Origin of the sequence: Chryseobacterium salipaludis (assembly GCF_022968825.1) — a bacterium.
Lineage (GTDB): Bacteria > Bacteroidota > Bacteroidia > Flavobacteriales > Weeksellaceae > Kaistella > Kaistella salipaludis.
This window is the reverse complement of record NZ_JALHKS010000002.1, coordinates 287,777-345,447: the sequence shown is the minus strand read 5'-3', so window position 1 is coordinate 345,447 and position 57,671 is coordinate 287,777. Positions and strand designations below refer to the sequence as shown.

The 57,671-nt window shown below is 45.9% G+C and carries 51 protein-coding genes and 2 tRNA genes (2 of these 53 running past the window's edge); 25 read left to right on the top strand and 28 right to left on the bottom strand.

What is annotated here, in order from left to right:
* Positions 1 to 1,728, bottom strand: the 5' portion of a protein-coding gene (locus MVI27_RS04300; protein ID WP_246959454.1) for a DUF885 domain-containing protein. 66 nt of this gene lie to the left of the window's left edge; 1,728 of the gene's 1,794 nt are visible here — the first part of the coding sequence; the start codon lies at positions 1,726 to 1,728; its stop codon lies beyond the left edge, outside the window.
* 173 nt (positions 1,729 to 1,901) lie between these two features.
* Between MVI27_RS04300 and MVI27_RS04295 the strand changes: the two genes are divergently transcribed.
* The 8 genes from MVI27_RS04295 (at position 1,902) to MVI27_RS04260 (ending at position 7,843) form a co-directional block, all read left to right on the top strand.
* On the top strand, positions 1,902 to 2,363 hold the full coding sequence (locus MVI27_RS04295) for a hypothetical protein (RefSeq protein ID WP_246959453.1): 462 nt from the start codon (positions 1,902 to 1,904) through the stop codon (positions 2,361 to 2,363).
* A 98-nt stretch (positions 2,364 to 2,461) separates the two neighbouring features.
* Positions 2,462 to 3,136 carry a MotA/TolQ/ExbB proton channel family protein gene (locus tag MVI27_RS04290; RefSeq protein WP_246959452.1) on the top strand — a complete coding sequence of 225 codons (675 nt, stop codon included), beginning with the start codon at positions 2,462 to 2,464 and terminating at the stop codon, positions 3,134 to 3,136.
* Positions 3,136 to 3,534 (top strand): ExbD/TolR family protein, encoded by a 399-nt coding sequence (locus tag MVI27_RS04285; protein ID WP_246959451.1) that lies wholly within the window; start codon positions 3,136 to 3,138, stop codon positions 3,532 to 3,534. The genes MVI27_RS04290 and MVI27_RS04285 overlap by 1 nt, the downstream gene beginning before the upstream one ends.
* Before the next feature lie 15 nt (positions 3,535 to 3,549).
* Positions 3,550 to 4,398 (top strand): ferric siderophore ABC transporter substrate-binding protein, encoded by an 849-nt coding sequence (locus MVI27_RS04280; RefSeq protein ID WP_246959450.1) that lies wholly within the window; start codon positions 3,550 to 3,552, stop codon positions 4,396 to 4,398.
* 59 nt (positions 4,399 to 4,457) lie between these two features.
* Positions 4,458 to 5,696: a bifunctional folylpolyglutamate synthase/dihydrofolate synthase gene (locus tag MVI27_RS04275; RefSeq protein ID WP_246959449.1), complete on the top strand. Its 1,239-nt coding sequence runs from the start codon at positions 4,458 to 4,460 to the stop codon at positions 5,694 to 5,696.
* A 54-nt stretch (positions 5,697 to 5,750) separates the two neighbouring features.
* Positions 5,751 to 5,825 (top strand) — tRNA-Val (locus MVI27_RS04270).
* Positions 5,826 to 5,860: 35 nt separating this feature from the next.
* A tRNA-Val gene (locus tag MVI27_RS04265) sits at positions 5,861 to 5,935 on the top strand.
* Positions 5,936 to 6,307: 372 nt separating this feature from the next.
* On the top strand, positions 6,308 to 7,843 hold the full coding sequence (locus MVI27_RS04260; protein WP_246959448.1) for a YifB family Mg chelatase-like AAA ATPase: 1,536 nt from the start codon (positions 6,308 to 6,310) through the stop codon (positions 7,841 to 7,843).
* A gap of 1 nt (position 7,844) precedes the next feature.
* Here MVI27_RS04260 and MVI27_RS04255 read toward each other — a convergent pair whose 3' ends face one another.
* Positions 7,845 to 8,945, bottom strand: a complete 1,101-nt coding sequence (locus MVI27_RS04255; protein WP_246959447.1) for a DUF3078 domain-containing protein — start codon at positions 8,943 to 8,945, stop codon at positions 7,845 to 7,847.
* A gap of 150 nt (positions 8,946 to 9,095) precedes the next feature.
* On the opposite strand from MVI27_RS04255, the gene MVI27_RS04250 reads away from it, so the two are divergent.
* From MVI27_RS04250 to gdhA, 3 genes are all read left to right on the top strand, one after another.
* Positions 9,096 to 9,869: a rhomboid family intramembrane serine protease gene (locus MVI27_RS04250; protein WP_246959446.1), complete on the top strand. Its 774-nt coding sequence runs from the start codon at positions 9,096 to 9,098 to the stop codon at positions 9,867 to 9,869.
* A 31-nt stretch (positions 9,870 to 9,900) separates the two neighbouring features.
* On the top strand, positions 9,901 to 11,016 hold the full coding sequence (gene dprA / locus MVI27_RS04245; RefSeq protein ID WP_246959445.1) for a DNA-processing protein DprA: 1,116 nt from the start codon (positions 9,901 to 9,903) through the stop codon (positions 11,014 to 11,016).
* Between the two features lie 119 nt (positions 11,017 to 11,135).
* Positions 11,136 to 12,494, top strand: a complete 1,359-nt coding sequence (gene gdhA, locus MVI27_RS04240) for an NADP-specific glutamate dehydrogenase (protein ID WP_246959444.1) — start codon at positions 11,136 to 11,138, stop codon at positions 12,492 to 12,494.
* 13 nt (positions 12,495 to 12,507) lie between these two features.
* On the opposite strand, the gene MVI27_RS04235 is transcribed toward gdhA, so the two are convergent.
* Entirely contained in the window at positions 12,508 to 12,996 is a 489-nt protein-coding gene (locus MVI27_RS04235; protein WP_246959443.1) for a YkgJ family cysteine cluster protein, read from the bottom strand.
* 214 nt (positions 12,997 to 13,210) lie between these two features.
* On the opposite strand from MVI27_RS04235, the gene MVI27_RS04230 reads away from it, so the two are divergent.
* Positions 13,211 to 13,594, top strand: coding sequence for a group III truncated hemoglobin (locus MVI27_RS04230; protein ID WP_246959442.1), 384 nt, complete (start codon positions 13,211 to 13,213; stop codon positions 13,592 to 13,594).
* On the opposite strand, the gene MVI27_RS04225 is transcribed toward MVI27_RS04230, so the two are convergent.
* From MVI27_RS04225 to hemA, 8 genes are all read right to left on the bottom strand, one after another.
* On the bottom strand, positions 13,595 to 14,671 hold the full coding sequence (locus MVI27_RS04225) for a calcium:cation antiporter (protein ID WP_246959441.1): 1,077 nt from the start codon (positions 14,669 to 14,671) through the stop codon (positions 13,595 to 13,597).
* A 60-nt stretch (positions 14,672 to 14,731) separates the two neighbouring features.
* Positions 14,732 to 15,112, bottom strand: coding sequence for a DUF6122 family protein (locus tag MVI27_RS04220; protein ID WP_266213164.1), 381 nt, complete (start codon positions 15,110 to 15,112; stop codon positions 14,732 to 14,734).
* Between the two features lie 62 nt (positions 15,113 to 15,174).
* The gene (gene hflX, locus MVI27_RS04215) at positions 15,175 to 16,392 is read right to left on the bottom strand and encodes a GTPase HflX (RefSeq protein ID WP_246959440.1); all 1,218 of its coding nucleotides are present in this window, start codon (positions 16,390 to 16,392) and stop codon (positions 15,175 to 15,177) included.
* A 40-nt stretch (positions 16,393 to 16,432) separates the two neighbouring features.
* On the bottom strand, positions 16,433 to 16,867 hold the full coding sequence (locus MVI27_RS04210) for an META domain-containing protein (RefSeq protein ID WP_246959439.1): 435 nt from the start codon (positions 16,865 to 16,867) through the stop codon (positions 16,433 to 16,435).
* A 127-nt stretch (positions 16,868 to 16,994) separates the two neighbouring features.
* Positions 16,995 to 18,026 carry a uroporphyrinogen decarboxylase gene (gene hemE / locus MVI27_RS04205; RefSeq protein ID WP_246959438.1) on the bottom strand — a complete coding sequence of 344 codons (1,032 nt, stop codon included), beginning with the start codon at positions 18,024 to 18,026 and terminating at the stop codon, positions 16,995 to 16,997.
* A 21-nt stretch (positions 18,027 to 18,047) separates the two neighbouring features.
* Positions 18,048 to 18,740, bottom strand: coding sequence for a uroporphyrinogen-III synthase (locus tag MVI27_RS04200; protein WP_246959437.1), 693 nt, complete (start codon positions 18,738 to 18,740; stop codon positions 18,048 to 18,050).
* Between the two features lie 17 nt (positions 18,741 to 18,757).
* The gene (gene hemC, locus MVI27_RS04195; RefSeq protein WP_246959436.1) at positions 18,758 to 19,672 is read right to left on the bottom strand and encodes a hydroxymethylbilane synthase; all 915 of its coding nucleotides are present in this window, start codon (positions 19,670 to 19,672) and stop codon (positions 18,758 to 18,760) included.
* Positions 19,659 to 20,933 carry a glutamyl-tRNA reductase gene (hemA, locus tag MVI27_RS04190; protein ID WP_246959435.1) on the bottom strand — a complete coding sequence of 425 codons (1,275 nt, stop codon included), beginning with the start codon at positions 20,931 to 20,933 and terminating at the stop codon, positions 19,659 to 19,661. The genes hemC and hemA overlap by 14 nt, the downstream gene beginning before the upstream one ends.
* A gap of 241 nt (positions 20,934 to 21,174) precedes the next feature.
* Between hemA and MVI27_RS04185 the strand changes: the two genes are divergently transcribed.
* From MVI27_RS04185 to rodA, 5 genes are read left to right on the top strand one after another with little or no spacing between them, the layout of a single operon-like run.
* The gene (locus MVI27_RS04185) at positions 21,175 to 22,200 is read left to right on the top strand and encodes a rod shape-determining protein (protein ID WP_246959434.1); all 1,026 of its coding nucleotides are present in this window, start codon (positions 21,175 to 21,177) and stop codon (positions 22,198 to 22,200) included.
* A gap of 17 nt (positions 22,201 to 22,217) precedes the next feature.
* Positions 22,218 to 23,069 (top strand): rod shape-determining protein MreC, encoded by an 852-nt coding sequence (gene mreC / locus MVI27_RS04180; protein WP_246959433.1) that lies wholly within the window; start codon positions 22,218 to 22,220, stop codon positions 23,067 to 23,069.
* A complete protein-coding gene (locus MVI27_RS04175; RefSeq protein ID WP_246959432.1) occupies positions 23,066 to 23,572 on the top strand; it encodes a rod shape-determining protein MreD in 507 nt (168 codons plus the stop codon). The genes mreC and MVI27_RS04175 overlap by 4 nt, the downstream gene beginning before the upstream one ends.
* Entirely contained in the window at positions 23,569 to 25,575 is a 2,007-nt protein-coding gene (locus tag MVI27_RS04170) for a penicillin-binding transpeptidase domain-containing protein (protein WP_246959431.1), read from the top strand. The genes MVI27_RS04175 and MVI27_RS04170 overlap by 4 nt, the downstream gene beginning before the upstream one ends.
* Positions 25,575 to 26,804: a rod shape-determining protein RodA gene (rodA, locus tag MVI27_RS04165; RefSeq protein ID WP_246959430.1), complete on the top strand. Its 1,230-nt coding sequence runs from the start codon at positions 25,575 to 25,577 to the stop codon at positions 26,802 to 26,804. Before MVI27_RS04170 ends, rodA begins: the two co-directional genes overlap by 1 nt.
* Positions 26,805 to 27,150: 346 nt before the next feature.
* On the opposite strand, the gene MVI27_RS04160 is transcribed toward rodA, so the two are convergent.
* Together MVI27_RS04160 and MVI27_RS04155 are read right to left on the bottom strand one after the other, a co-directional pair.
* On the bottom strand, positions 27,151 to 27,837 hold the full coding sequence (locus tag MVI27_RS04160; RefSeq protein WP_246959429.1) for a C40 family peptidase: 687 nt from the start codon (positions 27,835 to 27,837) through the stop codon (positions 27,151 to 27,153).
* 305 nt (positions 27,838 to 28,142) lie between these two features.
* Positions 28,143 to 30,341 (bottom strand): glutamine synthetase III family protein, encoded by a 2,199-nt coding sequence (locus tag MVI27_RS04155; protein ID WP_246959428.1) that lies wholly within the window; start codon positions 30,339 to 30,341, stop codon positions 28,143 to 28,145.
* Positions 30,342 to 30,586: 245 nt separating this feature from the next.
* On the opposite strand from MVI27_RS04155, the gene MVI27_RS04150 reads away from it, so the two are divergent.
* The 3 genes from MVI27_RS04150 (at position 30,587) to MVI27_RS04140 (ending at position 35,047) form a co-directional block, all read left to right on the top strand.
* Entirely contained in the window at positions 30,587 to 32,278 is a 1,692-nt protein-coding gene (locus tag MVI27_RS04150; protein ID WP_246959427.1) for a DUF6909 family protein, read from the top strand.
* A gap of 113 nt (positions 32,279 to 32,391) precedes the next feature.
* Positions 32,392 to 34,236, top strand: a complete 1,845-nt coding sequence (locus MVI27_RS04145; protein WP_246959426.1) for a M1 family metallopeptidase — start codon at positions 32,392 to 32,394, stop codon at positions 34,234 to 34,236.
* Positions 34,237 to 34,282: 46 nt separating this feature from the next.
* Complete coding sequence (locus tag MVI27_RS04140) at positions 34,283 to 35,047, top strand: type III pantothenate kinase (protein ID WP_246959425.1); 765 nt, start codon at positions 34,283 to 34,285, stop codon at positions 35,045 to 35,047.
* A gap of 17 nt (positions 35,048 to 35,064) precedes the next feature.
* Here the strand turns inward: MVI27_RS04140 and MVI27_RS04135 are convergent, their stop codons facing one another.
* The 6 genes from MVI27_RS04135 to MVI27_RS04110 form a co-directional block, all read right to left on the bottom strand.
* On the bottom strand, positions 35,065 to 35,496 hold the full coding sequence (locus tag MVI27_RS04135; protein WP_246959424.1) for a nucleoside deaminase: 432 nt from the start codon (positions 35,494 to 35,496) through the stop codon (positions 35,065 to 35,067).
* A gap of 52 nt (positions 35,497 to 35,548) precedes the next feature.
* Entirely contained in the window at positions 35,549 to 36,187 is a 639-nt protein-coding gene (locus MVI27_RS04130; protein WP_246959423.1) for an energy transducer TonB, read from the bottom strand.
* Positions 36,188 to 36,275: 88 nt separating this feature from the next.
* The gene (locus tag MVI27_RS04125; protein ID WP_246959422.1) at positions 36,276 to 36,908 is read right to left on the bottom strand and encodes a 50S ribosomal protein L25/general stress protein Ctc; all 633 of its coding nucleotides are present in this window, start codon (positions 36,906 to 36,908) and stop codon (positions 36,276 to 36,278) included.
* 39 nt (positions 36,909 to 36,947) lie between these two features.
* On the bottom strand, positions 36,948 to 37,886 hold the full coding sequence (locus MVI27_RS04120; RefSeq protein ID WP_246959421.1) for a ribose-phosphate pyrophosphokinase: 939 nt from the start codon (positions 37,884 to 37,886) through the stop codon (positions 36,948 to 36,950).
* 91 nt (positions 37,887 to 37,977) lie between these two features.
* A complete protein-coding gene (locus MVI27_RS04115) occupies positions 37,978 to 39,510 on the bottom strand; it encodes an SGNH/GDSL hydrolase family protein (RefSeq protein ID WP_246959420.1) in 1,533 nt (510 codons plus the stop codon).
* 13 nt (positions 39,511 to 39,523) lie between these two features.
* Positions 39,524 to 40,759: an OmpP1/FadL family transporter gene (locus tag MVI27_RS04110; RefSeq protein ID WP_246959419.1), complete on the bottom strand. Its 1,236-nt coding sequence runs from the start codon at positions 40,757 to 40,759 to the stop codon at positions 39,524 to 39,526.
* 391 nt (positions 40,760 to 41,150) lie between these two features.
* Between MVI27_RS04110 and MVI27_RS04105 the strand changes: the two genes are divergently transcribed.
* The 5 genes from MVI27_RS04105 (at position 41,151) to MVI27_RS04085 (ending at position 48,277) form a co-directional block, all read left to right on the top strand.
* A complete protein-coding gene (locus MVI27_RS04105) occupies positions 41,151 to 42,467 on the top strand; it encodes a PSP1 domain-containing protein (protein WP_246959418.1) in 1,317 nt (438 codons plus the stop codon).
* A complete protein-coding gene (locus MVI27_RS04100) occupies positions 42,454 to 42,918 on the top strand; it encodes a gliding motility lipoprotein GldH (RefSeq protein WP_246959417.1) in 465 nt (154 codons plus the stop codon). Before MVI27_RS04105 ends, MVI27_RS04100 begins: the two co-directional genes overlap by 14 nt.
* A gap of 8 nt (positions 42,919 to 42,926) precedes the next feature.
* Positions 42,927 to 45,302: a penicillin-binding protein 1A gene (locus MVI27_RS04095; RefSeq protein WP_246959416.1), complete on the top strand. Its 2,376-nt coding sequence runs from the start codon at positions 42,927 to 42,929 to the stop codon at positions 45,300 to 45,302.
* Positions 45,303 to 45,432: 130 nt separating this feature from the next.
* Complete coding sequence (locus tag MVI27_RS04090) at positions 45,433 to 46,977, top strand: protein adenylyltransferase SelO (RefSeq protein WP_246959414.1); 1,545 nt, start codon at positions 45,433 to 45,435, stop codon at positions 46,975 to 46,977.
* Positions 46,978 to 47,008: 31 nt separating this feature from the next.
* Positions 47,009 to 48,277, top strand: a complete 1,269-nt coding sequence (locus MVI27_RS04085; protein ID WP_246959413.1) for a DUF6080 domain-containing protein — start codon at positions 47,009 to 47,011, stop codon at positions 48,275 to 48,277.
* Positions 48,278 to 48,312: 35 nt separating this feature from the next.
* On the opposite strand, the gene MVI27_RS04080 is transcribed toward MVI27_RS04085, so the two are convergent.
* The 9 genes from MVI27_RS04080 to MVI27_RS04040 all read right to left on the bottom strand — a co-directional run.
* A complete protein-coding gene (locus MVI27_RS04080) occupies positions 48,313 to 49,683 on the bottom strand; it encodes a tetratricopeptide repeat protein (protein ID WP_246959412.1) in 1,371 nt (456 codons plus the stop codon).
* 61 nt (positions 49,684 to 49,744) lie between these two features.
* The gene (locus tag MVI27_RS04075; RefSeq protein ID WP_246959411.1) at positions 49,745 to 50,038 is read right to left on the bottom strand and encodes a type II toxin-antitoxin system RelE/ParE family toxin; all 294 of its coding nucleotides are present in this window, start codon (positions 50,036 to 50,038) and stop codon (positions 49,745 to 49,747) included.
* Positions 50,035 to 50,265: a hypothetical protein gene (locus MVI27_RS04070; protein ID WP_246959410.1), complete on the bottom strand. Its 231-nt coding sequence runs from the start codon at positions 50,263 to 50,265 to the stop codon at positions 50,035 to 50,037. The genes MVI27_RS04075 and MVI27_RS04070 overlap by 4 nt, the downstream gene beginning before the upstream one ends.
* A gap of 34 nt (positions 50,266 to 50,299) precedes the next feature.
* A complete protein-coding gene (gene glmM, locus MVI27_RS04065; RefSeq protein ID WP_246959409.1) occupies positions 50,300 to 51,685 on the bottom strand; it encodes a phosphoglucosamine mutase in 1,386 nt (461 codons plus the stop codon).
* Positions 51,686 to 51,868: 183 nt separating this feature from the next.
* Entirely contained in the window at positions 51,869 to 52,450 is a 582-nt protein-coding gene (locus MVI27_RS04060; protein ID WP_246959408.1) for a Uma2 family endonuclease, read from the bottom strand.
* A gap of 201 nt (positions 52,451 to 52,651) precedes the next feature.
* Entirely contained in the window at positions 52,652 to 54,682 is a 2,031-nt protein-coding gene (gene feoB / locus MVI27_RS04055; protein WP_246959800.1) for a ferrous iron transport protein B, read from the bottom strand.
* 42 nt (positions 54,683 to 54,724) lie between these two features.
* Positions 54,725 to 54,979, bottom strand: coding sequence for a FeoA family protein (locus MVI27_RS04050; RefSeq protein WP_246959407.1), 255 nt, complete (start codon positions 54,977 to 54,979; stop codon positions 54,725 to 54,727).
* A gap of 131 nt (positions 54,980 to 55,110) precedes the next feature.
* Complete coding sequence (locus MVI27_RS04045; protein ID WP_246959406.1) at positions 55,111 to 56,001, bottom strand: GLPGLI family protein; 891 nt, start codon at positions 55,999 to 56,001, stop codon at positions 55,111 to 55,113.
* Between the two features lie 84 nt (positions 56,002 to 56,085).
* Positions 56,086 to 57,671 carry the 3' portion of a carboxypeptidase regulatory-like domain-containing protein gene (locus MVI27_RS04040; RefSeq protein WP_246959405.1) on the bottom strand. Its footprint extends 1,111 nt past the window's final position, so 1,586 of the gene's 2,697 nt are visible here — the last part of the coding sequence; the start codon falls outside the window, past its right edge; the stop codon is at positions 56,086 to 56,088.

Here is a 57,671-nt window from a genome sequence, read left to right as displayed (position 1 = left end):
CAGCAATTCATCATGGAACTTTGCCAGATTAAAACGCTTACCAAGTTTCTTTTGGTACAGATCGCGCAGTTCCCGGATTTTCAGCGCACCGATTTTGTATCCGAGCGCCTGTCCCGGCATGGCCATGTAGCGCTCCACTTCTGCCACAGCGCCGGCTTCATCGTAGGCAATGTTGTTTAGGAAATACGTAATTGCCTGCTCACGCGTCATGGTGCCGGTATGGAGGCCGGTATCTATGACCAGGCGAACGGCCCGCAGCATCTGGTCGCTCAGGTATCCCATGCGCTGATACGGATCGGTGTATAATCCGAACTCCGGCCCCAGTGTTTCACAGTAATGCGCCCACCCTTCGCCAAAGGCGCCAATCCAGCCGAAACGCATAAACTTAGGCAAAGAAGTATTTTCCTGCTGCAATGAAATCTGGTAGTGATGCCCCGGGATAGCTTCATGCAGGAAAAGAGATTCCATGCCGGAAGTGACGTTAAAGCGTTCCGGTACCGGCAGCGGAATATAAAAAATCCCAGGTCTTTTCCCATCCGGCGTGCCCGGCACATATTCAGCGCTGGCCGTAGCCTCACGGAATTTCTCCGTTTGCCGGATTTCAAAAGGCGTTTTTGGAAATGTGCTGAACATGGTTTTCAGCTTGGGTTCAATTTGTTTTAAAATCGCATTAAAGCCGGCAATAACTTCCTTTTCATTTTTATACGGCATTGCCGCCGGCTCTTCTTTTAAGTGCTGGATGAATTCTTCCAGCGTTCCTTCGAAACCGAGTTCCTGCTGGATTTTTGCCATTTCGGAGCGCAGCATTTCTACCTGCTGCTGCCCGGTTTTGTTGATTTGCTCCGGTGTTTGGCCGGTCGTTGTCCAGCTTTTGGTGTAATACGCATAGATTTCATTCCCTTTCGGCAGTGCATGGATTCCATCGGTATCCCGTGCTTTGGGCAGGTATTCATTTTCCAGGAAGGCCGCCATCTTTTGATATGCCGGAATTATCTGAGAAGTGATCACCTCACTGTAGGCACTGGTAAATTTTTGTTTCTGAACAGAAGTAAAAGATTTGGGGAAGGTACGAATCGGTCCGAAGAAAATATTGGCATCCAGCGCCGGGTCGGTGAGTTCAGCAGCGCTCATCTGCAAAATCATTTTGGCCACCAGCTTCTTGGGCAGCACTATATTATTTTTAATTCCGAGGCGGAAATTTTCTGTCGCTGTTTCCATCCAATCCGGAAATCTTTCCATTCTCTTCAGCCAGTCTTCATAATCCTTTACCGTAGCAAAAGGCTGGCTTCCTTCACCGCTGCCGAGTAACGGCAACTCCAGTGGCAAACCGCCAAACTGCGTGAAGGGAATATATTCAGGATGATAAGCATAGCGCTCAATTTTATCTTTCAAAGTATAATCCAGCACATCATAAATGGTTTTCTCCTCATCGGTCAGGGAATTATAATCCACTTTTTTCAATTGGGACTGTACTGAATTATAAAAAGAAATTTCGCCGGAGATAAAGTCTTTATCAATATTAATGGGCAGCTGGTCATTATACCGGTTATCGCCCTGCGCGGTGGCTTCCAGCGGGTAGAGTTTCAGATATTGCTCATAATATTCCGCAGCAATGGAATCCACCGAAACCGGCGTGATTTTCACAATGGGAGAATCTGTTTTCTTGCAGCTAATGAAGAGTGCTACCGAAATCAGCATGACTGATATAACCGAAAATATATTTTTCATCTCTGTTTTTTCTGTTGCTAAATTAGCGGTTTTTTGTTTAAAATAAAGGGATATGGAAGCTTTGCAAACTGCCACTTGGCGGGTATTATAAAAAATTTTGCGGCACCAATCTATTTTTTATCTTTGTCCGGTCTGTTAATGATTCATAAATCAACTCAATCTTAGCGCATTACATGAAAGGGATTTTGAAAATCTACCATCCGGATGAAACCCTTAAATATCACATCCACGATACTTATTGTAAATCAATCTACAGCAATAGCCAGCACTTTCTGGAAGTAGAAATCAATACTAATGATGACCTTGACCATGTGGATGACGATTCCCTGCAGTACGGTTTCCCGCAGCTCACCTTGGCTGTGTCCGACTTTCCGCTTGACCGGGCAGAACTATCGGGACAGACTTTTTCTGTGGAAGACAGTGATGATGAAGCCTACACGGAGGTAGATCTGCACTGTGACGAAGATGCCTATCTGGGTACCAGCACGCTTTGCTTCAAAACCAATACCGATGGTGATCTTGAGTTGCACTGGCAGGGAACCATTGATGATTTTTATACGGCAGGCGACGCGCAGATTCCGTTTCAGCTCAAATGCCATTTCCGCGAGGAAGAACCGGACCTGGCAGAGGATTAATCTCGATTATACCGGAGTTTTCTTGCAGCTGTATCTTATTTTCCTTATAATATTAAGGCTGTTTTGCCGTTTCATTTAAATTAAAAAAAAAGAATATAATGTTTTTACAAACACCTGCGCCCGTTGCGGCTACTGAGACACATGTTTTTTCACTATGGGAAATCCTGTTCGGCGGCGGCATCATCGGAAACGTAATTATGATTACTATTTTCCTGATTGGGATTTTGGCATTGTATATCTTTTTAGAGCGTTATTTCTTTATCAAGCGTGCCTCGAAACCAACGCCGAATTTTCTGGAGAACATCAAAGATTTTGTGGAAGAAGGAAAAATCACCACTGCCATTGATTACTGCAAAGCCATCAATTCGCCCGAAGCGCGGATGATTGAAAAAGGACTGGCCAGAATCGGGCGTCCTATTTCCGATATTTCCAATGCGATGCAGAACCAGGGCCAGCTGGAGGTTTCCAAGCTGGAGAAAAACCTGAATATTCTGGCGTCTGCCTCCGGTGCGGCTCCGATGCTGGGCTTCCTGGGAACAGTAGTCGGGATGATCATGGCTTTCTTTGAAATATCCAACGTAACCGGCGCCGTGAGCCCGAAATTGCTTGCCTCCGGGATTTATACCGCGATGGCAACTACAGCAGCAGGTCTTTTTGTTGGAATCCCCGCTTACTTTTTCTATAATATTCTGGTAACCAATGTGGACCGCCTGGTTTTAAAGATTCAGACGCATGTGAATGAATTTCTGGATACCTTAAATACCCCGCTGTAATGGAATTAAAAAGAAAAAACCGGGTGAATGCTGAATTCAGTATGGCCTCGATGACGGATATTATTTTCCTGCTGCTCATATTTTTTATGATTACCAGTTCAGCGATCAGTCAGAGTGCTATTGATGTAAAATTACCCAAAGCCACTTTAACCACGCCCAGCGTTCAGGACCCTGCCGTGGTTAGCATTAAAGCAGACGGACAGTATTTCGTAAACGATAAGGAGATTGCACGGGAGGAGCTGGAGCCCTACCTCGTGGATGTTTTGAAAAATGAAGAAAAACCTGCGTTTACTATTCGTGCTGATGAGGACACCCGCCACAAAGATGTGGTATTTGTCATGGAAATTGCAGAGAAACATCATTATAACCTGGCGATTGCCACTACGCAGGAAGAGTAAATTTTAAGTTAACCAATGGATTATATCACCGCCCGAGAAAGAAATGAAAAACAGGACCGGCTGAAAAGCGCCCTCCTGACCTTTGTCGTGGCGCTGCTGATATTCCTGGGGCTTTATTTTTATACCTTCACACAGCAGCAGGAACAGCCGGAACAGGTAACCACCATGCTGCTCAACTTTGGTGATGAATTCGAGGGAAGACCCGATACAGAACCGGCACCCGAAGATGGCAGCCAGTCTGCTGAAACGGTGATGAGCGAAAATGTGAGTAATCCCACCACAGAGACGTTACCATCGCCCACGCCGGAAAAGAAGACGCCTGCTGCTGAAAAAATCATCAGCGGTAATCAGCCTGCTGCCGTACCAAAAGCCGAAAAAACAGCCGCTGCCAGCAAGAACAAACCGACCTCCACAGCAAAACCCGCAGCGAGCAAAGCCAAACAATCCAACAGCACCACCGGCAGCGGAGACGGGCGCGGTACGGCCGCCATCGGTAACCTCATTCGCGGCCGCGGAAATAAAACCGGCTCACAAGGCTCACAAAATACCACCGGCAATCCGGGCGACCCGCTGGGTGGCGAAAGCAATGGCGACAGCCGGATTGGTGTAGATCGCAAGCTGGTTGGCTTTATCCCCGGTACGATGGGCCGCGGTGGCGCACAGCCTGCGCATAATTGTGCGGCGAGTGGTACCATTACCATCGCATATACCGTTGATAAGGCGGGGAACGTAGTATCTGCACGCCGGTCGGGCGGTGTTTCCGACGGCTGTATCGTAAACACAACTGTAGGCTGGGTTAAAAAATATGTGAAAGCAGAAGCAGCTTCCACTTCCTCCACCGGTTCCTACAGCATCACTTTCTAAGTTTAAGCAAAGCCCTCCAAGAATCATTACAGCTAAATTCTTTTTCCGAATTTTGCGGTATGACTTCACAACAGTATCAGGACGCAATCGACTGGCTTTTTAAACAATTGCCCAACTATCAAAACAGCGGCAAGACAGCTTACAAACCGGGCCTTGACAATATTCGTAGATTATGCGATTATTTTGGCAACCCGCAGGAGAAGCTGGAAATGATTCATGTAGCAGGGACCAACGGCAAAGGTTCAACCTGCAATATGCTGGCTTCTGTGCTGCAGCAGCAGGGATATAAAACAGGCTTATTCACTTCTCCCCATCTGATTGATTTCAGCGAAAGAATTCGGGTGAACGGACAACCGTGTGCGCAGCAGTTCGTGTTCGATATGATTGAGAAGCTGAAAAACCTTCCTTCCGATATTCAGCCTTCCTTCTTCGAATTTACCACCGTGATGGCTTTTACTTATTTCGCTGAGCAAAAGGTGGATTTTGCTGTGATTGAAACGGGATTAGGCGGCCGGCTGGATGCCACCAATATTATTACACCCGGTGCCACTGCGATCACCAATATCGGTTTGGACCATCAGGACCTGCTGGGAGAAACTTTGGAGGAGATTGCTGTGGAAAAAGCAGGCATCATTAAACCTGCTGTGCCCGTTATCTCCGGTGAAGAGCGGCCCAACATACAAAAGATCTTCCGGAGCTGTGCCGAAGCGGTGGGAGCACCCTTTATTGATGCAACCACCCTAGAGGTCCCTTATACATCGGATCTGACAGGAAGTTATCAGAAAAAAAACATTCGCGTCGTTATTGCTCTTATTGCGGTCTTAAAAGAACAGGGAATTATGATTGAAGAGCAGGCGATAACCGAAGGACTTCTTCATGTTCATGAAAATACCGGTTTTATAGGCCGCTGGTTCACGATCTCAGAGGATCCTTTGGTTATTTGCGACACGGCACATAATACGGCCGGGCTACAGTTGGTTTTTCAGCAACTTTCCGAGATGCCTTATTTTAAACATATCGTTTTAGGTTTTGTTTCAGATAAAAAAGTAGAGGATATTATCCCCCTTTTGCCCGCCGATTCCCGCTGCTACTTTGTGAAACCGCAGAACCATCGTGGACTTTCGCCGGAATCGTACGAGGACACGCTGAAAAAATTCAAAATTAATTACAAAATTTTTCAAAATCTGCAGCAGGCATATCTATTTGTAAAAGAGAATATTACAAAAGAAGAAATGATTTTCCTCGGCGGAAGCAACTTTATTGTCGGAGAATTTTTGAAAAATAATTTGGAGTTATAGAAAAAGCTTGTATATTTGCAGCACCAAAAATTTGGAACACCAACCAAATGACACGGGTTCTTAGCTCAGTTGGTTCAGAGCATCTGGTTTACACCCAGAGGGTCGGGGGTTCGAATCCCTCAGGACCCACAAAACCTCAGAGAGATCTGAGGTTTTTTCTTTTAGGGCGGTTAGCTCAGTTGGTTTAGAGCGTTGCGTTGACATCGCAAAGGTCGCTGGTTCGAACCCAGTATCGCCCACTTTCGCCAGGCGCGAAAATCAATCCCGGAGCAATTCGGGATTTTTTGTTTTTAAAGGAAATAAGCTCAGTTGGTTTAGTCTCGTTTGGGGACGAGATGACATTGCAGAGGTCGCTGGTTCGAATCCTGTACCGCCCACTTTCGCTAGACGCGAAAATAAATCCCGGAGCAATTCGGGATTTTTTGTTTTTAAGATATAAGGATATACGCGCACAAATTACAGAATTCAGCACTTTCTACCCTTTATAACCACCTCATTTTTATTAATTCATAATAAATAAGGTGCTGTTAATTATAAAATAGTTTTCATTTAAATTCCTGCTCTGCGAATATGCTAAATATTTGTTACTTTTAACTTAAAAGACAAAGGCTATGCTAACCAAAGTTTACGGAAGTGCTATTCATGGAGTTTCTGCGCAGACGATTACCATCGAAGTGAATGTCGATACCGGCGGTGTTGGGTATCATCTCGTGGGCCTGCCGGACAATGCAATTAAAGAAAGCAGCTACCGTATTTCTGCTGCGCTGAAAAATATTGGCTTTAAGATTCCCGGCAAGAAGATTACCATCAATATGGCACCGGCGGACCTGCGGAAAGAAGGCTCCTCATACGATCTCAGCATTGCCTTAGGCATCTTAGCTGCCTCCGGACAAATTACCGCAGCAGGAATTGAGGAGTTTATCATCATGGGCGAACTCTCGCTGGACGGCGGGCTGCTGCCCATCAAGGGCGTTCTTCCTATTGCTATCAAAGCACGGGAAGAAGGTTTCCGCGGAATTATTCTCCCGAAACAGAATGTGCGCGAAGCCGCCATTGTAAGTGATCTCGAAGTATATGGTGTTGAAAACATCCGCGAGGTCGTGGATTATTTTAATGCCGGTAGCCCTTTAGAGCGTACGACCATCGATGTGCGGCGCGAGTTTCAGGAACGCGTTTTCGAATTTCCAAATGATTTCTCCGAAGTCAAAGGACAGGAAACAGCCAAACGTGCGATGGAAGTCGCTGCTGCGGGTGGACACAACATTATCCTGATCGGGCCGCCGGGAAGCGGTAAAACCATGCTTGCCAAGCGCGTCCCCACCATACTCCCGCCGCTTACTTTAAGAGAAGCATTGGAAACCACCAAAATTCATTCAGTTGCCGGGAAGATCGGCACCGAAACTTCACTGATGACAGTGCGGCCGTTCCGCAGTCCGCATCACACCATTTCTGATGTCGCCCTTGTTGGAGGCGGTAGTTATCCGCAGCCGGGTGAAATCTCGCTGGCGCACAACGGTGTTCTATTTCTCGATGAAATGCCTGAATTCAAACGCACCGTCCTGGAGGTCATGCGTCAGCCGCTGGAAGACCGGGAAGTAACAATTTCACGTGCTAAATTCACGGTAAACTACCCGGCCAGTTTTATGCTTGTGGCCAGCATGAACCCAAGTCCCAGTGGCTATTTTCCGGATGATCCTAATAATACTTCGTCGCAGTTTGAAATGCAGCGGTATATGAACAAACTCTCCGGGCCTCTGCTGGACCGGATTGATATTCATATCGAAGTACAGAAAGTGGAGTTTGAACAGCTGGCAGACCGGCGCAAGGGCGAGAAAAGCGAGGAAATCCGCCAGCGCGTTCTGAAAGCACGCGAACTGCAAAGCCAGCGCTATCAGGACAGCGATATTCACTATAATGCACAAATGGGTCCGCGTGAAATTGAAAAGTACTGCGTGCTAGATGAGGCGTGCAAAACCCTCATTAAAAATGCGATGGAGAAACTGAATCTCAGCGCACGTGCTTACGATCGTATTCTGAAAGTGGCACGAACCATCGCTGATCTGGAAGTAACATCAGAATTACAACCGCATCATATTTCAGAAGCAATTCAGTACCGCAGCCTGGACCGTGAGTTCTGGAACGTCTGACTTATTTTACGAAAGGGTTAATCTTATTTTTTTGCTTCATTTCAAAGCCGAAATTGTACGCAAAGCCTACACCCAGTGTTTGCTTTAACTGCAGATTCTGCAACTGATCATGGTCGTACAGCAGATCTACGCTTACCACGGTGGTAATAAACTTATTGAATTTTAAATTTAAAGTTCCATTATACGCAATGTCCACACGTTCCGGATGGCTGGCGTAGTTGCTAAAGAGATTCAGCTGACTGACGAAATTCACGTCTTTAAAAATTTTGAGTCGGTATAACACATTGACCAGCGCCCCAATTTCTGAGCGCACAGCCTGGCCATCTCGTTCCAAACCATAACGACCTGCTTTCTGCAGATATGGATCTGTAACAAAAGTAAACTTTCCGTTCACCGGCCGGAAGATAACCTGAAAGTTTTCATTCGGGTTGTACAGAATACCGAGACCCGCGTACAAATAGCCGGGTGACATGAATTTAGAAATACGGTCTTCATACGTCGGATTAGGAGTAGCTGAGTAATTAAATCCTGTCGAGAACTGAGATAAGAACTGGAAACCGGTAGAAAGGTAGTAATGCCGGCCGATATCATAACCGTAGTTGGTGGTCAGGTTAATGTAATCTTCTGTTTTGCGGGAAGTTTCTCCTTCCGTTGCCACAAATCCATATCCCAATTGGATATTGTTATCCAGGAAATTGCGCTCCTTTTTGTAACTGATGGTATAATTAATTTTACCGATAATTCCGATGTTGTTATTCCCCCCAGAATTCCAGTTGGAGAAAGTAGACTGGTTGAAGACCACATTATTCTGGCCATAATAAAACCAGCGCACCGGATCTTTTCGCTGCAGGATATTGTAGGGCGTTACCGGGATCTCGTCATCACCGTCCACGATGGCCGCGCGTTGCGGAATCACAAGCGTGTCCCGCATTTTGATGACCAGTTTTTCAAACTCAGGATTTCCGAGACTATCCAGGTCCAACGCCCTGGCGGTCCATCTTTGTTGCGCAATGGAATCAATTGCAGTGGAAATATTTTTCTCCTTTTGTGAGAATGCAGCTGCAGAAATACACAGCATGCTCACACCCAATACCTTTCTCATAGCGGACAAATTTAAGACAATCGCGGCACTTTGCCATATTATCTGCCGGAGTTATAGTACTTTTTGTCGGATTTTAATTAATTTTAAATTTCCAGCAGCCATAATTGCTGCAAGAATTTTTTGGTGAATTTTTTGCCACCCGTTGCGCATATGAGAGAAGACCCTGCTTTCCGATTGTCCACTTTGCTGTACCCTGCAGCAATGGTTGTGCTGATGGTGCTGGGTTTCATTATGCAGCACGCAGGCTGGTTCCAGGGTTGTTATGGTGCGATTATACCGCTGAGTCCGTATGGGCTGAAGGGCGTATTATTTTCGCCGTTCCTTCATGGTGGTTTTGAACACTTGTTCGGGAATGCGGTCCCCATCTTTGTACTGATGGCGCTACTCTTCCACTTCTATCATTTTCAGGCAAAAAAGATTTTTTTTCTCGGCTGGATTCTCACCGGCCTGCTCGTATGGCTCCTGCCACCACTGGATATTTTGACCGGTGAGTTCACGCATGTCTGCATTATCGGCGCAAGCGGAATTGTATATGTGCTCGCCTTTTTTCTTTTCTTCAGTGGAATTTTCCGCTGGGATATGCGTTTTCTGACCGTCTCACTTGTGGTTGCACTCTATTATGGCGGTTTGATCTGGGGCGTTTTTCCGGAAGAACTTTTTTCACACCTCAGTGAGCCCAGCCGTATTTCGTGGCAATCCCACCTGGCCGGTGCGGTTATCGGGATTATTCTGGCATTTGTGTTTAGAAAGGATGGCGAGAAAAAGAAAAAGTTCATCTGGCAATTCCCCAATTACTATAGTGAGAAGGATGATAAACTCTGGCAGCAGTACAAGGAAAAATATCCGGATGACTTTCTGGAGCTTCCGCACAAAAAGAAAGACAGTGTGTGGGATCATTTAGACGACATTCGGCGGAATGAATAATTTTTAAGTACATTTATTAAAAATCCTGCGTATGCCATCCGAGGAAATTCTATACTCCATTGCTCTGCGACATTGCCCGCTCGTTGGTGATCTTGTTTTCCGGAAACTGGTGCGCGAAGCAGGCTCCGCCAAGGAAGTCTGGCAGTTGTCACGCTCAGGTCTGCAAAGCATTACAGGCATTGGAAAAAAGATTGCAGAACATATCGGCGCACAGGAACACCTGGATTTTGCACAGCGCGAACTGGAATTTTGCGAGAAAAATAACATTACGGTTCTGTTGCGCCATCTTGATGAACTCCCTCCGCTGCTGCAACAATGCGAAGATGCGCCGGCCGTTTTATACCGCAAAGGGGTTCCGGCGCCACAGGAAAAGCAGCCGATCAGCATCGTAGGTACGCGAAAACTCTCTGATTATGGAAAAGTTTTTATAGATCAGCTTTTGGATGAACTAAAGCATTATCCTGTAGTGACCATCAGCGGGTTGGCCCTGGGCGCTGACTCAGAAGTGCACCGCAGATCTGTTCAGAATGACATTCCTACCACGGCAGTACTGGCACACGGTTTCCACACCTTATATCCGGCGGCAAACCGGCGGCTTGCCCGTGAGATTCTCGAAAAAGGCGGCACTTTGTACACAGAATTTAATTCCTCCCAAAAACCGGATCGCGAAAACTTTATTCAGCGGAACCGTATTATTGCCGGAATGGCACCGGCCACCATTGTCGTTGAAACAGCTTTTGGCGGCGGCTCGGTGAGCACCGCTACTTTCGCTAATGTGTACAACCGCGAAGTATTTGCACTGCCCGGCCGTATTGATGAAACCTACAGCCAGGGCTGCAACCATTTAATTTATAAAAATAAAGCTGCGGCCATCTCGACCATTTCAGCACTGATAGAAGACCTGGACCTTTCCGGAACCAAAGACGCGATGGAGGAACTCTTCCCGGCCTGTGAAATTAAAATTTTGTTACCGCCGGATTTGCAGCAGATTCTGGATCATCTCGATAAGAAAACTCCTGTGTCTCTGGATGACATCGCTGAAAGATTAGATCTGCCTGCCTACCGTATTCTGCCGGATCTGCTGAATCTTGAAATGAGCGGTCATGTAAAAGCATTATCAGGCCGTCAGTATCTGCGTGTGCATTAATTTTAGTGCGTAATCGCTTTCAAAAATGTTTTTGTATTTATATTTAAAATAAGCTGTGGTTTCCGTATTATTTGCTTTGGTTTTAAGTAAATTTGTTAGTACCAAAAATAAGCGAAAATATGGAAATCGAGCAGTTACAGGATGAGGTGCGCCACTTCATGCAAAATTTTGAGGCTAAAAATCCACACGAAACGGAGTTCCTGCAGGCCGTGCAGGAAGTAGCCGCCACCGTTCTGCCTTTTATAGAAACACATCCCCGGTATGCGGGAATGAAACTCCTGGAGCGAATGGTAGAACCGGAGCGGGTTATTATCTTCCGGGTGCCGTGGGTGGATGATCAGGGTGAAATACAGGTAAACCGTGGATTCCGGGTGCAGATGAATTCTGCTATCGGTCCCTACAAGGGCGGCATTCGCTTTCATCCGACAGTGAATCTTTCTGTCCTGAAGTTTCTGGCCTTTGAACAAACCTTTAAAAATTCGCTGACCACGCTACCGATGGGTGGCGGAAAAGGAGGTGCCGATTTCGAACCGCAGGGACGCAGCGATATGGAGATTATGCGCTTCTGCCAGGCTTTTATGACCGAGATGTTTAAACACATCGGTCCGGAGACCGATGTTCCTGCCGGTGATATTGGGGTTGGCGCCCGGGAAATTGGCTATCTCTTCGGTCAGTATAAAAAGATTTGCAATGAATTTACAGGTGTCCTCACCGGTAAAGGTTTGGCATACGGCGGCTCACTGATCCGCCCGGAAGCTACGGGATATGGCGTCACCTATTTCTGTGAACAAATGCTGCGAACCAAAGGAGAAGAAATACGCGAAAAAACATTCACGGTATCTGGTTTTGGAAATGTCGCCTGGGGCGTCATCCGAAAAGTAACGGAACTGGGCGGCCGGGTGGTTACCATCAGCGGACCGGATGGATACATTTTTGATCCGGAAGGCATCTCCGGTGAGAAAATCGATTTCCTGCTGGAAATGCGCGCTGCAGGCCACAACCGCGCAGCAATATATGCTGAGCGTTTTCCGGAAGCAGAATTCCGGGCGGGGCGCAGACCGTGGGAAGTGCCGTGTGATGTTGCCATTCCGGCGGCGACCCAAAATGAACTGAACGGTGCAGATGCTGAAATGCTGATTGCCAACGGCGTACAATGCGTTACCGAAGCGGCCAATATGCCCTGCACCTTAGACGCGATTTCCTTATTTACCCGAAACCGAATCCTGTTTGCCCCGGGCAAAGCAGCTAATGCCGGCGGTGTGGCCACCTCGGGCCTGGAAATGACGCAAAATTCAATGCGGCTGAACTGGAGCGCGGAAGAAGTGGACGAACGCCTGCACGAAATCATGAAGGGAATTCATGATGCCTGCTGTGCCTACGGCAGCCAGCCTGACGGTTATATTAATTATGTGAAAGGAGCAAACATCGCCGGCTTTGTGAAAGTAGCCGATGCCATGCTGGCGCAGGGCGTAGTCTAGGGAATTGGTGCTGTTATTTTTTAAGCCGCTCCTGCATTTTCTCGACGAACTGAAAAGCGGCCGGACAAATCAGGGTGTTCTTTAAAGTAAGATGGTTGATCTGATAGATTTTCTTGCGGTCGGTGTGCGGAAACTCCCTGCAGGCGCGCGGACGGACTTCATAAATCAGGCAGGTATTGTCGGCGGCGAGAAAGGTACACGGCAATGTTTGCAATACTTCATCGCCATCCTCATCGGTGCGCAGATATTGCTGCTGAAAGGCTGCCGGTTTCATGCGCAGGTGTTTGGCAATTCTCTCGATGTCCTTTGAGGTAAACAGCGGTCCGGTGGTTTTGCAGCAGTTGGCACATTGCAGGCAATCCACCTTCTGGAAGACTTCGTCATGAACTTTCTGCACGGTGTAGTCCAGATCGCGCGGCGGTTTGGCTTTCAGGTTTTTCAGGAAGGCTTTGTGTTCTTTGTTCCGCAGCAGTCCCTGCCGGCGGATTTCTTCGGGATCCATGCTGCAAAATTACGAAGCTGAAATAAAACAGCGCACACCGGGAAATAAAATCGTACTGCGGCCGCGATAGCAGCGGTTACCCCGCAGCGAGGCGGCAGAGCGCAGCGGAGCCGACCGAGCGAGGAGTATGAGCGCAGAGCGCGAAATGTCCGCCCTGAAAAATATCATTCTGCGCAGAAAGCTGACCCTCAAATTTTTAGGGTAAATTTGCAGTATGAAAGTTTTAGAAACACGCGCAGATATAGAATTCCTGGTCAACGCTTTTTATCAAAAAGTTCAGCAGGATGAAACGATTGGTTTTTTCTTTAATGATGTGGCTAAGGTAAACTGGAGCGAACACCTGCCGAAAATGTATGCCTTCTGGGAAACGCTGCTTTTCGGGCAGATCTCGTACAAAGGCAATCCCATGGCCGCACACTTCCCGGTGAATGCCGAGGCGGCGATGGAGAAAGCACATTTTGAGCACTGGCTGAAACTCTGGACGGAAACCGTCACTGAGAATTTCAGTGGTGAAAAAGCGGACCTTGCTGTTTACAAAGCGACCAACATTGCCAACCTGATGGCCTACAAGATGGAAATGGCACGACGCCTTTCCTGATTACGGAACTATCACCGTAAAAATATATGCCGCGAGGTTTACCAGCAGTACCGTTCCATACAGGTGATTGGTTTTGCCGCGGCTCAGGGAAAGCATTACGATGAAGACAGATAAGGCAAGGAGAATAATGGATTTCATGTCCAGGCCCAGCACGAACGGAATATCATAAAGGATACACACCGTGGAAATTACGGGAATGGTGAGCCCGACACTGGCAAGCGCAGAACCGAGTCCCAAATTGATGGAAGACTGAATCTGATTATTCCGGGCGGCACGAATCGCTGCCAGTCCTTCCGGCAACAGCACGACCGCCGCGATGATGACACCCACCAGTTCAGGCGGTGCTCCGATATGCTCTACAAAAGCCTCGATGACCGGCGATAAACCTTTAGCCATAAAGATTACAACAGCCAGACTGATTATAAGCAAAAACACACTTAGAACGGTGCGTCTTGCTGAGGGCGGATCTGCTTCATGCAGCGTGTGATCCGGTGTGCCTTCCACAAAGTAATTCCGGTGGCGCACATTCTGAAACATCAGGAAAGTACCGTACACGGTGAGGCAGGCCAAAGACACAAACACCAGCTGTGCTTCACTGTAAAAAGGGCCATGTTCGGTGGATGTATAATTTGGGAGAATCAGGGTGAGTACCAAGATCACGACCAGACTTACCAGATAAGAAGGTGCTGAATTGGTTATGAAAAACTGCTCTTTATATTTGCGGCTGCCCACCCAGATGCATATACCCAGAATACCGTTCAGGATCAGCATGACCGCTGCAAAGACAGTGTCGCGTGCGTAGGTAAGCGCACCATCGCCACCGGAAAGCATGAAGGAAATAATAAGTCCTACTTCCAGAATCGTGATACAGATGGCCAGGATTACGGTTCCATAAGGTTCTCCTACTTTGTGTGCCACTACTTCAGCATGATGCACCGCCGCCAGCACACTGCCAAATAAAAACAAAGCACCGATGACATTGGTAAATGTGGAAGTTCCGAGCCAGCCGGAAAGATAAAAAACAGCAGAGATTAAGGGGACAAGAATCGTCCAGTGCAGCAGTTGCTTAAATTTCATTCGTGATTTTTCGCAAAATAATAAAAATTGTGCAGAACTGAAAGCTGAGTGAATTATTTTTTACTGATAAAAGCCCGCTATCATCCGCCAGAGAAAGAAATCCTGGAAATCTGTGAGCATGTGCAGAAGCAGGCCGAGCGCCATGATTCTCAGGTTTCCTTTCAGCATTATTGCTCCGATCAGATACAACCCGCACGCCCACCAACTGTGCAAAGGATGAAAGCCGATGCTGGTACGCGCAGGATCAAATACCGGTGTGGCCAAGAGGTGATCCAGGTCTACGAGCATGGTGAGCAACAACAGCAAAGAAACCATCTTCCAGCGTTGTGGAAAAAACCACCTCGTTACGAGCACCGGAAACACCAAATGCAAAAAATAATGGACTACCGTCCTTAATAACTGTAGCCCAAAGGGAAGATCTGTAATTTGTACTGCTAACAAAGAACTGAGAATAAAGCGCTTAAAAGATGCTGTTGTTTTACGTGAAACATTTAGGCCGGCGTTTACTCCGCATTCTGGTCATCATCGTAGTATTCGAACAGGAAATCATTATACGGGAAGCGCGAGATATGAACTTTCAGCACTTCATCATAAATCATTTTTTTCAGTTCCGGGAAATTTTCCTTTGTTAAAGCTGAAATAAATACGCTTGGATACGGCGACTTGCTCATCCAAGTGCGCTTCCATTCTTCCAGGGAAATATTTTTTCTGGTCTCCGGGGTCAGGTCATCCTCCTCTTTCTCTTCGTAAGCAAACGCATCGATCTTATTGAAAACCATAATCATCGGTTTCTGATGCGCTTCGATTTCCATCAGCGTTTGGTTTACAGCGGCAATATGATCTTCAAAACTCGGGTGCGAAATATCCACCACATGGATTAGAAGATCGGCCTCGCGGACTTCGTCCAGCGTGGATTTAAAACTTTCTACTAACTGCGTGGGAAGCTTACGAATAAACCCTACGGTGTCCGTCAGCAGAAACGGAAGATTACCAATGACTACTTTCCGCACGGTCGTATCCAGCGTCGCAAAAAGTTTATTTTCGGCGAATACTTCGGATTTGGCCAGCGTGTTCATCAAAGTGGATTTCCCCACGTTGGTATAGCCAACCAAAGCCACACGCACCATTTTCCCGCGATTGGTTCGCTGGGTGGCCATCTGCTTATCGATGGTTTTTAATTTTTCCTTTAATAAAGAAATGCGGTCACGAATGATCCGGCGGTCAGTTTCAATTTCTGTTTCCCCCGGTCCACGCATCCCGATTCCCCCGCGCTGCCGCTCCAGGTGGGTCCACATTCGGGTAAGTCTCGGTAATAAATATTCGTATTGCGCCAATTCCACCTGCGTTCTCGCATAGGATGTCTGTGCGCGTTGTGCAAAAATATCCAGAATGAGGTTGGTACGGTCCAGAATTTTAATTTCAAATTCTTTTTCCAGATTTTTAAGCTGCGAAGGCGACAATTCATCATCAAAGATTACGGTGGTAATGTCGTGTTCCTTGCAATACTGATGTATTTCTTCGGCCTTTCCGGACCCGACAAAAGTTCGCGGATCAGGCTGCGATAATTTTTGGCTGAACCTTTTTTCCACGGTAGCACCGGCAGTATACGCCAGGAACTCCAGTTCGTCCAGGTATTCATTGAGCTTTTCCTCATCCTGATGCTGGGTTACCAAACCAATCAGCACCGCTTTTTCATATAAATGTTCTTTCTTTTCGAGCATACGTACAAAGATACGTTTTTGAGGTTATTAATTTTCGGACTTAATCCCAATCGGCAGCGACAAACTTCATCCGGCTACCCTGCGGTGAGGTCAAAGTCAGGTAATGTCCTTCCACCTTATACTGTGTCATGGTGGGCAGATCCGCCGCAAAAGCCGCTTCCAGATCCATCGCGCGATCACAATACATCATCGTGCTGCCCATTTTGGAAAATTTCACAGTCCCGTTCGGTGCAAACTCTGCCTGGAAAAACATATTGTTGCAACCCATGTTGGCACCGTACTGGCCGGGCCGCTCACCGTCTGCGGTCAGGTTCATCCCGGCTTTGTTGGACATCATCATTTCCTTGGTAAAATCACGGAATTCCACCAGTTTCCATTCACGCCGAAGGTTATCCGGAAGCTGAGTTCTGGTGGTACAGCCCATGATGAATATAAAAGTGAAAGCCGCTATTAAAAAAGTAAATGTTCTATTCATATGCTGGTTTTGCGCAAATGCACCCATAATTATGCCACAGAAAAATGCCCTTCTTTTAAAAGTTTACTTTTACTTATGCATAAAAAAAGCTCCCGATACAGGAGCTTATGTTTGAAGTCTACAAGTTTTATTGCGGTTTCCAATCTACCACTGCACGGATGAACGCCTCGGCATTCTCCATTGGGATATTTGGCAGAATACCGTGGCCCAGGTTGGCGATATAGCGGTCTTTCCCGAAACGGTTGATCATTTCGTTTACCATTTTACGGATTGTTTCTGGTGAGGAATGTAATCTTGCCGGATCAAAGTTCCCCTGCAAAGTCATGGTATGATTGGTAAGGGTACGCGCCAGTTCCGGACGAATCGTCCAGTCTACGCCCAAGGCAGAAACCTTAGAAAGCGTCATTTCTTCCAGGGCGAACCAGCAGCCTTTACCGAAGACCACCACGTGCGTCAGCGGGCTGAGTGCATCCACAATCTGATTGATATACTGCCAGGAGAACGTTTGGTAATCTTCCGGAGACAGCATGCCGCCCCAGGAATCAAAAACCTGCACGGCAGAAACGCCTTTTTCAACTTTTCTTTTTAAGTACGCAATCGTTGTATCTGTAATTTTCTGCAATAACAAATGAGCTGCTTCCGGCTGACGGAAACAGAAGCTCTTGGCAACGTCAAACGCTTTGGAACCTTTCCCTTCGATGCAGTAGCACAGAATCGTCCACGGTGAACCGGCAAATCCAATCAGCGGAATACTGTTATCCAGTTTTTGGAGCGTCAGTTCGATGGCATCAAAAACATATCCGAGTTCATCATTCACATCAGGTACGTGTACGCGCTCCACGACATCTTCCATCGTACGCACCGGATTTTCCAGCCACGGGCCAACGCCTTCTCTCATTTCAAAATCCAGCCCCATTGCTTGTGGCACCACCAGAATATCTGAAAACAAAATAGCAGCATCCAGCGGATAGCGGCGGATCGGCATCATGGTAATTTCTGCGGCGAGTTCCGGTGTGCGGCAACGGGTGAAGAAATCATACTCATCACGCAGGGCACGGAATTCCGGCAGGAAACGTCCGGCCTGACGCATCATCCACACAGGCGGGCGCTCTACTGTTTCGCCTCGCAACGCTTTTAGATATAAATCGTTCTTAATCATAATCTTTTTAATTACAGACTTCTATTGATGAGCCTCAGCAATCGGGCCCTGCTGCCGGATGAGTTCCAGCACGGCCTGCAGATCATTCTGCCGGCTCGTGAATATGGTCTGATCGGTATATTTCTTTATCTCCGCCGACGTGGTTTCGCCGATGGAGAATATATATTTAAAATTGAGTGTATTGTTTTTGATGAAGCTGCGCACACCACTGGGCGAGAAGAACGCGATCGCATCATACCGCTCTTCATTCTTGGGATACAGCAGTTCGGTATCATAAACCACAACTTTTTGATACGGTATATTCTGCAGCGGAAGTTTCTTTTGGAGAATATCCAGTGCCAGGTTGCCGCAAAAATGCACAAAGGCTTCCCCTGTTGCGCTTTCTGTAATAAACTCAGACAGTTCCAGCGCGTTTTTTTTCATTTTATAAACGCCGAAACCATTCTTGCGTAATTGCTTTTTGGTTTTTTGTCCTACGCAGTAAATTTTATTGAAATTGCGACCGGCAAAATTTTCATTGGCGTGAAAACCGTTTTTAAAGAAAGCATCCACACCATTGACGCTGGTGAAAATAAGTGATTTGTTGCCGAGCGGAAATGGCGCCACTTTTCGGTGCGTAATTCCGATTACGTCCAGAAAGCCGGTTTCAAAATCATTTCCCAGAACAGCCAGTACTTCCTGCTGATCCAGTTGTTTGGTAAACAAAACCTTCATCGCCAAAAATATTTTTTTTAGGGAAGTTGTTTTTTGATCTCAGTCATGAGTTCACGGCCGCCATTATCCAAAATCTTTTGTGCCATGATCTCGCCGTAATCCACGCCGGGTTCCCAGGTGAACACCTCATCTGTTTCCAGGCAATCCTGCCCGTCCAGCGAGCAGAGCCTGCCCACAAAGCGCACCTCATTCACTTCATTAATTTCAGCAAAAGCACCGATCGGTGCCGTACAGCCGCCTTCCAGTGTGCTCAGGAAACTGCGTTCGATATCGACACACTTGCGGGTGGGCACGTGCTCAATGCCGGCAAATAACTCACGCAAGCCTTCATCATCTTTTCGTGCGCAGATGGCTACCACACCCTGCGCAGGGGCAGACAGCATCATGGGTAATTCCTCATACGGAATCTGCAAATCCATTCTGGCAATGGCCGCTAGGGAGAACATGGTAGCATCGAAACCTTCTGTTTCCAGCTTATTAAGTCTGGTCTGCACATTGCCGCGAATGTCAGAAAACTGCGCGCCCGGGAAATTCTTTGCCCAGAACGCACGACGGCGCAGGCTACTGGTCGCGACGTGAAGTTCATGCAACTCCAGGCCCGAAGCTTTGGAACTGCGCACCAGAACATCCTGCGGGTAATCACGCTCTAATACAGCAACTATTTCAATATTCTCCGGTAGTTGCGTAGGAACATCCTTCAGCGAATGCACTGCAATATCCACCTGCTTGTTCAGTAAGGCCATATCCAGATCACGGGTAAAAATCCCGGTGATACCCATGGCGTATAAAGGCTCTTTCAGGTTCTTGTCTCCGGAAGAAAGGATGGGCGAAATTTCAGTCAGGCAGTTGTTATTCTGCAGATGGCGGGCCACTTCACGCGCCTGCCACATGGCGAGCGGTGAATTGCGGGTGCCAATTCTAATGCTTCTCATGGAATTCGTTATTGGGCTGTTCTACAAGGATTTCGTGCATCAGTTTGGTAAGATCCGCGGCGCGGTTGGGATGCTCGATGATATATTTGGCAAAACGGTTTGTAATTTTCTGGATCATGCGATCGGAGAGTTCCATATCCGCAATTTCCACATAGCGGTGTTTTCGGTGAATATTGTGCATCTCATTGCGCTCCATGTTTTTCAGGATAGCTTTGAAGTGATGGATATTCGGAACCAGGCGCCGGTTTTCTTCCCAGTCGAGAAACTCACGCGTCATTTCGCGAATAATTTCTTCGGCTTTGGGGATTTCCTTCTGGCGCTGCCGCATGGTTTCATTAATATGCAGGGAAAGCTGATCCACATCAACCAACTGCACATTATTATTTTCAACGACATCTTTCTCCACATTATTGGGAATAGAAAGATCAATAACCAGGGTTTCGCGCCCGTTCGGGAAATGCGTTTTATTAATGATAGGTTCTTTCGCTCCGGTCGCAACAATGAGGATATCCGTAGCTGCCAGTTCCTGATTCAGACTTTCAAAAGGAATATACGGAATCCGGTACTTATCCGCGATCTTCACTGCTTTTTCATTGGATCGGTTGGCAATTTTCACACGGGGTTTATACACGTGTTTCACCAGATTCTCAACGGTATTCTGACCGATTTCACCCACGCCGAGCAATAAAATATTTTTATCGGAAATATGGGTTTGGTTTTTCAGGATATAATGCACAGCGGCATAAGAAACGGAAGCAGCTCCGTTGGAAATACCGGTTTCATTCTTAATACGTTTGGAAATCTGGATGGCCGAATTAATCGCGCGCTCCATAAACGCATTGCTGTATTTTTTTTCGCGGCGGAAACGCTGGTAGGCATTTTTGATCTGGCCAATAATTTCAAAATCGCCGATAATCTGGCTTTCGAGGCCGGCTGCCACGCGGAACAAATGATTCAGTGCTTCTTCATTTTTCAGAATCTGCACGTATTTCATGAAATCCTCAGTTGGGACCTGTACGATGCGACAATACACTTCTGCGATTTTCAGATAATCTTGTGAAGTGGTATAAATCTCCGTGCGGTTACAGGTAGAAACCACAAAAGCATCCCCCAGGTTCAGCTCGTAGACTTCATTAACAAAAAATTTTACGTGATCATCAAAAAACGCGAATTTACCCCGTACTTCAGCATCAGCTTTCTCGAAACTGACACTTAAAACAGCAAAATTGGCGGTATTGTGAATGTTAGTATCCTTAATCATAGACCAACGGCAAATTTACGCTTTTTAATTCAATTTAAAGAGTCAGCAACTTATGATGAATGTCAGAATCGGAATGCTGTAATTTTCACATTTTCAGTAAAGAGGATTAATTTTGATAAATGAAAAAACTTTAAGTCAATTAGCTGTATTTTAATAAAATTTTAACCAAAAAAGGGCCGAATCCAATTTTTAGAACAATTCTAAAGTTATATCTTTGTAGCCTTAAAAATTTAGCAAGAAAATGGGGTTATTTGATATGTTCACGCAGGATATTGCGATAGATTTAGGAACGGCTAACACGCTGATTATCCACAACAATAAGATTGTGATAGATCAGCCGTCCATCGTAGCCATTGAGCGTTCCAGCGGAAAGCCGATTGCCGTGGGCGAAAATGCCAAGCACATGCAGGGGAAAACGCACGAAGATATCAAAACGATCCGTCCGCTGAAAGACGGTGTGATCGCGGATTTCCACGCCTCTGAACATATGATCAAGGAATTCATCAAACAAATTCCGGCGATCAAAGGAAAATTATTCCAGCCTACCCTGAAAATCGTCATCTGTATTCCCAGTGGAATTACGGAAGTTGAAAAGCGAGCCGTCCGCGACTCTGCTCAGAAAGTGAACGCGAAAGAAGTACGCCTGATTTATGAACCAATGGCCGCCGCTATAGGGGTGGGCATCGATGTGCAGAAGCCGGAAGGAAACATGATCATCGACATAGGTGGTGGTACTACGGAGATTGCTGTGGTGGCACTGGGCGGAATTGTGTGTGACAAATCCGTGAAAATCGCGGGCGACACCTTTACGAATGATATTGCCTATTACCTGCGTACACATCATAACTTATATATCGGGGAACGCACGGCCGAGCGCGTGAAAATCGAAGTGGGTTCTGCAGTTGAAGAGCTGGATGTGGACATTGAAGATATCCCGGTACAGGGTCGGGACCTGATTACAGGTAAACCAAAAGAGATCATGGTGAATTATAAGGAAATTTCCCGTGCGCTGGATAAATCCATTATCCGTATTGAAGATGCCGTGATGGAAACACTTTCCCTGACTCCGCCGGAACTGGCAGCTGATATCTACAAAACAGGTATCTACCTGGCAGGTGGTGGTGCGCTGTTGCGCGGCTTGGGAGACAGACTTCATAAGAAAACCGGTCTTCCTGTTTTTGTGGCAGAGGATCCGCTGCGCGCCGTCGTACGCGGCACCGGTATCGCCCTGAAAAATATGGATAAATTCAATTTCCTGATTAGATAAATCCTGAATATTTCTGAATGGGGTCTTTGCTGAGAATATTTTCGAAGAACGGATTTTTCCTCTTCTTTATATTTCTGCAAACCATCGCTATCGTGTTGATATTCTCCCGAAATTCAATGCAACAGTCATGGATTGCGGGGCAGTCGGCTGCACTCAATTCTTGGATTTCAGGTTATATTGACGAAGGAGCTTCTTACCTGAAGCTTAAGCAAACCAATGAGCAACTGATCGCACAGAATAAAGCGCTGATGCAGCAGTTGTACGGCACGTACGGAACAGAACCCCCTGAATTCCGACGTGTGCACGACACCATCGGAGGCGGACAAATCTACACCTTTGTAGATGGCGATATTATTTACAACAGTATTAACCGAAAGGACAACTATTTCACCATTAATCGCGGCCAGCGCGACGGCGTGCAACCTAAAATGGGCGTGATGGCACCTTCCGGTATTGCAGGTATTGTTATCAACACGACAGAATCATATTCATTAGTTCAATCAATTCTGAGCGTTAATAAAATTAAGATTAATGCTGCGCTGAAAAAGTCGGGGTATTTCGGAACTTTAAGCTGGAAAGGAGAAGATTCCCGCGTGATGCACCTCGCCGACATTCCCAAATATGTTCCGCTGAAGGTGGGCGACACTGTAATTACCGATGGAAAATCGGCTATCTTTCCGCAAGGCATTATGATTGGTCGCGTGGCGGGCTATGAAGTGGATAACAAAACCGGCTTCTGGGATATTTCCGTGGAACTCAGTGAAAAAATGGGGAACCTGAGCAAAATTTATGTGGTTAAAAACCTGCGGAAGAAAGAACTGACGCGCATCAGCGATACGCTGCAAGCCACCATTAAAAGAGAAAAATGATGAGCCGTACTTTATTTACAGATATCCTCATCATTGTATTGCTGATTGCGTTACAGATTTTCGTGCTGAACCGCATTACGCTGTTCGGAAAGTATATTCCCGTTGTGTATCCGGTGTTTGTGATGTTCTACCCTTTTTTCAGAAATAAATATCAGTTTCTGTTTTTAAGTTTCCTGCTGGGCCTGGGAATTGATGCATTTTTATACACATGGGGAATTAACACTGTGGCCACGACCGCCATTGCCTATTTCCGGACTGTTATTTTCCGGACATCCACAGATACTTCAACGGACTTCTTTTCGTTTCAGTCACTGCAGTGGTCTCAGTTTATATTTTTTGTGGCGACCAGTATTTTTATACATCAGCTGCTGGTGCAGTTTATCGAGATTTTTAAGATTTCCCGCTTTCTTGATGTCTTGCTGAATGTACTGGCGACCAGTGCTTTTTCGTTTATCTTTATAATGATGTACGCTATTGCGTTTAAAATCAAACAAAAGGTTTGAAGTCACAATTTGTTAAGATTACTATTTTCCTTTCGCTCATCGCCCTGATATTTATATCAAGGCTGGCATATCTGCAATTATTCACGGACCGGTACGCACTGAATGCGGCCAACACTTCCATTAAAACAGAATACATTATTCCGCAACGCGGCGTGATTTTCGACCGCAACGGGAAGATTTTGGTAGGCAACCAGCCGAGCTATGAAATTTCATTTACGGAAGCGCTGATGCGGCCGGATTTTGATACCATCGCCTTCTGCAATCTGGTACGGATCAGCAAGCAGGAATTCATTAATACCGTAAATGCCATTAAAAAGGAAAGATATTATTCCAAGCTGACTCCGATGACTTTTATGAAGAATCTGGATCGCGAGGAAATTGCCAGAATACAGGAGATTATCTTTAAATATCCGGCTTTTAATATTGTTTCGCGTCCGCAGCGGCAATACGAAATTTCCACGTCCGGAAACCTGCTGGGCTATACCAATGAGGTAAACGAGCGGGACATTAAAAAAGATTCCCTCTATTATCTGCCGGGAGATTTCATTGGGAAAAGCGGTGTGGAGAAATCCTACGAAAAGGAACTGCGCGGCGAAAAAGGCGTACAGTATATCCAAAAAGATATCCGCCTCCGGAGTATCGGGTCTTATAAAGATGGTGCTTTGGATAAGGAAGTGGTAACCGGAAAGGACCTCACACTTACCATTGATTATGATCTGCAGCGGATTGCGGAAGAAATGCTGGTCAATAAGCAAGGTGCGATTGTTGCATTGGACCCGGCCACCGGTGAAATTCTCGTCCTGGCGACCGGCCCGGACATCGACCCCAACTTATTTACTGGCCCGGAAAAATCAAAGAACCTCTACCGGCTGCAAATGGATACGCTTTACAACAACCGGCCTACTTTCGACCGTTCACTGCAGGCTGCCTATCCGCCCGGCTCTACTTTCAAACTGCTGACCTCGGCAGCCGCCATGCAGATGGGCGTGATGGATGAGAATACCCGTTTCCCGTGCGGCGGTGGGTTTAATTACCGCGGACTGAGAATCAAAGGACACGGCGGCGCTGATCCGCTGATCCCGGCTTTGCAGGTATCCAGTAACTGCCACTTTTCCTGGGCTTTTATTGAGATTATGAATAAATACCCCGGCGATCCCACGCGCGGCGTGAATGAATGGAAGAAAATCATGAGCAGTTTCGGCTTGGGTGAATTTTTAAATAATGACCTGGCGGTTGGTTCCCGCGGGCGCATCCCGAGTGGTGAATTTTATGAAAAGCGCAGCGGCAAAAAAGACTGGAGTTCTGATTACACGCGAAATGGTTCTATTTTTAATGGCATGGGGCAAGGCGACGTGCTCCTTACCCCGCTGCAAATGGCAAACTCTGTTGCAGCCATTGTAAACCGCGGGTGGTTTTATACGCCACACATCGTCAAGGCGATTGATGGCAAACCAAATCCTGATCCGCGTTTTAAGGTAAAACATAAAACCCTGGTAGAACCGCGCCATTTTGAACCTATCATTGCCGGAATGAATGCAGTTGTACTTCATGGAACCGCACGCGGGCTCAAATCTAACGACTTCACCATGCTGGCGAAAACGGGTACCGCGCAGGTTCCTCAGGGAAAAGACAATTCTATTTTTGTGATGGCCGCTCCGGCAGAAAACCCACGAATTGTGGTGGCTGCCGTCATGGAGCACGCCGGCTTTGGTTCCACCTGGGCAGGTCCGGCAGCGGTGGTGGTAGCAGAAAAATACCTGACCGGCGAGATCAAGCGTGAACATCTGTATAAAAAACTGGTAAATGCCAGCTTTATGCCGGAGTATCGCCGACAGTGGGTGGCAGACCTGAAAAGAAAAGGAATGTACAAAGAGCCAAGTAAAGACTCGGTTTTGCTGCAGCAGCTGGAAGATCAGCTGGCCGCGAATCCGGCCACCGATATTAAAAAACGTTTGCAGTTCCGAAAGGATTCAATTCTGCAGAATATGAAAAAAGTGAAGTAATGAAGTGGGCGCAGGGAATTGATAAATTTGGTTTGTTTTTGTACTTGTTGTTGTGCGGTTTTGCCGTGGCCAACATTTACAGTGTGGAACCAGCAAGCGGAATCCGCCAGGGCGTGTGGCTGGGCGTGTCTCTTTTTGTCGGCTTGATTATTTTTCTGGTGCGCGCGAAATTCTTTGAGAACATGGCCGGCATTATTTATATTATCGGTGTCCTCTTGCTGATCGGCTTATTCCCGTTTGGAACAGAGATTCTGGGTCAAAAAAACTGGTACAAATTCGGGCCGGTGAGCTTGCAGCCGGTTGAATTTGCTAAAATCGGAACCGCGTTACTGCTGGCCAATTATGTTTCAGGTCCTGATTTTAATTTAAAATATAAAAAATCTCTCTGGTCAAGCCTGGCCATTATTGGTGTGCCGGCAGTGGTAGTGATGCTGATCCCGGATGCCGGATCGCTTTTGGTTTTCACTGCTTTTTTTATTGCACTCTTCCGCGAAGGATTGTCAGGCTATGTATTTGTGGTTGGTTTTGGGATTGCGGCTGTATTTCTGGTGGCGCTTGCCATTAACCCGTGGTACGTGATTGCAGCGATCGTTGCACTAGCAGCGATTCTGCTGTATGCTAATTCACACCGGATTCCGTGGAACATCCTATCGGTCACCATGATTGTGGTCGGTGTTTCACTCCTGTCATTGCTGGCCTGGGAAGCACCGCGCGTGCTGGATAAAATGCCCAAACACCAGCGGGAACGTATTGAAGTGTTATATAAAGGGGAACGCGCCTTCCGTGATACGTCCGGGTACAATCTTTTATATTCCAAAACTGCCATTGGCTCGGGTGGTTTTTGGGGCAAAGGCTACCGGGAAGGTTCTGTAACCCGCGGAAAATTTGTACCTGAGCAAAGCACTGATTACATCTTCTGCACCGTTGGCGAAGAGTGGGGTTTTTTTGGCAGCACCCTACTGGTAATTTGCTACTCTATTTTCATCGGACGCATTTATTACCTGTCAGAGAAACAGAAATCGATTTTTAACAGGGTTTTCGGTTATTCCTTCGCTTCTATTCTGATGATCCACTTTGTCATCAACCTGGGGATGGTCATGGGTGTATTTCCCACGGTCGGGATTCCTTTGCCTTTCTTCAGTTATGGCGGCAGTTCCCTGCTTGCTTTCTCCACCATGACTTTTATTTTCTTCAAGTTGAATTACACGGACCGCAACAGCCTGGTTTAAGGTAGTAAGAACACGCTTAAAAATCTTAATTAAAGTTTAGGGCAGTTACCTCTGCTTGGCATATAAGCTTTTAACAAGTCGCAGCGTACCGCATTTTATTAGTATAAATAAATCTTCAATCAACAGTACATCTTAACTATAATACTACTGTGAAACTTTAGATTAAACTTTTGCTACCTTTAAATCGTTTCCGCAAATATTAGTGATATAGGTACCGGAGCTTATAATTGCGTCCTACATCTTAAAGCAGACAGACAGAATAGAGCAACTGCTACGCTTGGGTAATACCATAAAAAAAGAGCTTTTAATAAAAAAGCTCTTCCGTGTAAATATCAATTATTTATTCTTAATTATTTGCGAAGTTAGATTCCGACAGTTCCGGCGTAATCACTCGTTTTGCAAAGCGGTAGCGCGGTCCCCAGTATGAATCATTCAGTGAAGAAATCATGACGCCGCGCGAGGTAGCCGCATGGATGAATTTCACAGTACCTTCTTCGCTGATGCTTTCTACAATTCCTACATGAGAAATACGTCCGCGGCCGTGGGAGAAAAATACCAAATCGCCTTTTTGCAGTTCGCTTTTATCGACCTTCTGTCCTTCCTGCGCCTGGGAAGCAGCAACACGTGGCAAATGAAGACCGGCAGAAGCACCGAAAACTGAAAGTACAAACGCTGAACAATCAATTCCGCTGCGGGTAGTTCCACCATAGCGGTACGGAGTTCCCAGGTAAGATTCAGCTTCCGTGAGGATGTCATCAATCTTTTTGGAGAAACGAACTGCCTTCGCAATTTCTTCATTTTTCACAGCAGCTTCCATCGCTTTTGCCGCTACAATTTTCTCGTCCGCGAAACTCGTTAAGAGTTGTTTCTTAGCGTTTTCAATTTTTTTATTATCTAGCGATGCAAGTTTGGCATTCGCTTTGTATTCTGAAGTGTAAGTTGCAGGAGACGATACTACATAGTTAGATACACAAGACTGCAGGGAAAAAGTAGCAACTACTGCAGTTATATAAGACAGAACTCTTTTCTTCATATATATTGATTCTCTGTGTTAAAAAGTAATATTTGTTTAAAAAAGCAGTACAAAAGTAAGTATTCAGGCAGCTTGGAGGGGTGAAATCACCTTTTTAATCTAGTCATTTTAACACATTTTAACGTTGATTATTCGAACGTTAAAGGATTTTGAAGCGTAATCCCACTATTTGTGGGGTTGCGTTTTTCTTTTTGTTAAGATTTATTAACATTTATAATAGGTGCTCATTATCAGCACTGTTCAGTATAAAACAAAAAAATCCCCCGAAGAGGATTTTTTCTGTTTTTATTGGAGGTATAACAATTTTATCTGGTGAAGAGCAATTCGCGGTATTTGGTCATTGGCCATAACTCATCATCTACCATCATTTCCAGAGCGTCTGCGGCAGAACGAATCTTAGCGAAATAAGGGATCACATTCCGGCAGAAAGCATCCGCCTGCTCGTGAGCCGTTTCCAGATTACGCGCCTCGTTAATTTCAGTGAAAATATTTTCAACTTCATTTTTCAAGGTGGCAATGTGCCCGGATATATCTTTAATAAGACTGATCTGTTCGGCAGCAAGGTCCTGAAAACTTTCACCAAAAATCTCTTTCAGCCCTTTCACATTATCAATTAAGCGGTTCTGATATTTAATTGCACACGGAATAATATGGTTTCGTGCAATATCTGCCAATACCCTCCCTTCGATCGCGACCACGGAGCAATACTTTTCCAGCTTAATTTCATTACGGGCCTCCATTTCTCTGGCGGTATAAATGCCCAGCTCTTCAAATAAGGAAACAAATTTTTGATCCAGCTCGCGGCTTAATGCTTCCGGTGTTGTCCGCAGGTTGCTGAGCCCGCGGCCAACTGCCTCTTCTGCCCATTCCGCAGAATAACCATCTCCTTCGAACATGATATTCTTGCTTACTTTAATGTATTCACGCAACACATTAAATATGGCTTCGTCTTTCTTGAGGCCTTCTTTTTCGATCAACTGATCCACCTCCGTTTTAAAGGTGCGGAGCTGTTTGGCGGCAATGGCGTTCATCACCGTCATCACCTCTGCACAGTTCGCGGAAGAACCTACGGCTCTGATTTCAAATTTATTTCCGGTAAATGCAAAGGGCGACGTCCGGTTCCGGTCAGTGTTATCCAGGAGAATGTTCGGAATTTTCCCAACGACATTCAGTTTCAGGTCTGTTTTTTCCTGCGGCGAGAGCTTGCCGTCGGTCACTTTCTCTAATTCTTCCAGCACACCAAACAACTGCGATCCGATAAAGGCAGAAATAATCGCCGGCGGCGCTTCATTGGCACCAAGCCTGTGATCGTTTCCGGCCGAGGCGATGCTCACGCGAAGTAAGTCAGCATAATCATGTACCGCTTTGAGCGTATTCACAAAGAAAGTCAGGAACTGCAGGTTCTTTTTCGGATTGGCACCCGGGCTCAAAAGATTTTCGCCGGTATCTGTGGCGAGGCTCCAGTTGTTGTGCTTCCCGCTACCGTTCATGCCGGCAAAAGGTTTTTCATGAAATAGAATATGGAAATGGTGCTTATGGGCAACTCTTGCCATCAGATCCATTAATAAGGAATTATGATCCACCGCCACATTCACCTCTTCATACATAGGCGCCAACTCGAACTGATTTGGTGCCACTTCATTATGACGGGTGGTCACCGGAATTCCCAACTGAATAGAACGTATTTCCAGTTCTTTCATAAAGTTCATTACCCGCGTCGGAATGGAACCGAAGTAATGATCATCCAGCTGCTGCCCTTTTGCTGGTGGATGCCCCAGCAACGTTTTTCCGGTGATTACCAAATCCGGACGGGATTGATACAAAGCAGAGTCCACCAGGAAATACTCCTGCTCCCACCCCAAGGTAGGTGTTACCTTGGTCACATTTTTATCAAAATAGGAACGGCAGATATCGGTAGCGGCCTCGTCCACTTCATGCAGTGCACGCAAGAGCGGTGCTTTGTAATCCAGCGTTTCACCGGTGTAGGATATAAATATAGAAGGAATACATAAAGTGGTATCCATAATAAAGGCCGGCGAGGTAGGGTCCCAGGCTGTGTAGCCGCGCGCTTCGAAGGTGTTCCGGATTCCGCCGTTCGGGAAAGAGGAAGCATCCGGTTCCTGCTGAATCAGCATGTTCCCGGAGAATCTTTCGATGGCGCGGTCGCTTTCAAACGGCGTGAAAAACGAATCGTGTTTTTCAGCGGTAGTCCCGGTCAGCGGCTGGAACCAATGCGTGTAGTGCGTCACTCCTTTGCTCATCGCCCAGTCTTTCATGGCCTGGGCAATCTGATCTGCCACATCCCGCTGGATCTTCGTGTTTCTTTTTATCGCGCCCTGAATGGAGGTAAATGCTTCCTTGGTCAGGTATTCGCGCATGGTCTCTTCAGAGAATACATGTTCGCAGAATAATTCGGAAAGCCGGCAGGGAACCTGTACCGCATTTTCTTTTCTATAGTCTTTCTGCGAAAGTAATTCCAGAGCCTTAAATCTTACATTAGCCATTTTATGTTGTTTTTAACAGGGCAAAGTTACAAAAAGACACATAAATACAGTGACCTACCCTATGAAAATAAGGGGTACATCAATATAAATAACATTTTTTTAATTAATAAGCTTTAGAAATCAGCGTTGATTACACCTTTTAAATCTTTAATGTAAATAGTAATCTTCCGGTCTATAAATGCCTGAAACTCTGCACCCATAGGACTTGAGCGGAATTTTCACTATATTTGTGTGAAATTTATATTATGGTAAATTCACGAGCAAGGGAAACCACTGAGGCGATTGAAAGGCTTTATGTTTCCATGCGACACCTCTTCTACAGAGGTTTCTTTAAGCCAGCCGGGATCTCCGGTGAAAGCCTCCGGTCATTATTAATGACCATCAATCCAGAAATTTACGGTACTATGAGCATCCCCAACAAAATTGAGCTGGATGGCCTCATGTATGTACTGGACCGACTGCCGGAAGGGATTGAGGAATGTTCTTTTATTCATCTGACGTCTGATGAAGGTTTTGAAAAAGGCGGTTTCGAGGTGATTGTTCCCAAGAAAAGAAGAAGAAACTGCTACCGCATTGACGAGCATCAGATGAATATTGAGGTATTGCTGGGCCGATCAGAAATTTATGATATCCTGACGCACCTTACCTTCCTTTATATTGAAGCTGATAAAATCCGCAAGCAGGCGTTTATTTTTGAAGAGAACGATAAATCCAGCCGTGCCTGGAAGATCATTGAGGAAGTAGCACGCGGCGAGAAGAAATACAGCCGCAAAGAAAAGGAAGTCGCGCTGATCCATCTTTCTTCTTTGCTGGGCCGCACGTTTGATGAAACCCTGAAGGCTTACAATAACTTCGGCGACGATAATAACCCCGACCGTTTATTTAAAATCATCTATCACCTCGGAAATGAAAGTTTTAATGATTACAAAAAAATCCGTGAGCGCGAGGTTCATTTCTCAGCCATTTTGCGTGAACGCGTAGGCCACCACTTCTTCGGGGAGAAATGGGCAAATAAAGTGAAAGAGGTTTTGGCTGTAAATAATCTGCAGATGCGTCCGCTTCACATTATTTCTGCGAACATGCACTCGGTGAAGAATATGCTGTATGCACATGATTCTTTAGGGAAAAAGTCCACCGACGAGGTGAATTATAAACTTTATGAAGAAATCTCCAACAAGCGGCCGCTTCAGGAAAAAATTCTGGAGCATTCACTCAGAGAGGGTCTAATTTATATTGACGACCAGAGCGGCAGTAATATCGATGTTCAGATTATCGATCTTAAGAAAACGGATCTGAGCAACACGCCTTTCGGTCACCTGAACTATGATGGCGATGATGTGATTATGGTTTTTGATTATGCTTTTGGTGAACAGGCTTATGAAATCATGGATGAACTGCTGCGTCCCTACGAATATAATGACGAGGTTTACACCATGAAGGTAAAATCCATTTCGATCATGGGGAAAGCCGGCATTCTGATGGGCGGCAAGGGCGACATTATGATTCCGACTTCGCACGTGTTTGAAGGAACTGCAGATAATTACCCGTTTGAGAATGCGCTGAAGCTTTCGGATTTCGAAGATGACGAACTGCAGGCGTTTGAAGGCGGCATGATTACCGTGCTGGGAACTTCCTTACAGAACAAGGACATCCTGCGGTACTTTATGGACACCTCCTGGAAAGCCATTGGGCTGGAAATGGAAGGAGCGCATTACCAGAAGGCCATTCAAGTGGCATCAAAAATCCGCCACCATATTTCCGAAGATCTGTTTGTGATGTACGCTTATTACGCATCCGATAATCCACTGGAGACAGGATCCACCTTATCCTCCGGCGGACTTGGACTTACCGGTGTGAAACCTACGTATCTTATCACCCTGCGTATCCTGGAGAAAATCCTGCTCAGCGCACGCGAGCCGGAACCCATACTTGAATAATACATTTTTTGAAAAGCCTTCCCTATCAGCCGGAAGGCTTTTTTGTGCTGCCAAACCACGACCGTTTATTGTAGAAATTCTTACCTTTCCCTTTTTTTAAAAGTAAAAATATTATGAAGAAAGGAGTTCTGCTACTCTTTGCCTTGTGTACCGGCTGGATGTTCGCGCAGCAAAATGCATACTATCAGCAATATGCCAAATACAAAATGGATATTGATGTGGATGCAAAGAATTTCACGTACAAAGGAAAACAGACACTGGAATACACCAACAATTCACCCGATGAGCTGAATGTGGTTTATTTTAATTTATACTGGAATGCTTTCCGGGCCGGCTCGATGATGGACCAGCGCGTTGCCAGCCAGGGAAAAAACGGAGATTCCCGTTTGCAAAACAACGGCATTTCACGCCTGGCAGCTATACCTGAAAATGAAGCCGGAAAGCAAAACATCCACTGGATTAAGCAAAACGGCAAAAACCTGAAGTTTGAAATTCAGGAAACCGTGATGAAAGTTTATCTGGATCAGCCCATTAAAGCCAACAGCAATACGACCTTCACCATGGAATGGGATGCGGTCATCCCCATGCAGATTCGCCGTGCAGGAAGGAACAACCGCGAAGGCATCGATATGACGATGACCCAATGGTACCCGAAGATTGCAGAATACGACTATGACGGCTGGGCTACCTTTGACTATATCGGGCGCGAATTCCATGCACCGTTTGCTGATTTTGATGTATCGATAAAGATTGACAAAAACTACGTCATCGGAGCCGGCGGTACACTGGAGAATCCCACTGAAGTAAAAGGCTATGATCCGAAAGCCACAATAAAAGCAGACCGCAGCGGAAAAGCAACCTGGCGGTGGACCGCGAAAAACATGCTGGACTTTGCCTGGGCCGCAGACCGTGACTATACCGTAGAATCTTTTGTTATCCTGGATGGGCCGAAGGTATATTACGTATATCAGAAATCCGAAAAAACCCAATACTGGGAACCATCCAAACCGTATATCACCAAATTTTTCCAGCTGATGAATGCCATATACGGGCGTTATGTGTACCCTTCCTATTCTTTTATCCAGGGCGGTGACGGCGGAATGGAATACGGCATGTGCACCATGATTCTCGGCGAAGCGAAATCGCTCGAAGGTTTGGTAAGCCTGATGGTTCACGAAGGAGGACATTCCTACAACCAGCAAATGATGGCATACAACGAGAGTGTGCGCCCGTGGATGGATGAAGGGTTTACGAGCTATTATGATGACTACATCATGTACCAGCTTTTCCCACCGGCAAATCCACAACCGAATCCGTTTAGCGGAACGATTGACCGCTACCGCAATTTTGTGAAAAAAGGAATCGAAGAGCCTGCCGTTTGGCTCGGTGATCATCACGATAACGGAACTGCTTATTCTTATGCGACCTATGTGAAAGGAGATTTGTTCCTGGTACAGCTGGGCTATATCATCGGTGAAGAAAAACTGGCGCTCGTGATGAAAGAGTTTTATAACCAATGGCATCTGAAGCATCCTACCGATCGTGATTTTATGCATATCGCGCAGCGAATTTCCGGTATGGATCTCCAGTGGTTCCACCATTACTGGATTAATACCACCAAAACCATTGACTATGCGATTAAGGATGTAAACTATCTGGACGGCGCAACCGTGATTACACTTGAAAACAAAGGCGGTATCCCGATGCCTATTGATTTTTCTATTTTAACAACGGACAAACAAGTAAGAACCTGGCAGATTCCCATGAACATGACCCGGAGCTGGAAATCCAGTGATATTTATGGTAATTTCACCACAGCGAAATACTGGCCGTGGACGCAGAAGGAATACACGCTTACTATTCCGTACACCAAAGAACAGATTGCCGCGCTGGGAATTGATTTCTCCGGCCGCCTGGCTGACATCAACCCTGAGGACAATATCACTCAGGTAAAATAAATAACATAGCCTCTGCCCAGCGTAGAGGCTTTTGCCTTTTAAGAAAATGAAGACGATCGTAATTAATATAGGAAACACCAATATCCGCTTCGGTTTGTTTCAGGATGGGGAATGCGTGCAATCCTGGATTTTTAATACTAAACCTTATCGCACGAGTGATGAAATGCAGATGCAGTTTTCACTGATGTACCAGACCTATCACATCGATGCGGCGGCAGTGAACCGAATTATTATCGGCTCGGTGGTTCCTCAGCTCACTTTTGATATTTCCCGGGCCGTCCAGAAACTGCATGGAAAAAAGCCGGTGCTGGTTGACCGGAATACAGTTTCTGCTGTTCAACCCAAGTCCAAACAAATGGGTACTGATATTTACGCGAACCTCGTAGCCGCGCATCACCTGTATCCCGGCCGCAGCAAAATTATATTTGATTTCGGAACTGCACTTACGGCGAGCTGCCTTAGTAAGGAGGGTGAAACCATTGGTGTGATTATCGCGCCGGGCATTATTACGGCACTTAACTCACTTATTCATGACACGGCACAGTTACCGGAAATTGAACTGATCAAACCAAAATCCGTGTTAGGACTGGATACGGTGAGCTGCATGCAGAGCGGCATGGTGTACGGCTATCTTGGTATGGTGGAAGGCTTTATTGACCGGATTAATAAAGAAGTGAATGAGGAATGCTTTGTGATCGCAACCGGTGGCGTTTCCCATATCTATAAACCTTTAACCGATAAAATCGATGTAGCGGACCGCCTGCATACTTTGAAGGGCTTATATTTTCTTGGACAGGAAACTGCAGAATAATAATTTGTTTGCAGTTTCTATCTCCGCGAACGGAAGAAGTCCTTCACCAGCTGTGAACATTTCTCCGGCAGGACACCGGTAACTACTTCTGTTTTGGGATGGAGCTGTAATCCCTTGTTAATGTACCCCCGCTGTTCGTCACGTGCACCGATTACAACTTTGGAAATCTGCGACCACGCCAGGGCACCAGCACACATTACGCAGGGTTCCAGCGTGATATACATCGTACAGTTAACCAAATATTTTCCGCCCAGATAAGCTGCCGCCGACGTAATAGCCTGCATTTCTGCGTGTGCCGTTACATCGTTTAAAGCTTCGGTGAGGTTGTGCGATTTGGCGATAATGGTGTTATTGGCCACGACTATGCAGCCCACCGGCACTTCTCCGCGTTCGGCCGCCATTTGCGCCTGTTGCAAGGCCAGGTTCATAAAATATTCGTTTGTAAGCATCAAAGATAGATATTGACAAATATCTGAAATAGAATTGTTACAACGTGTATTCTTACTCAAACTTCATCGCCAGCGGTATACTGAAGTTATAGCGCACGGGTTTCCCATTGACGAGGGCCGGCGAGAACTTTTCGGGTAACATATAGACCGCAATTTCTGCCTGGCGGTTAAATATCGGATTTGTGCCATCCGCTCTTACGGACGAAACAGAGCCGTCTGGCTCTACTACAAAATTAACGCGTGCCTGGATCATGTTCTCATGAGATAAAATGGCAGAAGAATAGAAGCCTTCCGCTACGTGTTTCCGCAATGCACTAAAACCTCCCGGATAAGCGGCATCGCCATTTTTTTTGGCTGTTATCATCACCGGTTGACCTTCAGCCGGAACTGCTTCAAGCAGTTTGGCCCGCTGCAAATCTTCGCGAATGCGTACTCTTACCAAAGCATTCACAAAAGCAACATTCTGAATGCTGTCCATTTTCAGCATAAATTCCAGAAAGTCATTTCGCAGCATTTGCCGCTCCTGCGGTGAGGTAAGCAATTGCTCATGCTTTCGGAACTCTTTTGTCAGCTGCGCGCGTTGCCTGTCATAAAAATCGACCACTTCACGAAACTCCGGCGCCTGCTGCGCCTGCAGAATACTGCCACAAGCCAGCGCTGATAGGACAACAATATTCCGGAATAATTTCATGATCAAGTAAATGTAGGCATTAACAATGATACGTAAAGCAAAAAGCCCGCCTTGTGAGCGGACTTTGTATCGAATGCGAAAATTTTGTTTATTCTTCGCTTGCAGCTTCAGTTGCAGGAACTTCACCTTCTGGTGTTTCTTCGTCCTCATCTTCGTCAGCACCGCCACCTTTCATTGCGGTTCTGGACATCTTAACAGCTACAACTACTGCGTTATCCGGGTGCATAAAGCTGAATCCTTCAGTCTTTATATCACCAACGTACAGTTTGTTACCAATTCTAAGAGGAGTCACATCTACCACGATTTCATCCGGCAGGTTTGCAGGAATTGCTTTTACTTTCAGCTTACGGAAAGACTGACGCAGGGCACCACCGGCCACAACACCGCGGGCACGACCTGTAAGTCTTACCGGAACTTCCATAACAACCGGTTTGTCATGAGACAGGAAATAAAAATCTGCGTGCAGAATTTTATCTGTAATCGGGTGGAACTGGATGTCCTGAAGCACGGCAGGGATTGTTTGTCCGTCAACCTCAATAGATACCGTGTGTGCCTCAGGAGTATATACCAAATTCTTGAACGCGCGCTCTTCAGCGGAGAAGTTCAGAGTTTCAGTACCTCCGTAAACAACACAAGGAACTAATTCAGCATCACGTAAAGCTTTAGTAGACTTTTTGCCCACGCTTTCTCTTTTTGTACCTTGAATTGTAATTGATTTCATTTATAAAAATTTTAAGGCTGCAAATATACAGTAATTTTATCAGATTATAAATTTATCACTGATGGATTTATGCTCGTGTACACTTTTCATGACGTCTGCAAAGAGCTGAGCACAAGAGAGAACCTGGATTTTATTCGTCAGTTCGGTTTTTACCGGAATGGTATCCGTCACGATCACTTCGGCCAGTTGGGAATTCTCGATGTTTTTATAAGCATTGCCGGAAAGAACTCCGTGGGTTGCCATGGCACGTACGCTTTTTGCACCATTGGCCATCAGGATTTCAGCCGCTTTGCAAAGGGTACCGGCCGTATCGATCATATCATCGATCAAAACCACGTTTCGGCCTTCCACATCACCAATCAGGAACATTTCTTCCACTACGTTGGCTTTCTTTCTTTCCTTATAAGCGATCACAACTTCCGCCCCCAGGTGGCTCGCGTAATTCTTGGCCCGCTTGGCACCGCCCATATCTGGAGAAGCTATGGTTAAATTATCAAGATTTAATTTTTGAATATAATCAATGAAGATGGTAGATGCGTACAGGTGGTCCACCGGAATTTCAAAGAATCCCTGAATCTGGTCTGCGTGCAGGTCCATGGTCATGATCCGCGTGGCACCGGCAGCGGTGAGCAGATTGGCCACAAGTTTCGCTCCGATCGGCGCCCGCGGCTGATCCTTACGATCCTGGCGCGCCAGTCCGTAGTAAGGAAGCACCACTGTAATGCTTTTTGCCGATGCTCGTTTGGAGGCATCAATCATTAAGAGTAATTCCAGCAGATTATCTGCCGGCGGAAAGGTAGAACCAATCAGGAAAACCCGGCCACCGCGTACCGATTCATCCAGCACCGGCTCAAATTCGCCATCGCTGAATTCCTGAAAATTAATTTTACCCATTTCCTGCCCGTAAAACTGGGCGATTTTCTCCGCCAAAACCTTACTGGTCCGCGTGGAAAATAAATAACTTGCCTGCTCAGCCATTTTTACTTTTTTAGATGTGCAAATTTAAAAAAAATAAAACCACCCGGATTGTCCGAGTGGTTTTAATAAGGCATATTGATGCTTTCAATGACTACGGGAATTTCACGCCGGAATAATTGTTCACATTTACCACAGGCAAGGTGGATTTATATTGCTTGTTGATTGCCTGAATAAATTCATTGGCAACCACTGCATATCCGCGGCCCGTCAGGTGAACACCATCCAGGGAGAAGGTTCCGCCGGTTACGAATTTAGCTGTGTACTTCACGCCATCAAACTGGATTCCTGATGATTTGTTTAGTTCCACCATTTTCGCATTGGCATCCACAAAAGCAAGTTTATAGGTTGCTGCCAATGCTTTGATTTTAGCATTATACGCATCCACAGCTGTTTTCACATTTGCAGCTTCTGTTTTTGTCAGCACGTGCTGATTTTGCAACGGGTAGGAAATGCCATACACATTCAGCGGAGCCGGAGCACTGGTTGTTTCTGTTCCGATTACGCTACTTGTTGTTAAAAGAACATAATCTTCCGCAGTAGTCTGGCGCGCCTGACCATACAGCTGACCATACAGCGTTGCAGCTGCAAGTCCGATTTTAGGAGTTAAAGCTGCCGTAATCTGAGCACCATAATTCGTTAATGACTCATCCTTAATTAAAACAGGATTTGCCGCAGTAGCCGAAAGAAGATTAAGACGATCTCCCTGGCCATATGCGGTAAGAACCTGCTTGAGCGGCCCGTACACGCTTTCGTTCAGGGCGCCAATCTTATCACCCAGTGCTGTAGGTGAAACCGGATTGTAAGGTACTGTAGTAAAATATGGAATAGAGGTTACGTAAGGGATATTAGCAATGACACCCTTGGTGGCTCCCGCATTTTTCATGCTTTCCAGCACAGTTTGGATAGCGCCCGCTACCACATTTGGATCCGAGATATCATTACCTCCGTAGGTTGTAGGATCTGTATTTCCGGTTCTGTCAACGCCCATACCGCCACTGGTCGCGTAGCTCAATACGTCATTATTTCCAATCCATAGTGAATAGAAAGTAGGCTTTTGCGCAATCGCATCACCCAAAACCGTGGAGGTTGCTGAAGTAGCGAAACGCACGTAGTAAGGATTTGCTTTTCCAGCAGCAACACCAGCTACATTTCCGTATCCTGGAGCGATCAGGTGAAAGGACTTCGCGCCGGGGACTCCCATATTGTTCAGTTTGCCTGTAACTTTGGTCATAATATCAGTAGTCGGAGCAGCCTCCACATTTGCAAGAACAGGAGATCCGTTCGCAAAAGATTTAATATACAGTTTTGTTGCCGCAATTGCTGTTCCGCCAAGGAGCAAACCACCGTTGTTATCTGCCATCAAAGGCTGCTTAAACTCTCCCCCGCTGGCCCGGTTCATTTGCTGTGCCAGAATATTGGGGTACGATTCTACCTGCCCGTCAATATACAAGGCGTTATCGCGGTAGCCGGAAGTAAGTGAATTCCCCAGCGCTACATAGTTGGAGAAATCGGCTTCACCACTGGTGACCGCAATGCTGTTAACATCCGTATCGAAATCTGTATCACAGCTGGCCACACAAAATAAGGCAAAGACCGCTGCACCTGATAATAGTATCTTTTTCATAATTTTTTAAATCTTAAAATGCGTTATACGACAGGCCCAATCCGAAATAGTAGGCTTTGGCTTTCGCCTGGCCGTAGAAATCGTAATAACTGTTCTTCACATCACGTGGTGTCTGGAAGTTATACGCGCCGGAAACATCGATGCCCAACCCGCGCCACTTATATCCAATACCTCCTGTGATTACATTGGCATTGAAAGACGGCGTTTCCGGAATGAAGTCTTCATCTGCATACGGTGACTGATCATAGTAATACCCCAGTCTTCCCGCAAAATTTTCATTGAACATATACTGCGTTCCGATTCTCCAGGTTTGGGTGCTCTTAAAGTTTTTCGGGCTTACCAGAACGGTCGGATCGTTTGGCTGATTTCCCACTGCGGCATTTTCGAAATCAAGCGTGAGCTGATTGTACTGATCCCAACCGGAATAATTGAAATCTCCGGACACCTGCCATTTCGGTGTAATACGATACGTAAGTCCGAGCGTATATTCGTCTACAAGCGGCAGCATCGCTTTGAAGTTATCCTGACCTGCAGCATTTACGCCAATCGCCGGATATAAAGAAGGCGAGACATTAAATGTTGCCACACCTGCATCAGCATTCATATCCACTGGTGAACGATACGCTAAGCTTAAATCCAGCTTATCGGTCGGGCGCAGATAGAAACCAACGCCAAACCCGGTGCCGGAAGCTTTTTTATCCTGAATATTCAGTGTGCCGCCCAACTGAGTAACGGTCTTGGTCCAGTCCACCGAACCTTTCGCATAAATAAAGCTACCTCCTACGGAAGCCCAGTCTGCCAGTTTAAATGAGACCATCGGCTGGAAGAAAAACGCTTTCAGCTCAATATTCTGCACGATTTCGCGGCCTGCCCAGTCGTCCGCCCATTTTATGGTACTTCCATACGGCGTGGAAAAGTTGAAACCAACCGACACCTCATCCACCACTTTATATGCAACTGCTGCATAGATTGGTGTTCCCATCGGGTTATCTGTGCTGTAGGATTCCAGCGTATTCTGATTTTGGTAGGTAATCTCGGTACCAATCGCAAAACCACCTGCCGCCACACTCAGCCTGTTCGGGATAAAGGACATCCCTGCCGGGTTGAAGAAGGTGATACTCGCATCTTCCGCATGGGCACTGGTATGCGCCATTGCCAACTGTTTTACCCCCTGCAGCGAAACCCGGAAGCCTCCTGCCTGGGCTACTACGCCTGCCAGGATTGCGGCGGTAACAACTATTTTTTTCATAGACTTACGTTTATTAATGACCCAAATATAAAATTATTTTCTAACAAATGTTAAATAATGCTAAGTAAATTTTAAACACACGGTCTTCCACCCTTTTTGTTTAATAGCTCAATTCCTGATAATCCGTTTAAATTCCTTTGTGGCAAAACGATTTAATGCCTTTTCGCAGACTAAAATCTTTCTCCGTTTAAATTAAATTCTTTCTGATGCAGACCTGCTTTTTCATCAAAATTCAATTATATGATTCGCATAATAATATTTATAATTATAATAATTATTTAATTTTTTAGATATTTAAATATAAATGTAAAAATATACGTGCGCGAATCGGGAGTGAAGTCTCTGCAAAGAAAATTATATTAAATTTGCAGCTGATTACAAAAATTTAATTATGAGTTGTGGATGCAAAACATCCGGCGATTCATCCCATTCCTGCGGTACGAAATCCGCGAATGGCTGTGCAAGTGTAGATACATGCGGCAACAGTTATAAATTAAGTGTTTTTGACTGGCTTTCCCACCTTGATAATCCGGCGACGTCGGAAATGGGGTATGTGGAAGTACGATTTAAAAACGACCGTAAATTTTTTTATAAAAACGTCCATAAATTACCGCTTCATATAGGGAGCATTGTCACAGTTGAATCCAGCCCGGGTCATGATATAGGGGTCGTAAGCCTCACAGGAGAACTGGTGAAAATCCAGATGAAGAAAAAGCGCGTTGCGGAAGACCACGCGCTGAAAATATACCGCCTGGCCAACCAGCGCGATATAGAAGTTTGGCAGGAAGCCCGCGCCAAAGAAGAAAACGTGAAAATCCAGGCACGCAAAATCGCCTACGCACTGCAGCTGGAAATGAAGATTACCGATGTGGAATACCAGGGCGACGGCGGGAAGGTTACCTTCTACTACACGGCAGATAACCGGGTGGATTTCCGCCAGCTGATTAAGGAATACGCCTCGCTGTTCCGCACCAAAATCGATATGAAACAGATCGGTTTCCGGCAGGAAGCAGCGAAAGTGGGCGGAATTGGTTCCTGTGGACGCGAGTTATGCTGTTCCACTTGGCTGACGGATTTCCGTTCAGTCAATACCAACGCAGCAAGGTATCAGCAACTGAGCATCAATCCGCAGAAACTGGCCGGCCAGTGCGGTAAACTGAAGTGCTGCCTGAATTATGAACTGGACAGTTACCTGGATGCGCTGAGCGATTTCCCGTCCTCGAATACCACTTTAGATACCGAAAAAGGAAAAGCGTTCTGCATTAAAATCGATGTATTTAAAAAGAGAATGTGGTTCGCCTATGTGGACCAGTCCATGTCCTGGTATGATATGGATGTGCAGGATGTGAAGAAGCTGATTGCCCTGAACAAGAAGGGGGAAAAAGCACCGCCGCTGGAAGACTTTAAAGTGAATGATGCGCCGCAGAAAACCGTGGATCTCATTCAGGAAAATACGCTGGACCGCTTTGAGCGCAAGCGCCGGCCTTCCAATAAAAATCAGCAGAAAAGAAAAGGCAGCAATGGCCCGCGCGGTGAACAAAAGGCCCACGCTGAGGCGCCTGCCGGAGAACGTCGCCGTAAACCGGATAACCGGAATAAAGGTGAAAACCGAAACCAGGCAGACAACCGAAACAGCACTCCGGATAACCGGCCGCCACAAAAGAAACAGAAAAAGAAATTTCCGCCCAAGAAAGATGATAAAGCATAGCTTTTTACTCACCGCCGTGCTGATGCTCTTGCTGAGCTGCGGCGGCACTGATGAGCAGGTGCAGATGGCATCGGTCGGTAAAACCTGGCCGAAAAATTCCTGGCAGAAATTTGAATTCAATATCACCAAAGCGCAGCAGCCCAAAAATATTATATTTGTGGTGCGCAATAATAACGATTATCCCTACAGTAACATCCGGCTGATTGTCAAGGCGATGGGCCCGAACAAGTTTGCTGCAACCGATACGCTGAACTATATCCTGGCAGAACCTAATGGCCGCTGGCTGGGAGCCGGATTTGGCGAAACCAAAGAAACGCTGTTTCAGTATAAACTCAACCAGCGTTTTCCGGCAGATGGCAGATACAGTTTTCAGGTTCAGCAGGCCATGCGCATGGATTCTTTGCCGGGGATTGAAGATATTGGTATTAAAATAGAAACGGCCGCGCCGTAAAATTTTTTATGGAAAACAAACCAACGACAACTAAAAAAACGAAACCTCAGTTTCCGCTGCCGCCAAAGAAAAAGCGAAATACCGGCTGGAAAAAATGGGTTAAAATAATCTGGGTAGGATTGCTGGCCATTGTGCTGGGCATTTCTGCTTTGTTCTTTGCAGTTTCACAAGGCTTCCTCGGTGATATGCCCGATGTGAAGGAACTGGAAAACCCCGATATTTATGTGGCCTCTGAAATTTATTCCTCAGACGGTGTCCTGCTTGGAAAATTCGAAAAAGAAAAAACACAGCCGATTACGTACAAGGAGCTCCCGCCTTATCTGATTTATGCCTTGCAGGCAAAAGAAGATGAGCGGTTTAAGGAACACTCCGGAATCGATTTGCAGTCAGTGGCGCGTGCGGTTGCCTTCCGGGGGCAGCGTGGTGGTGGTTCTACCATTACCCAGCAGCTGGCAAAACTGCTTTTCACCGGCACAGCATCCCAGAACAAAATTCAGCGCTCGTTCCAGAAACTGAAAGAGTGGGTAGTGGCCGTGAGTCTGGAGAAGCGGTACACCAAGGAAGAAATCATTACGCTGTATTTCAATAAATTCGATTTCGTGAACAATGCCAACGGGATTGAGATGGCGTCGCGCATTTATTTTAATAAAAAAACCAGCCAGCTTACGCTGCCGGAAGCCGCGACTTTTGTTTCTATGCTCGAAGCTCCGGTAGCCAATAATCCGCTCCGTAATCCTGAACGCGCCAAGCGTCGCCGGGATGTGGTACTGGATCAGATGCTGAAAACCGGCTATTTGGATCAGCAAACCTATGAACAGGCAATTGCAACGCCGATTAAAACAGATTTCCACCCGATAAAAACAATTGATGACGGGTATTCTGCATACTATAAATTTTATTTAAGAAAAGAAATTGATCAGTATCTGAAAGACTTTGAAAAGAAGACCGGCAAGAGTCTGAACCTTTTTAAAGACGGGTTGAAAATTTATACAACGCTTGATTCCAAAATGCAGAAGTATGCGGAAGAAGCAATCAAAGAACACCTTACCGATCTGCAGAAACGTTTTGATGCAGAGCAGCGCGGCCGAAAGCAACGCCCGTTCTACCTGATCAACGATAAGCAGATCAACACCATTATGACGAACGCCATGCGCCGTACCGGCCGCTACAAGCAACTGAAAAATGCAGGCGTTCCGGAGGATTCTATTTTAATTGAATTTAAGAAACCCATTAAAACCACGCGCTTCACCTGGAATGGTGAGGAAGAAGTGGAAATGTCCCCATGGGATTCCATCCGTTATCACAAGCAGATTGCGCAGGCCGGCTTAATGTCTATGGTTCCCGGTACTGGTGAAATCAAAGCCTGGGTGGGTGGTATTGACTGGCAACACTTCCAGTACGATCATATTAAGCAAGGAAAAAGACAGGTAGGTTCTACCTTTAAACCTTTTGTGTACGCAACGGCAATTATGAAGCTGGGAATGACCCCATGCTCCACCGTTTCCAATGCCACCTACACCAAAGGTTCCTGGAGAGTATTAGGTTCAGGCGGGCACCTCACCCTGAAAGACGCCCTGGCACACTCGAAAAACCCTGTGGCCGTACGTCTGATTGAAATGACCGGCGTGAAAAGCGTTATCCAGACGGCGCGCGACCTGGGAGTGACGGAAGAAATCCCGAATGAATATGCCGTGGCACTGGGTTCATCCGATATCACCATTTATGAAATGCTGGGAGCGTACAGTACCTTCGCCAATTACGGAAACTATATTAAACCGGAAATGATCTGGCGTATTGAGGATGCCAACGGACGCATCATCACCGAAATAAAACCGGTGATGAAAGAGGTTATGAATGAGCTGTATGCCTACACGATGGTTGACCTGATGAAGGGCGTAACGGAATATGGTACGGCCTCCGGGGAGCTAGGCCGCCGGGGCGTGCCGAAAGGCGTGGAAATCGCCGGGAAAACCGGAACCACACAGAATAACTCCGACGGTTGGTTTATGGGCATTACGCCGTATCTGGCAACCGGCGTCTGGGTAGGTTGGGAAGACCGTGCTACCCACTTCCGCGGTACTGGAGAAGGCCAGGGTGCGAAAATGGCTCTGCCGATCTGGGCCATCTATATGAAAAAGGTTTGGGCTGATAAAAGCCTGGGCATTACCATCGAAGATAAATTCGTGAAACCTTCCAACTGGACCGGCAGCTGCTCCGATCTGCAAGGCCTGGGCGGCTATGGAGACGACGGCGGTTTGCAAACCATTGATGAGATTAAAAATCCACGGCCGCAACCGGTTGAACGTCCGAAAACTCAACCAAAACGTGACGACAACATCAATGAAAACCTGAATTCAGGCGAGGAAATTGATTTCAATAAATAAGAGAAATTCTCTTTTTACAATTAAATCTCATGAAGCGTGCTTCATGAGATTTTTTCATTTATAATACTTTAACACCAGTGCGATAATGCCTTTGTAATTACTTTGCCAAATTTTTACCGAACTTTGAAGTATGAATTTGGATCACATCACCCAACGATACCTGGAGCTCTTTCCGGGGGACTTTTCAGGAAACACGCGCCAGCGCCAGACACCCGATGTTTTATTTTCCACGGTGGAACTGATGAAATTCAGCGAACCGGAACTGCTTATTTTTAATGAAGCACTATCACAGGAAATTGGCCTCGGCACTATTGAAAATCAGGCAGACCTGGATTTTCTGAACGCAGCTGCCGTACCCGATACCGTGAAAACCTTCGCTACAGCATATGCGGGACATCAGTTTGGAAACTGGGCGGGCCAGCTCGGTGACGGCCGTGCCATTTTTGCCGGAGAAATCCGCAATGAGGCAGGGGAAACAACCGAACTGCAATGGAAAGGAGCCGGCGCTACACCCTACTCGCGGCATGCCGATGGCCGCGCGGTTTTGCGCTCCACCGTGCGCGAATATCTAATGAGCGAAGCCATGCATCACCTCGGTATTCCAACCACGCGAAGCCTGTCCATGTCCTTAAGCGGCGAGCAGGTGGAGCGCGATATTTTATATAATGGAAATGCCACCTATGAAAAAGGAGCAGTTATGATGCGGACAGCGCCCAGCTTTCTGCGTTTCGGGCATTTCGAGCTGGCATCTGCCCAGCGAAATTACACACTCCTGCAGCAACTCGCAGATTTTGTGATTGAACACTATTATCCTGAAGTTCAGGAAACGGGGGAACAACGATATGCGGAATTGTTTCGCGCTATTTCAAAACGTACATCTTCTTTAATCGTGGAATGGTACCGCGTGGGCTTTGTGCACGGCGTGATGAATACCGATAATATGTCTGCGCTTGGACTTACCATTGATTATGGACCTTTCTCCTTTCTGGATGAGTTCGACCTGAATTTTACGTCCAACACAACCGACCTGCCCGGCCGGCGCTATGCATTCGGAAACCAGGCAAAAGTCGCGCAGTGGAACCTCTGGCAGTTAGCTAATGCCTTGTTCCCTTTAATTAAAGATGAAAAACTGCTGGAACAATTGCTGGATGATTTTAATGGTGATTTCTGGCAAAAACATGATGAAATGATGAGCCGCAAATTCGGTTTTGATGAACTGCGCGAAGGTGATGAAGACTTATTTACTGAGGCGCAACAACTCATGCAGGACCAGAAAATGGATTACACGCTTTTCTTTACGCTGCTGGAAACACTAACAGAGGAAACGAATGCTTCAGTGCACTTTAAAGATACATTTTACCACGCTCCAGATTCTGTGGCAAAAGACCAGCTTCATCAATTTGCGACCAAATATCTGAGACGATTACAACAAAACACGTGTACAGCGGCAGAATCAAAAGCGAAGATGGCCGCGGCGAACCCGAAGTTTGTGCTGCGGAATTATCTGTTGTTTGAATGCATCGAACAGGTGAACGAGGGGAATAAGGAAATGCTGACACAGCTGGCTGACGCTATTAAGCATCCCTATGAAAACAGGTACCCGGAATTGTTGGTGAAACGGCCGTCTAAATATGATGACAAGCCGGGTTGCTCTGCCCTGTCCTGCAGTTCCTGAAAAAGCGTACTTTTGCGCAAATACGCACCCTTTGAAACAGAAGTTCCGTTACCTGCTGCAGACTGTTTTTCCGCAGAATCGTACTGAAACCTTTTTGCTGCTTATTTTCCTGATGATATACGGAACGCTGGCTTCCTATATCGCCTGGAACTACCGGATTATTTTTGACGACCGCATCCCCTGGGATGCCTATTTCAGTTTCGATAACCGCGCCATTGTGATGACCGGCGGGGGATACGAACGGCATCCGCTCGCTAATTATTTTTTCAACTGGCTGCGTGAACTGGCGTTACTTATTTCAGGTGGACAGAAGAATGAAGTCTTTCGTTTGGTTCTGGGCTTGTGCAGCAGCATTGCGGTAAGTTTTAGTTTGCTGCAGGTTTATAAATATCTGCGGAATATCATCCGCCTGCCGGATAAGATTAATTTACTGCTGGTTGCGTTCATGGCTTTTTTCAGCACCACGATCCTACTTTCCTTTACACCGGAAACCTATACCTATACGCTCTTATTGCTGATTTTGTTTAATTATTATGCAGCATTAAAATTAAGGAAGGAACATGAAATTCCCTGGACTGCTTTCACACTTGCCGCGGTGAGCATTGGTGGACTTACCATTACAAATATTGTTAAGGTGTACATTCCGGCATTGTTTCAAAAGACGGTATTTAAAAAACCTAAAGCCTTTGGCAGAACGGCTCTGCGTATTTTTATTTCGGCGGTTTTGTTCATGTTCTTGTTTTTGTACCGGATTGATTTTAAATGGATGCAGTTTTTAAACAAATCAGGGCAGCAGTATGACAAGTTTTCCAATCCGAAAGTAACGCCTGTCTGGGACATGGTCAGCTCCTGGTTTTTGGGCGGAAATATGTTGCTGAGCAGTTATGTGGTCAGGGACTATAAAACTAAGCACGGCTTCGCGTACAAGGCTTTGTTTATGGATGTTTACAGCAGTTACCTCGCCTACGCTTTCGTGGTAATTGTGCTGGTGCTGCTGTTGTGGTCGTATGTTGTTAATTTTAAAAATAAACTTGCGCAAATACTAATGCTGTCATTTTTAATCGATGTCATCATCCACGCAGTGCTGAAGTTTGGCTTGCACACGAGTTATATTTATGGTGGCCATTTCGTTTTTTTGTTTCCGCTGCTGCTGGGCTGGTTGTTTTATTCCTACAGGAACAAGCCGTCCGTACTTTCAGGTTTGTTTGCAACGGTGAGTGTCCTGCTGCTCTACCTTGCGGTGAATAACATATACAGGATGGCAGAGTTCTTCGAATTTCTGAACCGGTATTATATATAAAAAAAGCAGGCGTTAACCTGCTTTATGTGTGGAAATTATTTCTTCTTTGCTTTCACGCGGTCAATTTCTTCCCGGATAAAGGGATATTTCTGTTGCATATCTTCCAGCAGTTTCGGGTCCAGCTCCAGCGCTTTGGCCAAAGCAGCCCTGCCTTTTTTCTGACTGTTCAAATGGAAATAACAGTTACTGAGCTGATAATATAATTCTGCCCGGTGGTGCTGTTTCAGTGCCTGCAGTAAAATTGTGACTGCCTCCTCATATTCACCGAGCAACATCAGTACTTCCGAATGCGCATACCAGTTATAAAAACGGTTGGGCTCGTAATACACCAGTTTTTTCAGACATTCCAGGCTTTCCTCGAATTTGCCGGAATCAATGTATAAAAACGCCAAACGCTTCTGATAATCCAGGCTGCTGTCGTTCAGAGAAACGGCTTCCTTCGCGAAGTGAAGTGCTTCCCGCATGCTGCCCATTTCTTCGTACAGATAGGATTGTTCCATCATGGAGAGATAGAATTGCGGATCATCGCGCAACGACTTCTGAAATGCGTTCAGTGCCAGTACAAGCTGCTTGTTCTCTTTGTAGCACAACCCTATTTTGTAATAGGTAAATGATTTTGTGTACTCCAGTGCCAGCATTTCTTCATATACCTTAATGGCTTCCTCCCAGGCTTCCATGGCTTCATAACAGGCCGCTTTATTGGCATACACGCCGATCGACTGTGAGTTAATTGCCAGCAGATAATCAAAGCCCCGAATGGCTTCTTCGTAATTCTTCCGGTTGAAATAGAACTGTCCGTATTCATACCAGGCGGTTTCGGAATACGAGTAGGTATCCAGATATCCGTTCAGGAATTTAATGGCTTCATCGCCGCGCTGCAGCTGGTTGTAGCAGAACATCACATTCTCAAGCGCATACTCATCCTGCGGATCATGCTGCATGGCCTGTTTGTAATGCTTCAGAGCTTTGAAGGGATCTTCCAGATTCACATATTCATCTGCAATGAAATTGTTCAGGAAATTTTCCTCTTCTTTCAACTCCAAGGCTTTTTCACAATAGGAAATCGCACGGCGCGGGTTGCCCAGATTGCTGTAATATTTAGCGCAGCACACAAGGAAATCCGTGTTTTCCTGCGCGGTTTCATACAGTTCAGACATCAGTTCTTTCGCCTCCGTGTATTTTTCGAGTTCGAGGAAAACCTCGAACTTTTTAATCTTCAGGTCCACGGAACCCGGGTGTATTTTCAGGCCGTATTTCACCGCCATTTCTGCAAAAGAAATATCGCCCAGTTCCAGGTAATGAATAATGATTTCCTCATACTCCTCTGTTTCAAAGTAGAGTTCCTCATTATTTTCAATCATGGTTTCAAATCGCTGAACCAGTTCGTTTTCAAAAAATTCTTCCAATGTATTTACAGTACCAACGGTATCAGACCATCATCTTACTACCCCCAGCATTTTTATTTAATTATAATTCTTTGGACTGAGGCCTTCTTCTGTTATCAAAAAATGATACAATTCTTATTTTATCCTTTTCAACGCGATATACCTGTGAGAAATATTCCAATAACAGAAATCTTCTTAACCTAAGATTCTTATCCTCGCGACCGATTTCAGGATTTTTAGCAATTAAATTAACTGCTTTCAGCGTTTCATCCAAAACTTTTTCCGAGTAGGTTACCGACAAATTATGCTCAAGCCAGAAATTATACGTCTGTTCTAATTCATTCTTTGCCCGATACGTCCACTCAATTTTTTTCATTTTTTAAAATATCGTACTATCTCTTCGTGTGGGATAAGTCGCCCTTCATCTATATCTTTCATACCCGACTTAATGGATTCACGCTCAGCTGTGGATATTTCGTTCCACCACTCTTTATCTTTTTTCTTAAGCTCAAAAATTTCATTAATGACCGCGGAATCCTGCAGTTCAGCAAGCCACCGAATCAATTCCAGTTTTTTACTTTGAAGTGTAATATCTGCACTCATTTCATTTAATTTCTGATGAATATCTTATTATAATTCAATCAAGCAGCTCACGTATTTTTATGATCATCTGTTCTCCTAATTCGTCAGCCTCTTCCTGAGAGAATGCTTCCGTATAAATCCTGATAATCGGTTCCGTGTTTGACTTCCTTAAATGTACCCAATTTTTCTCGAAATCAATCTTCACACCATCGACCGTCGAAATCTTTTCGTTTTGATAATAATTTTTAACTTTTGTTAAAAGGGCATCTACGTCGATATCAGGTGTAAGTTCCAGTTTCTTTTTACCCATAAAGTAAGCGGGATAACCTGCACGCAGTTCTGATACGGTTTTGTTTTCCTTAGCCAGATGTGTCAGGAATAACGCCACACCCACCAGTGAATCTCTGCCGTAATGAAGTTCCGGATAAATAATTCCGCCATTTCCTTCACCACCGATAACGGCATTTTTTTCTTTCATCAAGGTAACCACATTCACCTCTCCCACGGCACTCGCAAAATATTCTGAATTCAACCCATTTGCTACATCGCGCAACGCACGGCTGGAAGAAAGATTGGAAACAGCAGTTCCGGGCGTTCTTTTCAGCAGGTAATCCGCTACAGCCACCAAGGTATATTCTTCTCCGAAGAGCTCTCCGTTTTCATCGACCAGTGCGAGGCGGTCTACATCCGGATCGACCACGATACCCAGATCTGCCTTTTCGCGTTTCACGAGTTCGCAGATATCTCCCAAATGTTCTTTCAAAGGTTCCGGGTTGTGCGGGAAATGACCGTTCGGTTCGCAGTATAGCTTAACCACTTCGCAGCCCAGTTCCTCGAGCAATTGCGGAATGGCAATACCGCCGGTGGAATTTACGGCATCCACGACTACTTTATATTTTTTAGGCCGGATCGCTTCTGCATCCACGGCCGGCAGATTTAATATTTTTTCAATGTGGATATCGATGCCATCCTTTCGGGTTTCATAAGAACCGAGTTCATCTACTTCCGCATAATCAAAATCTTCACTTTCTGCCAGTGCCAGTACTTCTGCCCCATTTTCACCGGTGATGAATTCGCCTTTATGGTTCAACAGTTTCAGTGCGTTCCATTGTTTCGGATTGTGCGAAGCCGTCAGGATAATGCCGCCGTCTGCCTTCAGCTCGGGCACCATTACTTCCACCGTCGGTGTGGTGGAAAGTCCTAAATCAATCACATGGATACCCAGTCCCTGCAAAGTTGCGGTCACCAGGGAATTAATCATGGCACCGGAAATACGGGCATCACGACCAATTACCAGCGTGAGGTCTTTTTTATTATTGTTCTGCTGCAGCCAGGTTCCAAAAGCGGAGGTAAATTTCACCACATCCAGCGGTGTCAGGTTTTCGTTGACACGCCCGCCGATGGTTCCGCGGATACCTGATATTGATTTGATTAGGGACATAAAAGTGTAGGATTTATGCTGCTGTCTTGTGAAAAATCTCAACGAATCAGCCAGCAATTTTCAGTAGTACAAAAGTACGAAATATCCTGCGTATCTGCAGGTATGCCTTCATATGTATATGAATCGTATTATAAGACCTTTTTATAAAATTGTATGAAAAACAACAAGCAGTGATATATTGTTTTACAGATTCTGAAAAATTTCATCCGTGCTGAAACTCAGTTCAGGAAAGGTGCGGGAAGTCATGATCTGCCCCTCGGTTACCGGTTTTAAACCAATATAGATCCCATTCTCCAGCACAAAAACCTGAATGTTTTTATCGGTAGGATGCACCAACCAATATTCCAGAACGCCGGCTTCCTCATAAATACTGTACTTAAGATCCATTTCCTTTTTTGTATTCCCCGGCGAAAGGATTTCCACAATCAGGTCAGGCGCGCCCAGGCACCCTTTATCATCGAGTTTGGAAAGATCACAAACTACACATAAATCCGGCTGCACCACCGTTTCAATCTCCCCATTTTTACTGGGAAGCCGAACATCAAAAGGTGCGAAATACAGCCTGCAAGCATTTGTTCTGAAGTATGGGGCGAAAGTAAGCGTCATGTTTCGCAGAATATCCTGATGTACCCTTGCCGGCGCAGGACTCATTTTGAATATTTTTCCCCTGAACAGCTCTACCCTTTCCTTAAACTTCCACAGCAGATAATCTGCATACGTGTAGGACTTATTTAAATCAACCTGGCTCAAACTTGTTATTTCCATAACGCAATTTTCATCAAAGTTAACCAAAATTCATCTCGGAATCAATGGCTTATGAGCAGCCACAATCCGAATCGCAGCCAGGTTTTCCTTTTTTGAATTTTTTAGGCGCAAAGTTTTTGGCAATAATCTGATACAGTTTGTAACCTGCAAACAAGACCACAGCCGCAATAAGAATATACTGAATAAGAAGTGAGGTGTCCATTACTTTAAAATCTGATAAGCGATGAGCGACGCTATGTACGCCAGTCCCGACATTCCCACGAGCTGTGCCACCGTCCATTTCCAGGACTTGGTTTCGCGGTACACCACCGCCACAGTGGAAATACATTGCATCGCAAAGGCATAGAACAGCAAAATAGATACCCCAGTGGCCAGATTGAACATCTTTTCGCCATTGGGTTTCACGTCACTGCGCATTTTCTCGCTAATGGTGCCTTCCGGTGCTTCTTCGTCCAGGCTGTACAAGGTGGCCATGGTTCCCACAAAAACTTCGCGCGCCACAAAACTGGTCAGGATTCCTACGCCCATTTTCCAGTCGTAGCCAAGCGGTGCGATGGCCGGCTCAATGGTTTTGCCCATTTTAGCCAGATAGGAATTTTCCAGCTTCACATCAGTAGCGACCATTTCATCAGGCTGCTGCTTTGGTCCGATATAACTGAAGAACCAAATCACAATACTGAAGAAGAAAATGATTTTTCCGGCGCCGGTCACGAACTCCCATACTTTGCCTAGAACAATCTTAAAATCATAACCAAACAGTGGCATTTTATACGACGGCAAATCCATCACCAGGAAAGATTTTCCTTTGCTCGGAATAATTTTTTTTAAGATAAAAGCAGAAACCAGTGAAGTAAAAAAGCCCAGAAAATACATCGCCATCAGTGCCAAAGCTTTGTAGCTGACGCCTAGGATAAACTTATCCGGCACAATCAACCCGATGATGATACTGTACACCGGCAGCCGTGCCGAACAGGTCATAAACGGCGTTACCAGAATGGTGATGAGTCTTTCTTTGACATTCTCGATATTCCGGGTCGACATGACGGCAGGAATGGCACAGGCTGTACCCGATACCAGCGGCACAATACTCTTCCCATTCAGTCCAAACGGCCGCAAAAAACGATCCATCAGGAAGATCACACGTGCCATGTAGCCCGAGTCTTCCAGCAGGTAAAGAAAGTACAGCAAAATCCCGATCTGGGGCGCAAAGACCATAATTCCACCTACACCCGGAATAATCCCGTTGGCCAGCAGCGAACTAATCGGTCCTTCCGGTAAATGGGCTCCTACGAACGAAGACAGCCAGAGGAAAAACTCGGAAATCCAGTCCATTGGATATTCGGCCAGGAAAAACACACTCTGGAAAATAAACAATAATATTCCGGCAAAAACCACATAGCCCCAGAATTTATGTACCAGGATGCGGTCCAGCTTCTCAGTCAGCAGTTCCTTGAATTGTGGTTTTTTAGCTACCACGGCCGACATAATCCGGTCAATCTGCTGGTATCGGCGAATGGTTTCCTGGGTTTGCAGGCGTTTCGGCACAAGGCATTTGACCTCGTCATTGTTCATCAGCTCCTGCACGCTTTCCAGTTTGCCCATATAGGTTTCGGAAGCCAGCAGGGTCCAGATTTTATATTGATTCTGCTCGGTGGTTTCCTGCAGTATTTTAAAAACCAAACCTTTCTGTTCGGTGGGAATATCAAAAGAAACCGTGGAAGAAACTGCAAAATTATTATTGAAAATTTCTTCGCGCAGCTGGTCGATGCCCTGATTTTCTTTGGCATTGGCCCGCAGCACAGTTACATTCAGTTCTTCGGCTAATTTATCCGTATCGATGGTGATGCCACGCCGCTCCGCCTGGTCGATCTGATTGACCACAAGCAAGGCCGGAATCCCTAAATCCTGAATCTGCTGAAATAGAAGCAGGCCGCGCTTGATGCTCAGTGTTTCGAGGATATAGACAACGCCGCTGTATTTGTACTGCTCATCTATCAGGAATTTGGAAAAAATAGCTTCGTCTTCGGAGCCGGGATAAATACTGTAAGACCCCGGCAGATCCACTACTTCCACATGCTCACCGCGGTATTCGTAGTCGCCGGAATGGCTCGCCACGGTAACACCAGCATAATTTCCGGTCTTTTGTTTCTTGTTACACAGTAAATTAAAAATGGTGGATTTCCCTACATTGGGATTTCCGACCAATAGGATTTGTTTGCTGGGATGGTTCATTTTGCGCTCCTGCAGCAACTCTTGCAAGTTTCAGGAGAAAATTTAGGTTAGGGAATCAACGATGATAAAGCGTGCTTCTTCTTCGCGAAGGGCAATGCGGCTTTTTTCGTCGCCAAACTCAATGTACAACGGACCTTTGAAAGGTGCCTGGTATAAAATCTTAAACTGCGTTTCCGGCAACAGGCCCATTTCAATAATCTTATTAGGCATGGTCAGGTTCTCATTGGCATAGCCCAGGATTCTGCCTGGTTTCTGACGCGGGAAGCAACACAGCTTATCGGAAATATCTCTTTTCAAATCAACAGTTTTGAGTGGCAAAGATACGCTATTTGAATTTAATCTAAATAAGATACCGGGTTTAAATAATTACTAAAAAACCTGCTTCCGTGCGGAAACAGGTTTTATGGTTTATTGATGCCAGTGAGTCCTTATTTTTTCTTGGCTCCCTCTGTAATTTCGATCGGGTTATTATTCGCATTGAAGAATTCGTTCATTTGTTTCTCCTGTTGCTTCACCATTTCACCAATCGTCAGATCTGAACCTGGCATTTTCTGGGACATCACTTCTGCTGTCATGTACGGTCTTGCAGTTGCCAGCGGGTCTTTCTTGTAATCGTTGTAGGTTTTCTCGAATTTTTCACGGGACACTTCCATCACTTTCCCGCCATCGCCGCCCGGCATTACTGTTTCGGCAAACGTTTTTTCGCTGTAGTTCGGTACCTGCTTATTCCCTTTCAGCACCCAGCTGTAATTGTTATCACTGTCGGCAATCTTCACAATCAGCCCGGGCAATCCGTGGAATTTATAAGGCCCGTCCTGGAACGGCAGATCTGTGGAGAACCAGGCAGTCCATTTGCGGCCGCCGAAATCAGTTGTTGCCTTCTGTGCGTTGTACTCGCCTATTTTTTCTTTGGCATTTTCAATCTTCCAGTTGAATTTGGTATCATCGTTATATCCGATTTTCATCGGTGTAAATCCATTCGCTACCATATCCACATACTGCACCTTCATGGACGGATAAAACTTATATACCTGCCCGCTGAATTTCGGCATCTTGATGGTCTTGCTCATGTCTTTGTACATGCCTGTCTTTTGCATGGCTTCCACTTCAGCTTTAAGAAGTGAATCCTGGGCAACCATGGTGTAATCGCGATAGAGGGATTTGTCTTTGGTAATATCCAGGATGGTCATCACCTTATCCGTGTCTGCCTGTTCTTTTTTGGGCTTAAAAGTAAGTTCATAAAAGAAGCGGTTGGCAGTTTCCTGAGCGCTCAGCAGGATACTGCCGGAAATGGCTAAAAGGGCTACTATTTTTTTCATAATCTATGTTTTATAATTAAATGTAAAAGAAAAATATTGTTTTAACAAATGTACTTAAAAATGAATATTGTACAGATCATGTATTTATTTAAAGTTAAATTTCACCGTAAACATAAACTGGCTCGGACGGATGTCAATACTGTTCACCGTGGTCTGCAAATACGTTGGGCTATAGGAAATTGTTTCGTACACTTTCTTATTGGCAATATTTAACCAGCGCAGTTCGAAATCAATTTTCTTCTTATTCCAGGTGTACTGGTACAGCACATCAAAAAAGGAATTCCGGTAGGTATCGCCCGCTTTCTGAGTGGACATATCATCCCAGAAGAAACCGAATGTATGATTCTTGGAAGGATAAATGTACGTCGCCAGGTTGTGATTCCAGCCGGACGTTCGCGCGCCGGTTTTGGTGTACAGGTTTTTATTTTCGTTCCAGTTCATCGATAAGTTGTAATCCACACTCAGCCAGGAAAAATAAGTGTTATTAAATTTCACCCCCAGCGTCTGGCCATTGAATCTGGTTTCATTTAAAATAAAAGAAGTCAGATCTTCTGCCAGCAACAGCGTATAGCTGTTGGAATCGCGGTTGCTGAATGATACGGAGGCATTGGTTTTAAATTTCGGGAAATATTTACCAATTTCCGCTCCCTGGCTTTCTGAAAAAGTAGAATTGGTATAATCTGCCAGTTCCGAAATCACCAGACCCGACTCGGTAAGCTTTTGGCGTGAAATCAGGTTACGGCGGTTCTGCCCATACGTGTACCGCACATTGAAGAATAAATTATTCAGCGGATTGCGATACTCCAGGCGTGCAGAACTGCTTGCATTGCGGTTTTCCGGCAGTCGGCTGTTGCGGATAACCAATGTTCTCGGACTGGAAAGCAGCTGTCCTTCATACAAATCCCCGAAGTTGCCAAAGCTGTGATTCACGTTCCCGAAAACGGAAAATTTAAAGAAAGAAGCGAAGTGATACGTTCCCCAGAAAAACGGTTCCAGAACAGTTCTGTTGATTTCGCGGTCTGCGGTACGCAAACGGTCTTTGTAATCAATCGCATAAAAGTTCACCGGCAGATTCAGGTTCAGGCTCAGTGCATTTCCTTTGTAATTAATGCCTACCTGTGTGTAGGAATTGATCTGGTTCCAGGAGAAATCATTGCGGAATTTCAGGCCCAGCGGACTCTGTTCCTGAAACAGTTGCGATGTCATTTCATTGGTAGAAATATTCAATCCGATTTCCGGAGTGAAGGTCCAGCGCTTGTAAGAAAAGCCAACGGACGCTGAGTGATCTGCCTGGAAAGTATTCAGCGAAATGCTTTGGTCCAGACGCGACAGGCTGGCCGTGCCCAGGGAATCATTCAGTTCATTAAAGTTATTGTAGAACGTGGTGGAGGTTTGCCGGTCTTTCTGATAGCCGATATAACTCATGAAATTCACCATTTTTTCCTTCCATGGGATAATCGTGCTCAGTGAGTTCTGTATCATTCCGGTGGGTGCCGTCAGGCTTTCATTTAAATCATAATTTCCTGTTGCGGAATTGTTATTGGCAAGCAAACCGCGGTCGGCATTCCAGAAACCGTTCCAGGTGGTGGTGTTTTTAAAGAAACCTTTCTTGGCATTCTTCGTGAAAATAATTTCCCCTTTTGCCGCATCGGTGAAGAAGCGGTTGGTAA

Bases quoted from the DNA above. Each gene is read 5' to 3' on its own strand.
- MVI27_RS04295 (WP_246959453.1), top strand. From the start codon at position 1,902: ATGAAAGGGATTTTGAAAATCTACCATCCGGATGAAACCCTTAAATAT.
- MVI27_RS04290 (WP_246959452.1), top strand. From the start codon at position 2,462: ATGTTTTTACAAACACCTGCGCCCGTTGCGGCTACTGAGACACATGTT.
- MVI27_RS04285 (WP_246959451.1), top strand. From the start codon at position 3,136: ATGGAATTAAAAAGAAAAAACCGGGTGAATGCTGAATTCAGTATGGCC.
- MVI27_RS04280 (WP_246959450.1), top strand. From the start codon at position 3,550: ATGGATTATATCACCGCCCGAGAAAGAAATGAAAAACAGGACCGGCTG.
- MVI27_RS04275 (WP_246959449.1), top strand. From the start codon at position 4,458: ATGACTTCACAACAGTATCAGGACGCAATCGACTGGCTTTTTAAACAA.
- MVI27_RS04260 (WP_246959448.1), top strand. From the start codon at position 6,308: ATGCTAACCAAAGTTTACGGAAGTGCTATTCATGGAGTTTCTGCGCAG.
- MVI27_RS04255 (WP_246959447.1), bottom strand. From the start codon at position 8,945: ATGAGAAAGGTATTGGGTGTGAGCATGCTGTGTATTTCTGCAGCTGCA.
- MVI27_RS04250 (WP_246959446.1), top strand. From the start codon at position 9,096: ATGAGAGAAGACCCTGCTTTCCGATTGTCCACTTTGCTGTACCCTGCA.
- dprA (WP_246959445.1), top strand. From the start codon at position 9,901: ATGCCATCCGAGGAAATTCTATACTCCATTGCTCTGCGACATTGCCCG.
- gdhA (WP_246959444.1), top strand. From the start codon at position 11,136: ATGGAAATCGAGCAGTTACAGGATGAGGTGCGCCACTTCATGCAAAAT.
- MVI27_RS04235 (WP_246959443.1), bottom strand. From the start codon at position 12,996: ATGGATCCCGAAGAAATCCGCCGGCAGGGACTGCTGCGGAACAAAGAA.
- MVI27_RS04230 (WP_246959442.1), top strand. From the start codon at position 13,211: ATGAAAGTTTTAGAAACACGCGCAGATATAGAATTCCTGGTCAACGCT.
- MVI27_RS04225 (WP_246959441.1), bottom strand. From the start codon at position 14,671: ATGAAATTTAAGCAACTGCTGCACTGGACGATTCTTGTCCCCTTAATC.
- hflX (WP_246959440.1), bottom strand. From the start codon at position 16,392: ATGCTCGAAAAGAAAGAACATTTATATGAAAAAGCGGTGCTGATTGGT.
- MVI27_RS04210 (WP_246959439.1), bottom strand. From the start codon at position 16,867: ATGAATAGAACATTTACTTTTTTAATAGCGGCTTTCACTTTTATATTC.
- hemE (WP_246959438.1), bottom strand. From the start codon at position 18,026: ATGATTAAGAACGATTTATATCTAAAAGCGTTGCGAGGCGAAACAGTA.
- MVI27_RS04200 (WP_246959437.1), bottom strand. From the start codon at position 18,740: ATGAAGGTTTTGTTTACCAAACAACTGGATCAGCAGGAAGTACTGGCT.
- hemC (WP_246959436.1), bottom strand. From the start codon at position 19,672: ATGAGAAGCATTAGAATTGGCACCCGCAATTCACCGCTCGCCATGTGG.
- hemA (WP_246959435.1), bottom strand. From the start codon at position 20,933: ATGATTAAGGATACTAACATTCACAATACCGCCAATTTTGCTGTTTTA.
- MVI27_RS04185 (WP_246959434.1), top strand. From the start codon at position 21,175: ATGGGGTTATTTGATATGTTCACGCAGGATATTGCGATAGATTTAGGA.
- mreC (WP_246959433.1), top strand. From the start codon at position 22,218: ATGGGGTCTTTGCTGAGAATATTTTCGAAGAACGGATTTTTCCTCTTC.
- MVI27_RS04175 (WP_246959432.1), top strand. From the start codon at position 23,066: ATGATGAGCCGTACTTTATTTACAGATATCCTCATCATTGTATTGCTG.
- rodA (WP_246959430.1), top strand. From the start codon at position 25,575: ATGAAGTGGGCGCAGGGAATTGATAAATTTGGTTTGTTTTTGTACTTG.
- MVI27_RS04160 (WP_246959429.1), bottom strand. From the start codon at position 27,837: ATGAAGAAAAGAGTTCTGTCTTATATAACTGCAGTAGTTGCTACTTTT.
- MVI27_RS04155 (WP_246959428.1), bottom strand. From the start codon at position 30,341: ATGGCTAATGTAAGATTTAAGGCTCTGGAATTACTTTCGCAGAAAGAC.
- MVI27_RS04150 (WP_246959427.1), top strand. From the start codon at position 30,587: ATGGTAAATTCACGAGCAAGGGAAACCACTGAGGCGATTGAAAGGCTT.
- MVI27_RS04145 (WP_246959426.1), top strand. From the start codon at position 32,392: ATGAAGAAAGGAGTTCTGCTACTCTTTGCCTTGTGTACCGGCTGGATG.
- MVI27_RS04140 (WP_246959425.1), top strand. From the start codon at position 34,283: ATGAAGACGATCGTAATTAATATAGGAAACACCAATATCCGCTTCGGT.
- MVI27_RS04135 (WP_246959424.1), bottom strand. From the start codon at position 35,496: ATGCTTACAAACGAATATTTTATGAACCTGGCCTTGCAACAGGCGCAA.
- MVI27_RS04130 (WP_246959423.1), bottom strand. From the start codon at position 36,187: ATGAAATTATTCCGGAATATTGTTGTCCTATCAGCGCTGGCTTGTGGC.
- MVI27_RS04125 (WP_246959422.1), bottom strand. From the start codon at position 36,908: ATGAAATCAATTACAATTCAAGGTACAAAAAGAGAAAGCGTGGGCAAA.
- MVI27_RS04120 (WP_246959421.1), bottom strand. From the start codon at position 37,886: ATGGCTGAGCAGGCAAGTTATTTATTTTCCACGCGGACCAGTAAGGTT.
- MVI27_RS04115 (WP_246959420.1), bottom strand. From the start codon at position 39,510: ATGAAAAAGATACTATTATCAGGTGCAGCGGTCTTTGCCTTATTTTGT.
- MVI27_RS04110 (WP_246959419.1), bottom strand. From the start codon at position 40,759: ATGAAAAAAATAGTTGTTACCGCCGCAATCCTGGCAGGCGTAGTAGCC.
- MVI27_RS04105 (WP_246959418.1), top strand. From the start codon at position 41,151: ATGAGTTGTGGATGCAAAACATCCGGCGATTCATCCCATTCCTGCGGT.
- MVI27_RS04100 (WP_246959417.1), top strand. From the start codon at position 42,454: ATGATAAAGCATAGCTTTTTACTCACCGCCGTGCTGATGCTCTTGCTG.
- MVI27_RS04095 (WP_246959416.1), top strand. From the start codon at position 42,927: ATGGAAAACAAACCAACGACAACTAAAAAAACGAAACCTCAGTTTCCG.
- MVI27_RS04090 (WP_246959414.1), top strand. From the start codon at position 45,433: ATGAATTTGGATCACATCACCCAACGATACCTGGAGCTCTTTCCGGGG.
- MVI27_RS04075 (WP_246959411.1), bottom strand. From the start codon at position 50,038: ATGAAAAAAATTGAGTGGACGTATCGGGCAAAGAATGAATTAGAACAG.
- MVI27_RS04070 (WP_246959410.1), bottom strand. From the start codon at position 50,265: ATGAGTGCAGATATTACACTTCAAAGTAAAAAACTGGAATTGATTCGG.
- glmM (WP_246959409.1), bottom strand. From the start codon at position 51,685: ATGTCCCTAATCAAATCAATATCAGGTATCCGCGGAACCATCGGCGGG.
- MVI27_RS04060 (WP_246959408.1), bottom strand. From the start codon at position 52,450: ATGGAAATAACAAGTTTGAGCCAGGTTGATTTAAATAAGTCCTACACG.
- feoB (WP_246959800.1), bottom strand. From the start codon at position 54,682: ATGAACCATCCCAGCAAACAAATCCTATTGGTCGGAAATCCCAATGTA.
- MVI27_RS04045 (WP_246959406.1), bottom strand. From the start codon at position 56,001: ATGAAAAAAATAGTAGCCCTTTTAGCCATTTCCGGCAGTATCCTGCTG.